Here is a 43,919-nt window from a genome sequence, read left to right as displayed (position 1 = left end):
TGCCCCTTGGTATGATTATAGTGATCACGTTGTTGAGTCATATTTTGGAGTTGCGAATCAGGTCATTCGTAAATACAAAGGAACAGAAATTGGTTCTCGGACTAACTTCTTTATTACTACTACCGAAAATCAAGAATTACTTGAATTACCTTGGCTGTATCTTGCTCCTTATCTTATTTATAATTAACCCCTAAAATCTTATGCTTGCCAAAAATTACCAGACTAAACGTACAATTCTGAAAAAACAACAATCAATTGGCAATGATATTAGAATCATTGGCTCTCGAAAATCCGGTAAAACCACTTATTTAGCTTCATTATTGCGGCTTCCAAAGGAGTTGAAAAAACAATTTCCTGGTTTGAAAATTACACCTACTTCTGATGATGCTGAAGAACTGATTGGGGCAGCTAAAAATATTCTAGAAAAAGGGGCAGTTTTTGCGGGCAATGATATTGAATATGGTGATGAACCATATTTTTCTTTTGAAATTCAAATCCCCACTACTAAAAATTCACCAGGAATAACATTAGGATTAAACGTCAAAGATTACGCTGGAGAAACATTTGAATGTGGAGCTATTCCTCACAGAGCATCTGAATTTCAAGAATATGTAGAAGATTGGTTAACGGCCAAAAGTTGGATGATTATGCTCACAGATTGGGATACAAGTAATGACACAAAACTTTATGCACCTGCTGTGAATAGGCTATTAACAGAATTATCCGAACAGGCTAATGTGAATGAAACTTTAAGTAAATTGAGAGTTGCTGTAGTTATCAGTAAATGTGAACGAGGAGAACTTTGGCCTTGTCGTTTAGATGCGGAAGAAGATTTATTTAGAGTTCGTTTAAAGGAAACTTATAGAGTTTTGAAAGAAAAATTACCACCTTCCAGATTACGATTTTTCGCTTGTTCTTCCTTCGGTGTTATGGGGGATAGCTCTGGACAACATGATCCCCGTCCTAATCGTTATATATCTGATGATGGCAGTTCTGCGGAATTTAGGGCCTATTTACGAGACGTGGAAGCTTGGAAACCCTTCGGATTAATTTCCCCACTGTATTGGTTAAGCACAGGGAGGGTATTTCATGACGAACGCCTCTAATCTTCCCCTGGATATAGGTGGAAACCAGGATTTTCGGGTTATTGGTCCACGTCGTTCTGGAAAAACAGCGTTTATGGCTGCCCTAGCTCGTTGGCCAAATGCTAAAAAAGACAGTCCTATTGTGGCTGTTGACCCCTATAACGACGAAGCTGGGGAATTAATTAATATAGCTAAGGACATCTTAGAAGATGGTAGAGAGTTAGCAGGTACAGATTATGGCAGTGGAGAAGCTGAGGATTTACCGACATACTCCTTACTAATTACCTTAAAAGCTAAGTTTATTAATCATCCTCTACCAGCTTTAAGAAATCAACCGATTAGATTACGAGTATCCTGTCGAGAATACTCTGGAGAACTGATTAAAGAATTACGAAATCTTGCTAATCCTAGCGCACATTTAGTTAGTTATTTAGATGATTGTGCCACTGCTTCAGGTTTATTGATACTGATTGATAGCACTGCTACCAGGACATCTGATCAAGAATATGCTCAAGCTTTAGAAAACCTGCAAAGAGAATTAAATGAGCGCTTAACTATTAATAATGGAGGATTACAAAACTATCGAATTGCAGTAGTATTTACCAAATGTGAACAACCTCCCGCTTCCGGTTATTGGCAAGATATAGACACTTTTATGGGCTTGAAATTTCCCAGTCTTAAAACTACAGTAAAGAAATGGAGTAAACTATGGGGATGTTCTACAAATTACTTTTTTGCTTCTACCTTTGGCACAAAAGGAACACCACCCAGACCCAACTTTAAGAAAAAAAATCGAGATAGTGGGGGAACTTATGGAGTAATTGATAAACCAGGAGTATGGCGGCCTTTAGGTTTAGTTGCGCCTTTGTATTGGTTAGCAACGGGTAAGGAAGATAATCAATTAAGAGATATATAGGAGAAAATAATTATGTCAGTTGTTCAAATTTATCAATTTTGTAGAGCATTTGATAATGTCCGTTATTCAGAAGTATATGGATGTTATGTATCTGGTGGTTATGCTTTTGAGAAAATCGCTCGTGCGAGTCATGAAGTTCCCCCAGAAATTCGTGAAGCAGTAATTAATGATTATTTTAAATTGAATGATAATTATCCACCAGAAACGGGTGATTTTGCCCTCATTGCCAGAGAAATAGATGATAAATATTCAGTTTTAGCAGTTGCGAATAGACAGTTAGATGATGGTGGTCGTCCTACTATTGGCTATAAATATTTTTGGTTAGATAAGTCATCTCCAGATGTTGATGGTATTGGGACTTTAATTTATTGGTGGCTCAATCAAAATCAGCCTAAGTTTGATATGGCTGAATTGGATAAACAATTATCACAATCACCCCAAATCTTCCGTGTTCATGAACAATATAAAAAACTAATTTTTGAAGAAGATCAGTTACAAAACATTAAGAGAATAGTAGTAGAAGAAAATAAAATTCCTTATACAGTTGTAGTTACAAAAGAACTTTGGAGGAAGCGATATCCAGAATACACAAAATTACATTATCTGGCGTTATGTTTTAGTGATCGTGCCACTCGTCTTAATGCTTGGGCTTGGAATGTTCACAAAATAGCATATCCAGAAAGATTTTTAGCTATTTTTTACGCTACTCAAGAGGATATACCTAAAAATATTAGTAAACAGCCGTTACCATCACCACAAAAAGATAATTCTAATACTTCTGTTAGTACACCTACGAAAGAAAATACTACTCAAACAGTCCCAGTTCAAAAGATTAAAAAATGTTTGAAAGATATAGCAAGAATATTTGCTGATACAGATGAATTAGACTCTAAAAAAACTGAAGAATTATTTGAATATTTAGCAAAGTACCCAAATGAAAACTGGTCTGATTTTATAGATAAAACTACTTTACAAGCAATTCATGACAAATTTACTTTAATCTATAAAGCCGAAATATATCTGCTTTTACCAAAAGAAAAGAGTTCATTTTTGATAGAAATATTAAATTCAACTAATTTCGGTAATTCGTCAGGAAAATCTACTAGTAACAGTATTGCTATTGAATTTCACGCTCAATTATTAAATGCTAGTTATAAGTATCAAAATGAACAGATAATTAACAGATTAGTTTTTTCTATATATACGGGTATTTCATATCTACTAAATCATTTAATGGCTGATCACAATGGAAGTAATCAAATTGAATTTTTATTAACTCAATCGCAAAGTATATGGTCTAAAACTTTTTTAACTTATGCAGAACTGGTTGAAAAAAGAATTTTCTCTGAAGAAGAAATAATAGTTGAAGAATCTCTGGAGACTTTTCGTCAAAAAATTCTAACTATTTTACAAGAACCGAAAAATATTACTTTAGCAGAAAGAAAACAATATGAAAAATTAGTATCTACTTTTATTAAGATAAATCACTATCCTTTAGCTGGGACTTTCTGTTATATTAGCTATAGGTTTATTCCACAAGACATACTCCATTTAATAGATAATGAAATATATCGAAAAATTCAGAATATACAACTATCATCTCAAGATAAATCTAATAGCAATAATGAACATAAAAACAGTGAAGCCATAGATAACAAATCTGAAAATAACCGATCTCAAAAGAAACAGAAGTTACCAGGAAAAACGACAACACCGAAAAGACCTAAAAGACGCAGGGAAATAAATAACAGAATCTGGTTTATTTTGTTTGGGATTTTCTTAGTAATTGTCGTTGTATTTGTTACAGCAATAATCATACTAATAATTAGTAGAAATCCTCCTCCTAATAACAATAATCAAGATCAGTCACATATACAGAATATACGGAAGAACGAAAAAGAAAATAATTCTCCAGTCAATAATTTAGAAAATCCTTCTGCTAATTCTACCACTCCTTCTACAACTAACACTTCAAGTGGATGTTCAACGGATGTACTTAGTAATTTAGAAGTATTTAAAGCTTGTAATAAAACTGATAAAGACAAATTAGAGGTAGAATTACGCGACAACTATAAACTATTTTCGACCGCCATTGCTGAAAATTTAAGAAAATATTATCTAAGTAGCAAAGATGAAAACCAATTCCAAGATCGAAAATTTAAAATACAGAAGTGTCAAAATGATAACCCTATTAAAGATAATTCTAACGGTCGAGATAATTTAGATAACTGTATAAAAGATATAATACAGAAATCTCTAAAACCAAAAAGATCATCAGTTAATAACTCCAAACAAACTCCTTGAATATAAATATTTACTCTTATATACAACCCATGAATAACCTCCAAATTAGAGCCAGTTTTTACGCCTTATGCGGCATAGTTTCCGCCCTACTAGGCTGGAGTATCAGTCAAATATTATGGCAAGAAATAGGCACTTTCTTGATGCTATTTGTACCCAAAGAATTTAGCATTCCTCCCTACATAATCTTATTAATAATTGTCACTCCCTGTATTACAAGTGGCATGATCATAGCAGAAACTTTTATCAGTAACCCCACTCGCTATAAAACTAATTGGCGATTCCTGACTCGGACATTTTTTAAAAAAGTGTTTATTGTCGGTTCATCGATAGGTTTATTTCTCGGTATTTTCAACTGGATACTATTACAAAGTAACTGGCCAGGTGGGTTAGTCAGAATCATTTCTTGGATCATTATCGGTGCTTTTGCTGGTTTAGCTGAAAGTATTAGTTGGAGTTGGCGAAGTATTGAAGGAACAGGAGATAGAGTCAAACAACGTATTCTTCAAAGTACAGGTTTCGGTGCTGGTTCAGGACTATTAGCAGCTAGTTTTTGCGAAGCTGTAAATACAGCATTAGGTCAATATCAAGAACCCGTTGGTTTCTTCTTATTTGGTGGTTTATTAGGTTTATCTTTATGTTTTGCAGCCAAACCCAGTTATCAAGTAGCATTGAGAGCAGGAACAGGATTTGAAGCCACAAAAAAACGCACTAGAAAATCTTCAGCAACTACTCAATTACAAGTTGATAGTAATGCTCCTACACAACTACTCCGACCAACATTAAATAATCAATCGCTCAAGTATATTCCTGATAATGATTACAAACATATTGAAGAAGGAGTTTCAATTCAATTACCAGCAAAAACCAAGAAACTTATAATTATTGGTTCTGGTGATACAGCAGATATTTACATCCCCCATTTACCAGAAGAATGTGCATCTTTACAGGTAAATTCTGGGACTGTGATTATTCGTTGTTTAGCGGAAGAATCTGTAAAAATTCAACAAAGATTTTTACCAAAAAATAAAACTACCACTCTCAAACATAATCAAATTTTGACACTTTATCATGAAAACAATGAAGAAAAATTCTACAGATTCATTTTCTATAATCGCTTACTCGACCCCCAAGCTTAAATTAGGAATTGTTACTCTTTTATTAGGCTTTTTACCATTACCTGTTTTTGCTAATTCCAAAATTGAAGTATCTCCCCGTCCTACGGATGCTGATATTGTTACATTAAAAGTTAAAGTTGTTAATGATAACAATATTCCTATTGAGGGATTACAAAAATCTGAATTCAAATTACAAACTGCCAGAATTATCGCCAAAAGTCAAGATACTCCTATTAATCTCAAGTTCGCAGAAGTGACAAAATTTAGATTAATTCCACCGGGAGAACAATTAACATCAGATCCTGCTTATGTCGTCATTCTTTTAGATATGAGTGGAAGCATGAGAAAAAAAGATGCTAGTGGAGTCAAAAAAATAGATGGTGCTATTCTGGCTATTCAAGGATTTATTAAATTAGTCCGCGAGAAAAATTTACCTGTACATATTTCCTTAGTACCATTTGGAGAATCACAAATTGCTAAAGATAATTATGAGGTTAACCAAGAAATTATTGCTAAAAATTTCCTTCCAGCAAATTCACCAGATTTAGATAAAAGAGTCGCTGATTTAGGATCTTCTCCCACTAACGCAGGTACTAATTTATATAATCCTTTGAAAGAAGCAGTCAAATATTTAGGTGATAACTCCGAAGAGTTGACAAGACAAGCAAATAGTAGTAACGATTTGAGAAAAGATGAACCACAAATTCCGCCTAAATTAGCGGTAATGTTATTATCTGATGGTTATCACAACAGTAAACGTAAAACAGAAGATCAACAATTTGCTAATTTAGAAAAAGTCTTTAAAAAATATCCGACAGTCAGAGTTTACACTTTAGGTTATGGAGAGTCTTTAAGACAGTTAAGAAATCGTGCTAATAACTGCAATATTCCTAATAGTTGGTTAGAGAAAAAAGAAGCAGTTGATTTAATTCAATCGTGTAAACTTCCCTCTGGGGACATATTCAACTATATTGTTGATCAACCAAGATTAAAACAAATTGCTGAATTAACCGGAGGTATTAGTAAATTTCCGCAAGATGTAAATGAAGCCGTCAATAGTTTAGAAACCTTTTTTAAAGCATTACGAGAATATGAATTACAATATATTCAACCAAATGCAGCACCAGCAGAAGAATATCAAGTGCAAGTTAGTGTTAATTCCTCGAATCGAGAACTAAATATTAATGCTGAACCTGTTAAGATCAGAATGCCCAATATATCTTTTTATAAATTACCTTTGTTCCCAGATAGGTTATTTATATTAATATTAACTTTAGGTATTTCAGGAGGTGGTATCCTCTGGTTTAAACGTTGGAGTCAACAACTTAAAACTGAAGCTGACCGTTGGATTTAGTAGAATCAAGCAAAACAACAAGATCCCCGACTTCTTAGAGAAGTCGGGGATCTGAAGGATGTGAACAACCTACGAAAATGGGTTAATTAATGGGGAATTTAGCTAATAATTGCTCACGGGACAACTGAGATAAGTTGAGAAATAAATCAGTTCTTTCTGTGAGAGAAAGTTCCATAATAGAAGTAACAACAGCTAATAATTCCTCATCTAAATTACCAAAACGTGCTGTTAGTAAACTTCCTACTATTAACCGCAATTCTTCTTGTCTTCCCGTTTGTAGTCCCGTTTGTATTCCCGTTTGTATTCCTTCTTCTCGCCATTCCTCGCGTTGTTTGAGATATGCTGGTGATAAAGTCATAATCAACTCCCTATCTTCATCGTTGATATTAGTGTTAATCTCTATATTTTTACGCCAAGATGCTAAAATTTCCAGTAGATAATTACACTGGTTTTCTGTGGAAACTGTGATCAGTTCTTGTACTGCTTGTTTTTGGGTTTCCCCATTACCTAACACCCTTAACCATAGTGTATCCTGATTTTTGGGTAATTGGTTAATTGCTACAATTGCGGTTTTATGCGATTCTCCTAGAAAATAAACTCCTGTTTCCCAATTATCTTTGAGTGTAGCTCTAAATCCATCTAGTTTATTTTTTGAGCAGGTTGGTGTTAAAATCCATAAAACAGGGAACTCGGTTTCCATTAGCCGCCGATTTTCTCTTTTTGCTTGTCGAAACAATTCTTCATGAAGGCTGTATAATTTTGACATACAACTTCTAATTGTCATTTCATTGGGAGGATTACGAAAAGGTTCAAATAGACAGCTTGTAACTGCCATTTTTGCTAATAATCCTAAATCGGAAGTTACAGGTTTTGATTGATTGGGAACAAACCAAATATCTATTTCTCTAACTTCGCTTTTTACGTCTTTACCAATATCTACTTGACCTAAAGGTTTTAATAATTCCTCTAGATATTCTTTCGCAAATTGGTCATGAGCTTCTCTCGTCATACAAAATCCATAATTAATAATAGTGTTTTCATGATGTCTGAATATACTTTAGTTGTCAGAATACCACAAGCAGGAAATAAGGAAATTAGTTATTCTATTAATTTGACTACATTGTATGAAAGTTATCCTGAAGATTATTTTCGTCAAGAGAATCATCGTTCTCTGATTAGTCAAACTATTGAACAACAATCAGCTAGAATGTTAACTTCAGAAAATTTAACTGCGATAATTTCTAATTGGATTGCAGATATTAAAGTTGGTCGTCATCGTACTATTGTAACGTTAGATTTACCTCTTGATGCTTCTATTCATATTCAACCTGTAATTCCCATTAATAATCCTGTTTCTGTTAATAATGTAAATAATCCTATTGTTGCTCCTGCTAAAAAACCTCTTCGTCCAGCAGTAACTCCAACTTCCGAAATAAAAACTGTAAATAACTCTACCAATAAAGTTGAAAATCCTGCTAATAATAACACAGAAAAAACACCAGAACCAGTTACAGATATTCGTGCTGATACTAACAAAGCTGATTTTTAAGGACGTTAAAAAATATGAAGCCGGAATTACCTTATGATAAATGTCAGCAAGAATTACAGGATTTATTAAAATCTCGTTATCCGTTAATTTTTTTGAGATCATCAGAAGAAAATCGCGCTATTCGTTGTACCATAGATGCTCATTTAGCAATTTTGAATAATGCAGATATTCAAGATGGAGAATTAGCACAATGGAATAGCACAGACGGTTTTAAACAAAGATTAGAAACTGCTGGTTCTGCAAATCAAGCACAATGGCAAAGATTGGGTAATGCTATTGATATAAATGGTAATCCAATTTTACAATCTTTAGATATTCTCCAACATCGTTTACAAGATCAAGTTAGTAAAAATCTGCAAAGACAACATACTTTTTTATTGCCAGATTGGTCTGTTTTATTGCGTCCTGATGATCATTTAATAGCTCGAAAATTGAAAGAATTAATATTACTAATAGACCAGAAAAGACCTTTGGTAAGAATGTCTTTAATTATTATTGGTTCAGATTGGACTATTCCGACTATTTTGCGAAATATGGTACATATTATAGATTTACCTTTACCTGTAGAAGCAGAACTTTATGAAGATGTTTTTAGTGTGGCTGTAGAAAAATATGGGTTAACAGAAGCAGATGCTGGGAGATTAGCAGAACAAGCTCAAGGAATGCCTTTACAAGCGGCAATTCAAGCTGCTAAATTATCAACATCTCGGAATTTGTGGACAGATCCAGAAGCGGCTGGACAGTTATTATTAGAAGCCAAAAAACAGGAACTTAGAAAAACTGGAGTTTTAGAATATTATGCTCCCTCTGGTCAAGGTTTGAGAGATGTGGGAGGATTAACTAAAGTTAAAGAATGGATATATAGTCGTGAGTGTTGGTTTGCTCAAGATGGCCAACCAGAATTACGTCCTCGGGCTATTTTACTCGAAGGTTTCCCTGGTTGTGGAAAAACTTTTATTGCCAGAGCGATCGCTCAAGAATGGCACGTACCGCAGATTAATTTTGAAATTGCTCGGTTACAATCTCGCTGGGTAGGAGAATCGGAAAGTAACACTTTTCAAGCACTCAGAGCCATCGAAGCCTCAGCCCCCAATATCCTATTTATGGATGAAATTGAAAAGGCTTTTGCCGGTGTGGGAGGTGATAGTTCAGGAGTTAGTACCAGACAATTTGGCACATTTTTATCTTGGCTAAATGATCACGAATATCCGATTTTTTTCATCGCCACTTCTAATGATAGGGAAAAATTACCACCGGAATTATTTCGTGCAGGCCGTTTTGATGAGATATTTATAGTTATGCCTCCTAATACTGAAGAAAGATATCAAATTTTGCAAAAACGCACTACCGCTTATAAATTACCACCAACTCCTTCTTCCATTTTAGAATATCTTGTAGAGAAAACCGCCGGTTATTCAGGTGCAGAATTAGATAAATTAGTCAGAGAAGCTATTTATTTAGCTGAATATGGACACTTACCAACAAAGATTCATTGGGAAAATGCGTTATTACAAATTAGTCCCCAATATCGGACTTCTAATATGCAGCAACTGTTGCGAAAATATTTAAAATTAATAGAAGGTGGCGGTGGTAAACCTGCATCAGAATTAGAAATAGGTTTTTTAGAAAATCTTATTCTTGGATCTTAGTTAACTTCAATTTTTTCTACTGTAAACTGGTGGTTGTCATCAAGTTTTCTGTAATTACCCTTTCTAAAGGTTTGTCCCAACTATCAACCGGTAATTGAGATAAATAAGCAAAATCAAACACCACTCCTATAGTCGCTTTTGTCTGCCAACCAGGAGAATTTAACAAACGGTCATAATATCCCCCACCATAACCTAAGCGGTATCCTTGGACATCACAACCCACACAGGGAACAATAATTAAATCTACTTCTTCAATCTCAATTATCGGTGCTTCGTGGTGAGGTTCTGTAATCCCATAAGCGCCGATATTAATTGTGTCATCAGGTTGCCAAGAATGCCAAACTAGAGATTTATCAACACAACGGGGAAAACCCCAACGTTTATTAGTGTTAGTATATAGCGAGCTAATATCAGGTTCTTGACGAAAGCTAAAAAAAGCCAGAATTGTATTTGCTTGATTAAATATAACCGAGTTTTGGATATTGGTGGTGAGGCGATCGCTTTTCCCCCGCCATTCTAATAATGTCATAGACTGACGTTTTTGGAGTAAAACCCGTCGCAATTCCTTTTTAGTTAGTTGTGACAATTTTGGATTTTAGATTTTAGATTTCCCTCGTTCCCATACTCTGTATGGGAATGAATTAAGAAGGCTCTGCCTTGTGTGTATGCTAGAGTCAGAAACTCTATGAAGGCATTCCCAGTCGGAGACTGGGAACGAGATGAGGAGATCATCTATGCAGCGTTTTTACGCCACCAATCAATAGTATTTTTCAAACCTTGTCTAAATTCTACTTCAGCAGTGAAGCCAAAAGCCTGTTTTGCCCTTTCCGTGTCCAAACAACGTCGGGGTTGGCCATTGGGTTTGTCGGTTTCCCACACAAGTTCACCCTCATACTCCATCAATTCGCAAATTAAGGTGATTAAGTCTTTAATGGATATCTCGTAACCAGTTCCTAAATTCACGGGTTCAGCATCATTATAAAACTGAGTTCCCATGACTATTCCCCGTGCTGCGTCTGTAGAATACAAAAATTCACGGGTAGGAGAACCATCACCCCACACAGGAAGTTGTTTTTCTCCCCTGGTTTGGGCTTCTTCCACTTTGCGAATTAAAGCGGGAATTACATGAGAACTGCTAGGGTTGAAATTATCTTCAGGTCCATACAAGTTCACTGGTAACAGGTAAATACCATTAAACCCATACTGCTGACGATAAGATTGCAGTTGGACTAAGAGAGCTTTTTTTGCCACTCCATAGGGGGCGTTAGTCTCTTCTGGATAACCATTCCAGATGTCATCTTCTTTAAATGGTACAGGGGTAAACTTAGGATAGGCGCAAATAGTTCCTACACAGACAAACTTTTCTATCCCTTGTTGATAAGCTGCATGGATTAACTGAGTTCCCATGATCAAGTTATCGTAAAATAACTCCCCGGGTTTTTCTCGATTTAGACCAATACCACCAACATGGGCAGCTAGGTGAATGATAATATCCTGTTGATCTGCTGCCCGTTGGCAATTTTCCCATACTCGTAGATCACAATCGTGCGATCGCGTTACAGTAATTTTCTCACTGTTAGCGCCATGCTGACATAATTGATCTATCACCTGACGGCCGAGAAAACCCGCCCCACCAGTGACAAGAATCCGTTTATTTGCTAAATCTAAGGCTGTCATATTATTATCCTTGATCTGAATTAAAAGTGCAGAGATCCTAATTCTTGACGGGTAGTAGCAATATCTTGAGGGTATTTTGCACCATTACCATTAGGGGAAGTACAACCCACAGCTTGTAAATCAGCTTCTACCATGAGCGCAACCAGTTCTTTAAATGTTACTGATGGTTTCCAGCCTAATTTTTGCTGTGCCTTAGTCGGATCACCAATTAATAAATCTACTTCTGCAGGACGCAGATAACGTTGATCAAACTCTACGTATTTCTGCCAATCGAGATTAACATAACTAAATGCTAACTCCAGAAACTCCTTCACTGAATGGGTTTCACCAGTTGCCACCACATAATCATCTGGCTGCTCTTGTTGCAACATCAACCACATTGCTTTTACGTAATCTTTGGCATAACCCCAATCTCTCTTGGAATCCAAATTACCCATGAAGATATTTTTTTGTTTACCAGCAACAATGCGGGCTATGGCTCTAGTAATTTTGCGGGTAACAAATGTTTCGCCCCTTCTGGGAGATTCATGATTAAAAAGAATACCGTTACAAGCAAATAAATTGTAAGATTCGCGGTAATTGATGGTTTGCCAGTGGGCGTACACCTTAGCACAAGCGTAGGGACTGCGGGGATAAAAGGGTGTGGTTTCACTTTGGGGAACTGCTTGCACCAAACCATACATTTCCGAAGAACCAGCTTGATAGAAACGGACTTCAATCCCAGTGCGGTGCTGATAATCGCGGATTGCTTCCAATAAACGTAATGTCCCCATACCTACAGCATCTACTGTATATTCAGGTGAATCAAAGCTGACCCGGACGTGGGATTGAGCGCCTAAATTATAAATTTCTGTAGGTTTGACTTCTTCTAAAATCCGCCGCAGTGTTGTTCCGTCTGTCAAATCACCATAGTGGAGAAATAGCCTTGCGTCCTCGTTATGAGGATCTTCATACATGTGATCAATTCTGTCTGTGTTAAAGGTGGAAGTACGGCGAATAATCCCGTGGACTTCATAACCTTGTTCTAGTAAAAGTTCAGTTAAATAAGAACCATCTTGACCAGTAATACCAGTAATTAAAGCCCGTTTTCTTTGTGTCATAAGACCTCGCTGTAAGTAGGAAATTCAGTGTCTTCAGACCTGAGATGGAAACGATTCGTGCGGTTTTAACCGCCTTGAATTGAATATTTCTTTTCTTCATTACCGCCTTGGAGTTGAGAAATTCGGGGTACTTTTGTGATGTACTTTCAACGGGACAATTACCGATTCAAATTTTCCAACTCTGTACGCATAATGTTTTGCTCTCAAGAGCCTCCCATTTCTGGGGTAATGTTAGCTTTGACCAGTTATAAGAGCTTGTTAGACTTGCAACACTGTTTCAGTGACCTTAAAACTGTTTAATTGCAAATGACAGAGCGGGGAACTAGCTATGCCTGACGGCACGCTGGCGCGAACGCATTCCAAGGTGTCGTGACTCAAATAACGGCTACCATGAGACTAAGCTCAGGGTGGTCTGGTCAGCACAGCTTGCTTGATTACTCTTGCAAGCTCAGTCCTTTTAGGGCTGGGTTACTGACGCTTGGCGATGCCTTGTTGTTTTTAGATAAAGGTCAGCAAATATTTTTGCTAAAAAACACTTTAACAAATAATTATAGATTTATGTCAATTAATATTTTTGACTTTACAGCAGGTTGAGTAGTTACGAGATACAAAATATAAATTGAAACCTATACACAAACCCAGTTTCATTCCTGACTTCTTCTTTCTCCTAACTTCTCTTTTCTCCTGACTCCTAACTTCTCTTTTCTCCTGACTCCTGACTCCTTCTTCTTGACTCCTGACTCCTCAAAAATAGTTTTTGGGGCATAATGTTGCCCCATAAGAGGGAATTGGTGTACTTACTTAGTAAGCTCCTTTATTTTTGGGCATAATGACAACATTAACTGTTTTCAGGATGATCCACAAATCAAGCCAAAAATTCCTAAAATTGACATAATGGAGGTCTATTTGCACCCGGCGAGGATATGGAATATCATTACGCCCGGATACTTGCCACAAACCAGTAATTCCAGGACGAATCGTTAAAACATGATTGATATAATCACCATATTTGATTAATTCTTCCGCGACTAAAGGTCTTGGACCAACTACACTCATATCTCCTTTGAGAACATTCCAAAATTGGGGAAATTCATCTAAGCTGGTAATTCGCAAAAAGTGACCAATTTTAGTGATTCTTGGGTCTGTTTTCAGCTTAAAATTGTCTTCAAATTCTGCTCGGAGGTTAGGTGATGTAGCCATCATTTCGACGAGAATTTCGTCAGCATTGTTGACCATGGTGCGAAACTTAATGCAATTGAAGCTGCGGTAGTTTTTGCCCACCCGTTCTTGAACATAAAAGATCGGACCCTTTGAGCTTATGGCTATCAATAAAGCCAATATCATGTAAATGGGAGAAAACAAAATCAAGACCGACAATGAAAAAACTATATCAAACAGTCGTTTAAAAAACTCTCCGTATAAACCCTGAAAAGATAAACTTCTGGATTTCACCTTTGGCTGTTTAACTTTTTGACCACGTTTTGATAAAACAGTCACAGATGTACTGTTATCCTTCCGCGGGTATCGCTTGCCGGAGAGGAGTGAACTCTGGGCAGTCATCATACTCCTTTATAATCCACACCACACATAGTCCCAATCTTAAAGCTAAAAGGCAGTAATTTTGAGGAAAAATTTGCACTCTTCTGAGAAAATAAATACAAAAGGCCGATGTTTACTTTCCGTAAACTCCTTTTTCACGACATTCATTCACAAAACTGAGATAACGTTCTGCAAAAACCTGGCGAGAAAATTGATTAGCGTGTGTTTGTATATACTCATAATTGTATAAATGCTCATGATCTACAAATTTTTCTACGGCATCTACTATAGCTCCTACTGTTTGGATTTTAAATAATATACCAGTTCCTGTATCAGGATGTGTCTGAATATCTCTCACTGTTTCCAATGCACCACCTGCACGGTATGCAATTACGGGAGTTCCACAGGCTTGGGCTTCAACTAGGGCAATGCCAAAGTCTTCGCAAGCTGCATAAACAAAGGCTTTGGCACGGGACATATAATTTTTGACGATATGATCGGGTTGCCATCCTAAGATTTGAATATGTGGTTGAGCTATTTCCCGTAATTTGTTCATTTGAGGACCAGTGCCAATAATAACCAAGGGTTTTTTGAGGCTATTAAAAGCCTGAACAATTAAGGAAACTTGTTTATAACTTACTAGTCGGGAAACTATCAAGTAAAAATCTTCTTTTTCTGGAGAAAATAAACATTCATCTAGGTTAACCGGTGGATAGATGACGGTTGCTTCTCGACGATAGCAACGCCAAATCCGTCTGGCTGTGTGTTGGGAGTTGGCAATGAAGTAATCCACCCGATTAGCACTGATTACGTCCCATTGCCGCAAATTATGGAGGATTTGGCGGGTGATCCAGCCGATTGCTCCTTGCCCTAGTTTGCTTTGGTTGAGATAATCAAAGGTTAAATCCCACGCGTAGCGCATGGGGCTATGGCTATAGCAGATATGCAATTGGTTAGGGGTGGTTAAGACTCCTTTAGCTACAGCATGAGATGAAGATAAAATAACTTCATATTGTCGCAAATCCAATTGCTCAATGGCCAAGGGTAATAGGGGTAAATATTTTTGGACTCCTTGACGGGCTTGGGGAAATTTCTGTAAAAACGTTGTGCCAATTTGACGTTTATACAGGTAACTTTCTGGATTGCTGGATTCAAAATCAATCAGGGCGTATAAATCAGCGTCAATGTGATTTAATATTTCCTGGACTACGAGTTCTGAACCTCCTGTGGCTTGAGGGGTTAACCACTCATGAACTAAGGCATATTCTAAGGACACGGTTAAGTTGAATGGGTGGAAGGTAAGTAGGTGAGCATTAAAAATTGTCGTTCGGAGAAGGCAGGGGGAAAGAGTTTGATCTCTCTAGATTGAATAGAAGATATAATCCTACCAAAAGATGTTCCTCTAGTGATACTACAACCTGATAACCTCTACAGATAGCGGTAATTTTTATTCAGGAATTAGAAAGTTATGCGGATTCTGGTTATCGGTGGAACTCGGTTTATTGGGGTGTATTTGACTCAACTGCTGATTAAGGATGGACATGAGGTGGTTTTGTTCAATCGTGGTAATCATGCTGCACCTGCGGGGGTAGGACAAATTATAGGCGATCGCACTCACTCAACTCAACTTCAAGAAAAGTTAGCACCAGAAAGTTTTGATGTCGTTTTTGACAATAATGGTAGGGAACTCACGGATACACAACCTCTGGCAGAAATTTTTCAAGGACGGGTCAAACATTTTGTTTATATGAGTTCTGCGGGTGTTTACCTCAAATCTGACCAAATGCCCCATTTAGAAGGGGATGCTGTTGATCCTAAGAGTCGTCACCAGGGTAAACATGAAACGGAAGCTTACCTCAAGCAGTTGGGAATCCCCTTTACTTCTATTCGTCCTACTTATATCTACGGACCGCAAAATTATAATCCTTTGGAAAGTTGGTTTTTTGATAGAATTGTACGCGATCGCCCGATTTGTATTCCTGGGAATGGAATGCACATCACTCAGCTTGGCCATGTCTGGGATTTAGCTCAAGCGATGACCCAGATAATTGGGAATGATCAAGCAATTGGGCAGATTTATAATATTTCGGGCGATCGCTTTGTCACTTTCGATGGGTTAGCGCGTGCTTGTGCTGTGGCTGCTGGTAAATCTGCCGATGATGTAAAAATCGTCCATTATGATCCGAAAAAGTTTGATTTCGGTAAACGGAAAGCTTTTCCGATGCGGGTACAGCATTTCTTTGCATCAGTGAATAAAGCACAAATAGAATTAAATTGGCAACCTAAATATGATTTGATTTCTGGTTTGCAAAATTCTTTAGTAAATGATTATTTAATCAATGGACAAGATAAATTAGAAGTTGATTTTTCTGTAGATGATGAGATTTTGAAAGCTGGGTAATTTCTGGCAATTGCCGGGGTTTAGCATTGCTCATTGGTGAGGCAAGAGGCAAGAGGGTTTGGGCGATTTTACTTTTCTTTACACAGATTGGTTTTATTGTGTTCACCTACTTAGATGAAGATTAGAAAAACAAAGAACAAAGAAATTCCCGCTTCCGTCTTGCGTCTTGCCTGTTTTCGTGGCACCACATAGGAATAGTTTTAAGGTTTTGTGTTATAACCCAGTTGTGAAAATGAACTCAAACGAAAGACTACTCTATGGAACCAGATAAGCTGGCACGATTGAAAGAGTACGGTGAATTTATCCTCCGCAAAATTGACTCAGTTCCCCAGCGCCCTTCCCAGGAGGAAGATTGGGTTCCCACTAGCCTTGATGATTGTCTGCTGCGGCTGCGAGAGGCAGCAGAGAAAACTGTGGAACTGGCCAACTCACCGGTAAAAATTGGCATCATGGGGGAATTTAGCAGCGGTAAAAGTTTGCTGCTAGGAAGTCTCATTGGTTACGCAGACGCTTTACCCGTGAGCGAAAATCCGACAACCGGTAATGTCACAGCTATTCATATTAAACCCCAGGATGGTTTTGCAACTACCCAAGCAAATAATTATACGGTAGAATATTTATCCCATGAAGGGGTAAATGAGTGCTTACACTTCATGCTCAAAGAAGCAAACCGTCGCGCTGCGTCCGCTGGGGTGACACCTTTACAGGTAGCTAAAATTAAAACCGGTAAGGATATCAGTATTTGGTGTGAGGAAGTTTGGAAAAGTTCCAATAATTTAGAGTTGCGTTATTTGGTGCGGGAGTTAGTGTTATTTTTGCGGGCTTATCAGGCTTATGGTGAGGCTTTATGCGGTCGTCTTTACCCAATTGATGGGATTACAGCCCGTGAAGGTTTACAACTGGCAGAAATGCCCATGGCGATTCAATCTCTCAAATTTGAGGATTTACCAGCAGCGAATGTTCGCTTACCAAATGCGCCACAAAGGTTAGGAACGCAATTATTACAAACCAGTTTTCCCTTAATTCGTCGTGTTGATATTGATGTGAAAATATCACGAGAAATTTGGGATGTTACAGGTGCAGAAGAATTTGTCCTTTTAGATTTTCCCGGCTTGGGTGCAGCTAATTCTGGAACTAGAGATACATTTTTATCCTTGCGAGAATTGGCACAGGTACAGACAATTTTAGTCTTACTTAATGGTAAATCACCGGGGAGCGATCGCGCCAATAAAATCTTCACAATGATGCAGCAACAGCGTCCAGGACAAGACCTCAAGGATTTAATTCTTGTCGGTGTGGGACGTTTTGATCAACTGCCTTTAGAAAGTGAAGGAGGAGAAAGGGAACTAGATTTATTAATTGCTAATCAATCTGATTCTCAACCGTTACAAACAAATGCAGTTTTCCAAAAATTGAAAGTTCTCAAAACCATTATTGATGGGGCGGAAGCATTTACTTCTCAAAAAGATAGAATTGTCTTATTATCGCCACTATTAGGATTGTCTGAATTTGCCAAACGTTCTAGTCAAATTAAAGCAGGTTCTGAGGAATTTCTTGCCAATTTAGATTATCCTGATTATCTGGAAAGACCGAAAAAATTACAACAGAAATGGGGTGATTTAAGTGAAGCTTTATTAGCAGCAGATGGGAGGAGTCAATTAGGAAGACAATTAGGTTATTTTGCTCAAGATGGTGGGATTAGTAAATTAAGAGAATTGATTCAAACTCATGTTGCTAATCATGGCTTAAAGCAATTGTATGAAGATACTCGTCGGGCTGCTGATGTGATTCGTCAACAACAAGAATATCTCAAAGAAATTATTGCCGAAATCCATGAACAAGGCATACCCACAGTTGATACTCCAGCTTTACTAGAATTAAGATCAGCCATAGAAAGTTTAGATAGAACCTACAGAAACTTTCAGAAAGATTTAGGTAAAGAACAACTTAAAGATAGAAGAGGAATTGTAGTTAGTGATGTCATTAAAGATGAACTAACTTTGAAAATTTTGAATTGGAGTCAATGGACATTATTATTTAATAAAATTCAAAATGGCACAATTACCTTAGCGGAATTTAAAGGTGCAGCGGGGAAATTATTTGATAGAGGAAATCGGGTAAATACCTCCATACCAACCAAGAGTGATGACTTTTATCCGGCTTTTGAAAAAACAGTGAAAGAACTGGAAAATTTTGCAAGCGATCGCATTCATCAAGCTGTGGTAGACTTATTAAGCTCATTGGCACATCAAATTACCTTAGAACGGGAAAAACTGCAAACCATTCTTATCCCAGAAATGGAACAAGAAATTGAATCAAAATTTGGACTTGAAGAAGCAGATTTATTTTATAAACTCTTACTAGGATCTGATCCTCGTCAATGGAAAGAAGCCATTATTGCCGAAATCAATAACCATGATCAAAGTATCAAACCAGAAAGTATTTTTCCCCTAGCCAGACAAGATGAAAAACACAGTGTAGGACAAATTTTTGATTGGTCACCAGAGAGAAATCAAAACACATCAAGAAGCGCAAATCATCAACTTTTCGTTTTACGACTGCGAGATGAAATTACCGCTAGTGCTAGTCTTCACCTCGTGCAATATGTGAGTGAAAGTAATCAGCAAGTAAATATAGAAATCAACGGAATTTTAGATCAAATTATTCCCAGCTTGCAAAACCTGGCCAAAAAAGAAGCACTACTAAGATATATTGCTGCAAGAGATTCACAAACCGAATTAGCCATTCCAGCTTGGTTAGAAATCTTAACCGATATTGCCACAATTAATGAAGAAGAATTATTTACCTGCATTTAATTGGTACTACTTTTATTCTTCATTCTTCTTCCTTCTTCCTTCTTCCTTCGTGTTCTTCGTCCCTTCGTGGTTCATTTAATCCATATTCTTTTATTAAGAAAAGAGTAAACCTTTAGTTATCAAATAAATTTAGGGAAATGCACTATCAATGAAATATTAACAAACAAAAAAGGAACATCAAAAATGCCTGTGGAAATTCAGCTTCTACCTAGCTTTAAATTAGGTGTGAAAGAAAACACACAGTTGCATCTACCCACCATTCAAATTGTCCCTATTAAAAGCAACATACCGTACATTTCTCGAATTACCTGCATAGTTAGAGGTACACCAAATGAATTAGCAGCACAAATTCAAAAAAGTTATAGACAACTTCACACAGCCACACCCAAACAAATTTATAATATTTCTCAATTAGGACAAGATCCCTGTCAGTTAGATGCACCTTTAATCACAATAGTTGATTGTACCTTAAAGGTGATTGTCGAATATTTTGATTCTGACGCTGGGGGAAAACCAAATTTGTCCATATCTAATCATGTATGTGCTGAATGTGATCTTTGGTTTATACCCAATTTACAAAAATCATCAAGTTCATCTACAAAAAATCATCTACCCATGAATACTTCACAATTTGATCACTATTTGAATAATTTAAGTCAACAACTCAGTGAAAAACTCAACGAAAAACAAAGAAAAAGATTTCCTGGTTGGTTAGCGTTAGATTTTGGTACTTCCAACTCCACAGTGACACTTTTTGACCCCATAGAAGTCCCCATTGCCGAAGTTTTACCCAGAGAACAAGAACTGAGATTAAGAGAACGGATGGCGGAATGGTTCAATTCCTCCCCAGATTTAGCCTTACCAGATGTTAGTAGTGGTGAGTGGGAAAAATTTCTAGTTGACATTAGCAAAAACTTAGCAATAGAATCAGATCAATTAAGTGAAATTTTTGAAAGTGATAACAAAGAATTATTTTTAGAAGCAATTCGCCAAATTGAATTATGTTTAGGAACAAGTGATAGATTTCGGCGGGCTGTTAGCAAGAAACTTTATGCTATATATCACGAAGTTTTCCGCGTTCCCACATTAGAATCACAAAATTTAATTCCCGTAATTTTAGATATTGATAGACGCAGTACAGAAATTCCCAGTGAAATGGAAGTATCGCAATTAATTCCCTTAAAACTACGCATGGGTAGAGACGCAAGAGATAATAGAAAAAAAGCCATAGCCCAAGGAACAACTGTTTCAGTTAAAGAAATTATTAGCAGATTTCATCACTCACCCAAACGCTATTTTGGACAAGATCGATCTTTCCCAATTATCTTAGAAGAAGATGAAGAAAATATTCAAGTTAATCGCCTCATTCAAGCAGCTTGGGCGCAATTAATTGAACTAACAGAAGATTATCGGCAACGGGCTAGACGGAGATTTTCAGAAGGCGATTTTTTAACAGCAGTTGTTACCTATCCCACCGTTGCCCCTCCCGTAGTTCGCAAAGAAATCAAAAAACTGGTACAAGAATTAGGCATTGATGATGTGCAAACAGCCTATGACGAAGCTGTTTCTGTAGCTATCTTTTTCCTGTGGCGAGAATTTGGCGGAAATCTGAATATTGGGATTGAATCTTTTAAAACTCGCTGTCGTCAAAATGGGAATAAATGGTCACAAAATGTCCTGGTTTTAGATATTGGTGGGGGTACAACAGACTTAGCTTTAATTGAACTTACTCTAGAAGATAAAACTCCCTTCTTTGCAGATCATGAAGATAGAGGTTTAGGAGGACGTTACTATAAACTTACTCCCAAATTATTAGGTTCTTCGGGACATTTACAATTAGGTGGTGAATTAATTACTTTACGAATTTTCCGTTTGTTAAAAGTTGCAATTTCTGATTTTCTGCTGACCGCAGTTACCACAGGTGACATTGAAAGCGATAAATTAGAAGACTTAATTAACTCTGAATTAAATGACCGTTTTTTAGAAGATGGAAAATTTAAAACTGGTAGTTTATTAAAATGTATAGATAAAGAAAATCCCGAAGGTGACGTTGCTTTTAAAGATGCCCTAGATACAGCGGAAAAAGTCTTACCAACTCGTTGGCAACAAGCAACCCAACGCCTACAAACCTTTTACACATTGTGGGATCATGCTGAAGCTGCTAAACTCAAATTAGGGCAAAAACCACCCGCAGATGGTTCTTTATTAACCTTCACTTTAAATGAACAACAAATTGGTGAACTTCTTGCCCAAAGTGCGATTAAATTTCAAGTTAGAAGTTCTGAATCTATTTCTCTAACTTTAGATCATCAGCAATTTGAACGGGCAGCAACTTCTTCAATTAAAGAAGCCATTGGTATTGCAAAAGGCTTAATGGAAAGCCGTCTTAATTCAGAAACAAATCAAAAAGTAGATTGGTTAATTCTGTCTGGAAAAACTTGTAACTTTAATCTTGTTCAACAACAAATTTACGAAGAATTTAGTAAATCGCCTTATTTTGTTTGGAATCCCGAACGAATTACTTTTGTTTTAGAATTTACCAAAATTGCCACTTCCGCAGGTGCTTGTTATGCCGAAAAATTGCGTCGCTTTCGATTTGATCCAGAAGAATCTAAAAATCTGTTACGTAAAGGTGCAAATCAACTAGAAATTGATGTCAAAAACCTGTTTTATTATCTTCCTTGTAACTTCAAACGCAAAACCCAAAGTAACGAACCATTAGCCATTTTTAATGCTGGACAAGAACTATATCAACTTGCACCTTGGGACACTGTTGCTAAAGTGCGGACACCTTGGCAGGGCATCCAATTAACAAATATTATCCATCGTCAAGATTATGAAAATGGCACTTTTCGCCTGTGGGGTAGTTTCGACGGTAAAATATTGATGGATAAATTGGGTATGGAAGAACAGGAATTTCTCAAAAAAATTAAAATCCAATTTGAGATTGACCAAGCTTTACAATTTAGCGTTTTACTATGCCGAGGTAATCCCCATTATTTAATAGATGTGGTTGGCATTGATATTAATTCGGTCATATCTAAATCTACTGAAAATACCTTATTTACTGATGGTAATTTAAAATGGAATATCGCCATAGAAAACCATCAACACAACTTACATGATGGTGATATTGCTGTTAATGTCTTAGAATCTGCCACAGTTGATCAACCTCATGCTTATCATTTAGTATTTGCAGTTGATAATAATGAAAGTAAATCAATGGAAACATTTCATTATTTACAAGATGGTGTCAAACAACCAGGAACAGGATTAATCAGTAAACCTTTGCCATCATTTCCCCAAAGTGGTCAACACACCTTCTATATTTATCAGACTGATAGTGATACAAATACTAAGAAATGGCTACGGATTGGCACACTCAGCAGACCAGATATTATCACAGATTATCCTTGTCAATATCATGTAACTATTGATAATACAGGCATATTAAGAATGCACGCTGGGGCAGTTCCTTATTGGACATCTAATAATCAAGAATGTCTGGAACAAGAAGGATGTGTTTATCGCGCAGAATTGGAATTACAACCTAACGAAGTTGATAAAGAACGTGATCCTTTTTGCGGTATTCATTAATCTTATATCCCCGACTTCTTAAAGAAGTCGGGGATATAAAATCTTCTATTTTCATCCTAACAAAATTATGCAGAATTTACATAAACTACTAAATACAAAAAACTCAGAATTAGCCAAAATATTACGGTTTAATTTATATGGATTAGCCGCAACTTTAACCAAAGCAAATCAAGAATATCCGCTTGATACCGGATTTCAGACATCAGAAGAAATTCTCCAAGAACTTCATCAATTATTAGATCCCCGACTTATTGAAGAAGTTGGGGATCTAAAACAACCTCAGTTAATAAAATTAAAAGATGCTTTTAATGATGATTCAGAATTAAAATCTTATCTTGGTAATTCTTGTATTCAAAGCCAAATTGATGCGGAAATATGGAACGAAATTCATAGAAAACTGTTGCGAGTTCCTGAAGATGTAGCTACATTTTGGCGACATAAGGCCTTAGAATTAGCGCAAGAAGTAGGTGCAGTTGTAGATCATATAAATCTGGAGGAATTACCATTTGTCCGTGATGAAATTATTTATCCAGGGTTAAGTGGTACAGTTAAGGCCAAAGGATTATGTTTATCTCAAACAGCTTTGGTAAATTCAGGAATTGCCCAAACTCATCTTTCTGAAAATTTATATTTAATCGCCGGATTTTTACTTTTATATATTAAGTTTATTGAAATAGATCCAGACTTACATCATGCTTTAAAAAGTGTTTTTAGCTTTGACGTAGTTTCTTTACATTCTAAATTAGAACAACGTCATCAATATATTGACACATTAAGCGATCGCTTTCACCGCCTGCAAAAATCCGAGGAAAATACTGATACTATTTTAAATTTATGTGCCTGGATTGACATGGATGAAGCCATTCATTCCTTAGTATTTATTCCCCCGGCTGAACGTTATTCTTGGTGGGGAAAATTACAAAAAGAATCTCGTCGTCTTCTCAGAAAAGCCGTTGATAAAGCTATGAAAGCAGGTAATGAAGTCCGACTCAAACAGTTATCAGGACTGTATGGTGATGTTTGTGAATTTTCTAAAGATGACTTGCAATTAGACTGTGGTGGTAATCCAGGTGAAGTATTAACTTGTTTGCGAGTCTATACCAAAATTAATCAGCAAGAGTATCCGGGAAGGGTGATATTTCGGACTTTAAGGTAAGAGAATAATTGAAAATCATGACAACCCTCCTTCGTAATTCATTAGACATCTGGTGAAAATGAATGTAGAGACGTTCTATAGAACGTCTCTACAAGGGTTTCAAACCACGCACATTTAATTACCGGAGATGCCTATTCAGTTCTGATGTGTTTTTCCAAAGTGTGTTATTTTCTATCTTGTAATTTTGCTATGAATTTTGACTTGGAAATAGCTCGAATTAAACTACAGTTATTCGGGCATTATGGCTAGATTTAGGTTTTACTCTAATTTCTACATCAATTTCAAAAGCATTGAGAAATCTAAACATTCTTTCTAGAGAAAAACCTGTGAGTCTTCCTCTCATTAAAGCAGAAACTTTTGGTTGATCAATTCCTAATAATTCAGCCGCTTCAGCTTGGGTGATATGACGTGCGGTGATAGCATTACTGATTTTGCGTGCTAGTTCTGCTTTTACTAGCATTTCATCTGGGTTGGGTAAACCTAAATCAGCAAATACATTACCGCTACTAGTTGTTATTTCAATATTTTCTGTCATGATTATTTATTTTTCTCTTACCGATAAACTTGGTTATAATGCTGTTTTGCCCTTTCAAGTCTTGCTTCAATTAAATCAATATCTTGCTTAGGTGTAGCGATACCATATACTATTGTTCAGGAAGATGAGGAAAAATTTTTAATTAAATAACCGTGTTAACCAGTCAGTAAACTTTATAGCAATATCTGTATGAGGACGAAGAGATTGTTTAGTAATTGCCTGTCCCATAGGATATCCTGGTTCATCTTGCCAAGCTAGATATGTGTGAATAATTGCTTTACTAAGATCCAATGATTTAAAAGTTGTTAATTTATTAATTTGTGCTTTAGTAATACATTCTTTCGCAAATTATAAAGATTTAGGTTTTGCTAATTCTGCACAAAAATCCTCTAATTTACCCGAATCTTGATTATTCGGCATCAACCAAAATCCAAGTTTAGGTTCATCTTCAATACCCTTAATTATTGTTCCATGCTTATCAGGAATCTTAGGTAAGTTATAGCTATAATGAGTTAATTTGCCTTTAATGCTTGCCCATCTTCCTTCTAGAGAAGGGCTATCAGCATCAAGCATTACTCCGATTACTTGAGGAGCATTAGAACGGGATATCAAAGCATTCAGACGCTTCAAAACTTCTGTATCTGCACCGCATTCATATATTCCAAAAGTTTCAGGAACTTGGTGAGCAGCACACAAAGCCATAACAACATGACAATCATTTTTACCTTCCAAAAGTAACACTTTATCGGTATCTTGTTTACAAATATCTTTCATACTATTTCTCTTTATCTTGTTTCAACGTCCATTTCAATAGAATCTGCCAATGTTTCAGCAGAATATTCTTTTACTTTAATCAGATTATTTTTAACTTCTAGTCTAAAGAAAGCACCAAGTAAAGGATACTTATTCCATGCACTATCAAAACCATTTACACAATCACGACTATGTGTGGTTGCAAATACTTGAACATTGAGCTTTTCGGAAAAATGAAAAAGAATCTCCCAAACTTTAGGTTGTACTGTCCAATGCAAGCCATTTTCAAATTCATCAATTAACAAAATTCCATCTTTCGCATTCACCAGAGCTACCATGATATGAAATAAACGATTTAAACCATCACCCATACTTTTAAGAGCTAATGGTTCATCTATACCTTCAACTTTTACTAGAGGAATACGATTGTCGCTACTACGGCCTTTACTAATGTCTTCTACAAAAGCAACTCCTGATATCTTAGGTTCAATAAGTTTAAGAGCAGAAATCACCTCTGATTCCAAACTGGTTAAACTTGTCAAATCCCATAGAGCAGCTAATTTTCGGTTGGGCATATTCTCTGTCGAGACAAATTGCCATTTGTATTTTAATTCAGAATCTTGTCGTTCATAAACAACTCTAGAACCACGTCTAATTTCTCTAAAATCCTTATCTAATCTCAAGATTCTTCGAGTTTTTTCGCCTTCTTCTGCTACTAGAATAACTTCAATATTTGATAAGTCTTCATATAGTTGCTCACCAGAAATGCGAATTCTTTTCATTGTCCCTTCATCATCAGATTTAATCTGATATACAGCAATGCCGATGTGAATTTTTGAGGTTGAAGAAATTTCTCCAATAATGATACCTTGTTCTCCTATATCGGGTAATTTATGACTAAAAAATAGATGACGTATGGGATTACTAAGAAAATTTGGAGGATGCTGTTGTGCTTCACTAATCCAAGATCCTTGCCTTGATTCTACAAGCTCAAGTATAGTCATAGGGGAAGCATTACTGGCATAGAGTTCTACTGCTTCGAGAAATGTACTCTTACCAGCATTATTCATACCGACAATAAGGTTAATATTACTTAATTTTTTAACCTCTATTTGATCAAAGATTCTGAAGTTGCGTATTTCAAAAGACTTCAGCATAGAAAATTGACCTAATCCTTTTTCATTAGTTTACAAGAAATTGGAGCATACAGCATCCTTAAAAGGGCAAACATACCCCACAAGAGTAACCTGTCAATTTCAAGGACAAAATGGACAAATTGTCCTAGACCAAATTCGCACAATAGATAAAACTCGATTAGTCAAACTTCTGGGTCAAATTACTACAGAAGAACAAAAAACAGTTCTGGATATCCTAGCTGAAATGTTCGCCGAATAACTCTTCTTCCTCCTCTTCCTTTGCGCCTTTGCTCCTTAGCGACTTTGCGCGAAACAAAAATAAAACAAAGACGCAGAAAACACCCTCCGTGCCTTGTGCGTCTGTTGCGAGAAAAAAACCCTTAAACCATCTCAGCAGTTTGTTGCGCTTGAGGCTGGAACATAAACAGAGAATAAACCACATCACGGCGGATATTCACCATCATATCCAAGAACAACTCATAACCCTCACTCTTATACTCAATGAGCGGGTCTTTTTGCCCATAACCACGCAAACCAACAGACTCACGCAAAGCATCCATTTGTTGCAGATGCTCCCGCCACAAAGTATCTATGCGTTGGAGAATAAAGAACCGTTCTGCTTGGCGCATTAAACCCGGTTGAATTTGGTCAATTTGCGCTTCCTTCATATCATAGGCAATCCGCGCTTGTTCATGGAGAAAAGCTTTAATTTCCATCATCCCCATATCCTCCAACTGTCCAGACTGCATATCAGCCAACAGGTAAACAAACTCCTTCACCTTATCTACTAACTTATCCAATTCCCATTCTTCCGAAGGTAAATCAGGGTTGATGTAATAATCAACGATGTCGTCCATCGTTTTTTCTGCGTATTTTATCACCTGTTCCTTCAAATCCTGACCTTCCAACACCCGGCGACGTTCCGCATAGATAGCCCGCCTTTGGTTATTCATTACCTCGTCATACTCAAACACCTGTTTGCGGATGTCGTAGTAATAGGTTTCCACCTTTTTCTGTGCGCCTTCTAAGCTGCGAGTTAACATACCTGATTCTATCGGCATATCTTCTTCCACTTGGAAAGCATTCATCAAGCCGGCAACGCGATCGCCCCCAAAGATGCGTAATAGGTTATCCTCTAAACTGAGGAAAAATCTTGTCGTTCCAGGGTCGCCTTGTCTTCCCGCTCGTCCGCGTAACTGGTTATCAATTCGTCGTGACTCATGACGTTCCGTTCCAATTACGTGCAAACCACCTCTGTTGACAACGTCATCATGTTCGCGGACAGTAAATTCTTCATACTCATGCTTAATCTGCTGGTAAGCTGCCCGCAATTTCTGAATTACCAGGTCATCTGTCGGGGCTTTTTCCGCCGCCACAGCTACCTTCTCTTCTGCTTCCAATTCCGGTAAACTGCGCTCACCATAAGCCTTCACAGCCACCTCTACAGCCGCTTTTAAAAGCTGTTCTGTTTCTTTTCTTAATTGGGTGGGGAAAATTTCTGGAGAAGCCCGCCAAGTTTTCACCTTTTTACCAGGAACAAAGCCTTGTCCACCACCGCTACCACCCATAGGTAGACCCGAAGCCCTTTGTACGCCAAATTCATCATCTTCAGGGCTAACAATGCGAGGCATAAAGTATTCCCGCAGTTTCAACCGCGCCATATACTCAGAGTTACCACCCAGGATAATGTCTGTACCCCGTCCTGCCATGTTCGTAGCGATAGTTACAGCCCCACTGCGTCCAGCTTGGGCAATAATTTCCGCTTCCCGTTCCACATTTTCTGGTCTAGCATTGAGTAACTCGTGGGGAATTTCCATTTCCTTGAGGAGTCGGCTGAGAAGTTCGGACTTTTCGACGCTGGTTGTCCCCACTAACACAGGTCTACCATTTTCGTGCATTTCGGCACATTCTTTAGCGATCGCTCCCCACTTCCCTGGTTCAGTCTTAAACACCATATCAGACAAGTCTTCCCGTCTTCTAATCCGATTGGTGGGAATAATCGTCACTTCCCGTTTGTATATCTTTTCAAATTCCACTTCCTCAGTTTTTGCCGTTCCCGTCATTCCCCCCAACTTGGGATAGAGCAAAAACAGATTTTGATAGGTAATTGTCGCCAAAGTTTGGGTTTCTGGCTGAATTTCTACGTGTTCCTTGGCTTCAATAGCTTGGTGTAAACCATCACTCCAACGCCGTCCCGGCAGTACCCGACCTGTAAATTCATCTACAATCACAATTTCGTCATTGCGGACAATATAATTCACATCTTTGAGAAATAATTCCTTAGCCTTAATCGCATTAAACATAAAATGCGCCCAAGGGTCTTCTGGGTCAAACAAATCTGTCACACCCAACTGATTTTCCGATTCTGCAAAACCCTCATCTGTCAAGAGAACGTTACGATCCTTTTCATTAACTTCGTAATGCTCATCTTTTTTGAGACTAAAAGCAATTTCTGCCGCTTGTAAGTATTTTTCCGTTGGTCTTTCCACCTGACCAGAAATAATTAATGGAGTCCGGGCTTCATCCACTAAAATCGAGTCTACCTCGTCAATTACACAGAAATTAAACGGACGTTGTACCACCTCAGCCATTGAAGTAGCCATATTATCCCGGAGATAATCAAAGCCTATTTCGCTGTTGGTGACATAGGTAATATCACACTCATAGTTTTTTTGGCGCTCGCTGGGGGTCATAGTGGACTGAATTAGCCCCACACTTAACCCTAAGAACCGGTGTACCTGACCCATCCATTCCGCGTCCCGACGCGCCAGGTAATCATTGACGGTAATTACGTGGACACCTTTACCAGTCAGGGCATTTAAATAACTTGGTAGGGTAGCTACTAAAGTTTTCCCCTCACCAGTTTTCATTTCGGCAATTTGCCCAGTATGCAGAATTATCCCACCCTGAAGTTGCACATCAAAGTGTCGCAATCCTAAGACACGCCGCCCCGATTCCCGAACCACAGCAAAGGCTTCCGGTAAAATATCATCTAGAGTTTCGCCTTTAGCCAACCGTTGTTTAAACTCGACGGTTTTCGCTTTTAACTGTTCATCAGACAGCGGCTTAATATCTTCCTCTAAGAGGTTAATTTCTGTAATGTAAGGTTGGTATTTTTTAAGTTTACGAGCGTTGGGATCGCCCAACAAAAGTTTTAGCATGGCAGTTTATAGAATTAAATCAAGGGAAATGGAGATTTAAGCTTTAGCTATATAATTATAGACTTTGAATGTCATTGGTAATTGGTAATTGGTCAGTGGTCATTCGTCATTGAGAAAATTCTTCTTCCTAAACTCCTACCCCTACTTCCATTCTGGACTAAGGCTGCGGAAGTCGTACTTATCAGCATTAAAATGACAACTCACACAACTACCCATATTTATAGGAGTGGGTAATTTGACACCAGGATGCAAAGCCTTAAAATAACGAGAGTCCTTGAGACGCTAGGGTGTTGTTTCTTCCTGTAGTTGCACACGGGAAAAGGTGTAAAGATATTTTGATACTAAACGATGTTCAAGTTTGCCTAAAGGCTTAATTTGTACGCTATAGTGCTGGGAGTCTTGTAAAAGGTTTTTCCAAGTTTAACTAGGAAATACAGCCGGTGGTAATGCGATATGACAAGATGAGCAGTTTTCTAAATACAGTTCTTGTCCTGGTTGGTATTGTGTTGGTACGACATCAACAGTCCCAATTGAGTCTACAGGATTTGCACCGCGAGCGCTGGTAGCGAATCCTAATATCCAGCCCATAGCCACACTCCAAGCAAAAATCACCAGCATGACGATAAGTAGTTGGCGTTTTAGTCGGCGGTGGGATTTGCTTTTTGCTACATTTGACATAAGGTTCTCAGTTAGGAGTTCAGGAGTTCAGACGGAAGAATTAGATCAAATTAGGAATAGTCTCGAATCTGGGAAGGTGATAGATTTTTGATAGAAGGGGGAAGGCAAAATTTTGATAGATGAAGTATGATTTTTTATCTAACTTCTCGCACTTCTCCCAACCGTGTAAAACGGATTTCAATTCGTCGTCGAGTGACATCCTCTTTCCGCGCTATCCCTGCAAATTTTCCATTTGGTAATATTAATTGTGCCGCAGAATAAGCACGAAATGATAGTCCAGATAGTTTACCTTGTTTTTTCTGGATATCACCCAGCACCTTCACAACTGACAAAGCCCGCATTAATCCTAAATCAGCATTAGAACCAGCTTGTAGTTTTCCTACTTGTAAGTTACCACTAGCTACATTTTCTAAATTTACATCTAAATTACTTGTTACTTTACTATTAGCTTGTCCGTCTGTATGTCCGATTATTTCTACTACATTAATCCCATATTGTTTAGTTCTAGCTTCTATTTCCGGTACTATTTGGTTAAATATATAAGTTGACATTTTCGCAGGAATTTCCGCACTACCGGAAGCAAATCTATAATCTCCTTGATCTTTTATAACTATGATTGGAGGTGTATCTGTTGATTGTTTTTCAGACTGTAGTTGTAGTTGTATTTGTAAATATTTTACTTGCTGCTGTAATTGTTTGATTTTTAAAGCTAACTGTTCTGAATTTTGAACACTTTGATTGATATTTTTACTAATCTGTGATTTATTGATTTGTGATATGATAATAGTTAAAAACAAAAATAAAACCAATATCATAAACGCATTAGACATTAAATCAGTAAATGCTGGCCAAACGTTTAGATCTTCATTATATTCTGTGTAGCGTGAACGACGAGCCATAATTGCAATGTTTTATTTTTGTAAATTTGTTAGTCAATTTAAACAGTAGGGTGTGTTAGCGCCAGCGTAACGCACCTCATGTATCGTTATTTGTGTCATCAAGTTTTTGTTGATATTTCTCAAGATTCTTGATTAATAGCTCCAAACCTTTAATATTAGCATCAAAACCCTTCTTGTTGATATTAGTTTGTCTGTCAATTCCTTGAATAATGGTATTACTCACATTTTGATATTCAGCAATTAGTTGAGAATTATTATTCTCTAATAATTTCATCAGTTTTTGATTATTAGCATCTATTTGATTAGATGCTATACTAGTAGCAGTATTCACATCATTTGTATATGTTTTCACAGTTTTTAATAACTGCTCAATAGTTGTGATTAATTTATCAAAACTATTAACTTTATCGCGCACTCTTTGATCTAAATCATCCAGTTTATTAACTGCTTTTTCATAACTATTAGCTCCTTGCTGAAGTCCGGGAATAATTTCAGTGAGAAGATTTTGGTTATTTTGATGTGAATCTAATACTTGAATTGAAGTTTGGTTCATAGCTTTTATCTCTTCAGCTAAACTAATTAAGCTCTGACTAGAATTTTCAGTTTCCGTTGAAACCGTGCTAATTAATTCCGTTGTATATGTTTTCACATTTTCTAATAACTGACTCATAGCTGTGATTAATTGATCAAAATTATTGAATTTATCTCCCACTCTTTGATCTAAATCATCTAATTTACTAGTTGCTTTTTCGTAAATATTAGCTCCTGCATGAAGTTGGGGGATAATTTCACTAAGAAGATTTTGGTTATTTTGATGTAATTCTAGTACCTGAATTGAAGTTTGGTTCATAGATTTTATTTCTTCTCCTAAATTAATTAAACTCTGACTAGAATTTTCTATTTCAATTAAGGCATTTGTAATCAATTCCGTTGTTGCTGCTAAACTTGTAGCTGACTCAGAAAATTTCTGCTGTGTATTACCCAAATCTACAGTAGCTAATGATAATTTGAGAGGAAACTCACTTTTATTAAAAGTTTCAGCAGACTGTTTAAAGATTTGAGAGGTTGCATTTAAGTCTGACATAGAATTTTGAAACTCATTAGCAGCACGAGATATAGTTCCAGCAGCGCCTGTAAATTTTTCATAAACCTGTCTAGCTAAATCTGTAGTTTCTTTATTCCCGTCAGCAATTTGTTTTGCGACTTTTCCCATAGATTGTTCTACAGCTTTTCGCACTGTTTCCCCAAAATTTGTTAAAAATTCATCTTGCTGGGATACCATTTTATTAACTATTTTATCAAGACGGGTATCACCCTGCACTTCAGGAAAATATACATTATCTAGATAATCTTCTAAAGAACTAATTAATTGATATTTTGCAAAACTAGTATTCCAGATACCATTGGATATTGTTAATATAGAACTCAAGCAAATTCCTATCAAACTCGTACTAAATGCAATACTCATTCCTTGTAATGGTTTCTTTAATTCAGTAACTAAATTACTAACATCACTAGCATTAGTTTGATTAATCGTTTGACTAAGGGTAGATAAATTAATAGTGATACCTAAAAAAGTTCCCAGTAACCCAAAAGCTAACAGTAAATTTGGCAGAATTCGACATAAATAATCTATTTGTTCACAGGTAAATCCCTTGATTGTTTCCTGACTATAAATTTGATCAATTAATGCTCCTGTATTTACCTGTTCTAATTGTTTACTAGCTTGTTCAAATCTAGCTTCTAATGTTTGGATAATTTTCGGTTGTCCTTCCGCTGATCCTGTTTTGATTAATCTTTGGACTTTATTAGTCAAAAGTATTAAATAGCGATAAAGAGATATGCGAAGAAAAATAGTAACTATAGTAACTATAGATAGGATGATGAAAACTAAGTAAAGTAGTAATAGTGGCATAAAAATGACCTTTGGTAGTGCAAGAAGTTTGTGAGAATTGGGTAGATATGAACTACCCATGAAAAACTATAATGGATATTGCAGAAAGATTTTTTGTTTTTCTCGCTCGTATTCTTCTGGAGTCATAAAACCCTCATCTAAATCTTGTTTAAGCTGCTCTAATTCTTGTCGTCGTCTTGAACGATTATCAGAAGAATTAGCAACTATTTCCCCCACAATAGATTTTTGAGTTCCTGTATTGTTTCTTGGTAAAATTGAATTTGTGTTTCTGAATTTCGCCTCCATTTTCTTCAAAAAACGATTTATAACCCCCTCCCTTGTATTATCGTTAGTATTCCTTGTATCTGTATATACTCTTGTCTTATAGAGAGAATTAGGACTATCTTCGGAAATTCTGGTCAGCTTATCAGGAAATTGACGCAATTTGGGTAAATATTCATTTTCCCATAATGTTGGATTATTTTCCATTTCTAAAATTGTATTATCCAAAATTTGCTTTAATGCTTCAGTCATATTGGGGTTACTAGCTAGATATTCCAAAGATTCTATCCAAATTCCACTCAAGGAAACAGTATCATAACTATTCTGAAAATGGTCATAATATTGAAACTCTAATTCTTGAGTAGCATGGTTTTCTGCTAACAGTTCTAATGCTAAACAAGGATAAAAAATATTTTCCACTTCTTCCATTTTTCCAGCATTAGGTGGCATAATATCAGGAAAGGATATACGATAATCATTATGCAAAAAAGATTTACCAGAATTTTGTTCTCGTAAATATGGATTTCTCATTCTTTCCAGACTACTAATTAATCTCAAAGGAAACGCAGCATATTCATTAACAATTAATATCTCATCATCTGCTTGAACTTCTTTTAATTGACTTTGTTGAACAGATAAGTCCTGTGTTAGCAAACTTTTAAACTGTTTGACTTCTAATTCATCTGTATTCTTATAACCTACTAATTTACTACTTTTACCAGTCTCATCTCGAAAATAAGGATCATTCAAATTTAAACGCAAAAGTGGTTGAGCTTCTTGCATAATTTGTGCTAAACGAGTTGAACGCGCAGCTAAGGAGTATTTTTGCATGAAGCGTTTAATCACAGAAGTAACAATATTGCTACCTCGAAAAGCAAATAAACTATCAATTTTCAGATCAATTTCTTGTTTTATCTGAGATTGAGTAGTACGTTCTATATTCAGGAAAAAAGCTAAAGATGCTCCTCTACCATTTTCTTCGGTAAGTGCTGAACTTGCTAAGACTAATTGAGGACAAACATCATTTTCTGGGATCATTGTTTGATAGCAAAGTTCTATATCTTCAGTATCAAAAATTGCCTCTCCACTCATTTCATCGAAATTCAATTGTTTTAATTCTCGTTCCTCTTTTTCATAAGCACTTTCTAAGTCCTCTACTAAACTACTAAAAGCTGCAATTTGCTTTTCTTTTTCTTGAACTTGCTTTTGTAATTGATTGACAATTTTTAAAGTTTCTTGCAATACAGTTAATTCAAAATTATGCTTGATAATTTTGTAAACTTCTTGCATTACTTTTTTGCACTCCTCCTGAAATGGAATGTTTTTGAAATCAACAAAGGGAATACCTATTTTATTTTCCATATCTTCAATTGTTTGTTCTGCATTCTCCCATTTTCTTTCTACATCTTCTAAGCGCTTCATGCCTCCAAAATCGGTAATTTTCTCCTGTAAATCCCCTTGATATTTATGTAATTCGTGTCGCAGAGAATCTAACCAATTGCGTGTATTTTTAATGGAGAAATTAGGATCTACTGGTGTGAGTAATTGCATCACATAATCATCAATATTCCCATTAAGTTCTTTGGTAATTTTGGGAGTAGCTTGCATTAATTTCGTCAACCAATAACCGCGACTGCTTTCTGTTTCTCCTGGTTGCACTGTGCGAAATTGTTTATAAAACTCTGTTGCTAATTGCTGACGGATATTAGTGCGGTCATCTTTGTTTTTACATTCAGCAATTAACCGGGATAATTTATTTTGCCAATTTTTGAGACTATTACTAAAGGTCTTATTAGATTCTTCTACAGACTCTGCTAATTTATTAGTTAAACCATCTCGTTTGCCTAAGTCATTATGCCAATTATGTTGAATCAAAAATTGCTCAAGTAAGTTAATAGGATCTGGACTTTGACCTTTACCATTTAACCAAAACCTGACTAACTCTAAACCTACCTTTGTTAAAGCAATTTCAATAATAGTATCACGAGGAAAATAAATTGCTGACAGTCCAAATGTTAAGTATCTTTGGGTGTTACGACGAGGATGTTTATCTGATTCAATCATTTTTTCTTTAAAATTATCCCTGTTGCTTTTCATTACAGGTGCTAATTCACCTGAGAAATCAAGAGCAATCTTATGAGCAATCACATTACATAGTTTACCTTGTGTCAGAATCTGATATTCTCCTAGCGTTTTATTAGAAATTAAATAAGCATAGTCAAATGGCTCTTTTTTATTTTGTACAATTACCGAATTTTCAAGATCATAAACTGCTTCAAAAGTTGTACCGGGAGTGCTGTAATAATTTAATTCTTTCAGAGCCGCATAAGTATTTGTAATCATTTTGTTGGTATTGCCATATAAATCAGGACTAATCACTAAATAGGCAAAAATTTTAGCAGTTTCATCTCTATAGATATCTCTAAGGCTATAAGCAACATCTAAAAACATCCCACTTCCTGTACCACCACAGAGAGAACCAACAACAAAAATATTTAACCCTGGTTCAATTCTTAACCCCGATTTCAGCAAAAAAGATTCGTGTCCTCTCGTTCGGTTTTCTGCTGTTACAATTGATGTTTTAATTTTTTGGTAGTTGTGAAAAAAGGCTAGTCTTCCTACAGGTCTTATACATTTTGCTCCGTCTTCAATTGCTCCAACATCTTGCAATAACCCAGGAGGAAACCATCTTCCAATATGGTCATAAGGTCCGTAATTACTATATTCCGAACGCCGTTCTAGTCCTTCTACAAACATGGTGACATCTCTTGATGACATGGTAGCGCCGACTTTTTCAGCTTCTTTAAAACTTAAATCCACACCATGATAGGTACTCCCTGTTCTAATCCCTGTAACTTGGGTGGCTGCTTTATCTGTGTCAATGTGAACAAAACTGACAATTGGTAAGTTATTTAGGTCTCCATAACGGTCAACAATTAACCTTCTAATTCGCATTAATACATCTCTACCAGTTCCCCCTAAACCGATGCAAATTGTGCGATTAATGCCTCTAGATTGGGTTTCTTTTGCAGATGCTTGAGTCATGATGTTTTTCCCTATAAACTATTTCTTGATTTTGATAGATATTTCGTATTCTCTCTGGCGTGAATCTGGGCAATTTAGGGTAAATTTAGAAGTTGATATGAGAGTTCGTGATGTAACTTTTTTATTGTTAAGTTCAATTTTTGTATCTTCTGTGGGAACTAAATAAAGTTTTTCTCCTTTCCGTTCTAAATATGCTTGTAATTCTCCACCTCTAAAGTCAATAGAATGTATACAGCTAGGATCATATTCACCAATAGCAATTTTTTTATTATTTGGTAATCTACATATTTGTTCTTCATCTTCTCCATCATCTTCTAACTTAATTCGTACCTCCCATTTTTTTTGCAATTTAGCATATTTTAATATACCCCCTACCATTGATGCAAGTATTAATAATAAAATTAAACCTGGTAGCCATAGCTGTTTGAATAAATAAGGATTAACTAAACAAGTTTCTTGTCCTCCTGGTACTGGTGTGCAAACTTCTTGAACTGTAGGATTAATGTCTACTACAGATAATGTATAATCTTTATTATCTTGGTTTTTAATGATGAGCGATCGCTCTTTGAATGATAAAGCCTTAATCCAATTCTGTCTTTCCTGACTTTCCGGTGATGTCGCAATTCTCAAAGGACTATTAGCAGGAGTTTCTATCCAAACTTCGGAAGTAATTCCTGGTTTAGTAGATAACGGTGCATCAGTAATCCAAACAACCGATTGCGGCTTAATTAGTTGATTTTTGGAAACTCGATTTTGATTAATCTGGGCAATACCTTGATATACTATTAACTCTGCTCTTTGAATATCTGTTCCATAGCGGTTAGGGTCAGAATTAAAAGGAATTTTCGCTAATACTTTATTAATATTTTCCGAATTTTTATCTCTAAAATATATGGGTGTTCCTAATGGATTTTCAACAGAGATAACGGCATCAAAAACCAAATCTTGAGCAAAGGGAACAACATAAACAGAATCACCAGGTTTGAGACTGTCTTCAACTATTTGACGTAAATGAATCCGACCTTGATCATTTAAACCTACACTTTCCGTGATATCAATAGCTAAAACCACATCACGTTTACCCCCACCCCACAGGGATACTAACTGTAAGCCATTTCTTTGCGTATCAGTCAGTGGTTGTCCAGGGGTAATTTTTGTCAAAGTCACAAACCCTATAGCCCATTAAATAGTGTGTATCAGAATTATTACACAAAGAGTCTTAAAGTTTTCGTCTTTACGCCTTGACGCGAAACATAATTTATATAGCTATTATGTAACGCCGTCATATCATATCATGTATACTTCTTATTAATTATCAGTTAATACAAATCCACAATTGTTGAATCCTGCAATAAAACTTTACAATCTTTGCGTTTTACCCTCAACCAGAATCTCGTATTAAGACAACTTTACATATCGTTACATACCTTTGAATTTTTCTGTTCACTTACTTAGTATACACAACTAATTTTTCTGTTCTCTGTTCCCTATTGCCTCTTTTAACGAGTGAATTTAATTTTGTCTGACAAAAGTTCATAGACTTTCTAGATAGCTTAAAAGGTCTGCCATTTCTTGAATACTGGGCTGGAATTTTGGCATGGGGGGAGTTTCACCGCTAGTTACTTGATGAATTAGTCCATAGCGGGATTTATATTTGGAGATTTCATGTAAACTCGGACCAACTAGTCCATTTCCTTCTAAACCATGACAACCAGCACAGTTGATTTGGAAAATAGCTTTTCCCTGGACTGGGTTTCCCTGGAGGGATAGAACACTTTTAACATAAGGATCAGAGGCTTTTACTATCTCAATCCCAAACAGGATTAATGGGAGGGCTATCAGCATCGCTACAGTGAACATAACGAACTGTTGAATTAGGGTTTCAGGTTTGATGAGCTGGTTATCCAAAAGGGTTGCTTTGACAATGTGCAAGTTTTCATTTCCTACACATAGCTTAAAATTTCTTGATGGTGTTCGCAAGTACAAATGATAATTTTTATAAGGGAAATGCCGAAAACCCTTGAAGATGTAGCTGACTAAGTCAGCTACATCTGTGCTTTAGACAAGGGATGAAGGCTAGAGGCTTTCCTTTATCCTGCATTGACATTAATTTAAAAATTTGAAATAATTTCAAATTTTAACTTACCTTTGGGGGTTAAAGTCCCCTGCTTCTACAAGCAGCGGGTTTTGCGTCGGGGTAAAATCCCCGTTGCAAAACGTAATTCTAAATTCTAAATTCTAAATTCTGCATTCTTTTAATCCATATTCGTGAGACAATTAAATTGTCAGCAAAGACATTAAAAACCTACCGGGGGACTCTCGGAAAGTTACGCTTGTCAGTTCGGCTTCGCTCACCGCAAGCAGAGATGATTCTGCCAGTAATGGCAAACAGGATCAGGGCAAGAACCCAAATATTTAAGGAACCCTGCCTGAATCTGGGATAACTGAGAGATATAGACTGAAACTCTCTATAGAATCCCCGCGTCTAAAGACGCGGGGAGTGTCAACTAGTATTTAGATTTAAAACTGTTATGGGATGGGAGATTATTGCCAAATTTGGTAAAATCAAAAACAGGACACGAATCTTTCCATAATTACAACAAGGAGCTTTACAGTGGTTGAACCCCTACTATCAGGTATTGTGCTTGGTTTAGTTTTTGTAACTTTAAGCGGATTATTCTACGCTGCTTATAGACAATACAAACGTCCCACCGAATTGGGCGGCTGATATTAATTGATGAGTCAGGAGTCAGGAGTCACCGAGTCAGGAGTCAGGAGTCAGGAGTCAGGAGTCAGGAGTCAAGGAAGAAGAAAGAAGAAAATTCTCCGTCTATTCCCTATTCCCTATTCCCTATTCCCTGTTCCCTGTTCCCTGTTCCCTGTTCCCTGTTCTTGATAAAATGTCAAAGCTGTTTTGCCATAGCTTTTTTGACGGCAGATTTCCCAGTTGTCAATGTTTGATGGTTGCCAATTTCTGTAACGATGTTCGACGGCTATTTCTCCTTGGCAATCTAAAAGCTGATATTGAGCGATCGCTTGTAATACTGGTTCATATAATCCACTAGTATAAGGTGGGTCAAAATATATTCTGTCAAATTTTTGACCTGATAATTTTTTTAACTGTTGGGTGACATCTCCCCGTAATAGCTGAAATTTTTGGTCTGGCTTGGCCACGTGCTGCCAATTTTCTTGAATTATGGCACAGGATTGACTAGATTCTTCAATGCCGATAACGACGCTGGCTTCCCTGCACAAAGCCTCCGCACCCATAGAACCACTACCGGCGCACAAATCTAACCAGCGACAACCAACGATTGTTCCCTGCCAAATATTAAACAATGCTTCCCGGACTCGCGCACTGGTAGGTCTGGTATGTTCACCTGGTAAAGTTTTAAGCAGACGATTCCCGTAAATTCTTAGACTCATTACTTAATTGATCATTAAATCTTCAACTTTGAGCAAATAAACACCTGAAAATATTACAAACTTTTGTTAAGCAAAAACTTTTTCACGGACTTGAGCCACAAAATTAGATAGAATTTGCAATCCGACATTTGATGATTTTTCAGGATGGAATTGGACAGCCATGAGATTTTCATGAGCGATCGCTGCTGTAAAACTTTGATCACCATGAGTCACAGTTGCCGCGCGAACTTGGGGATTTGTGGGTTCAACATAATAAGAATGCACAAAATAAACCCAAGGATCGATAGGTAAATGTTCCCATAAAAGACTTTTTGGTTGGTTAAGTTGGAGTTGATTCCAACCCATGTGGGGAATTGTCATCCCCGGTTGAGAACGAAAACGGCGGACTTTTCCGGGGACAATTCCTAGTCCTGGTAACGTTCCTTCGGCGCTGGATTCAAACAAAATTTGTAATCCTAAACAAATACCCAAGAACGGTTTACCAGAAGCGATCGCATCTTTAATCGGTTGTTCCAAACCACGCGATCGCAAATGTTGTACCGCTGGATCAAATGCTCCCACTCCTGGTAAAACTATAGCATCTGCTTTTGCCAACTCTTGAGAACAATAAGTAACGAGAGGGGTCGCACCAGCTTTTTCTAATCCTTTGCAAACAGAGTGCAAATTTCCCATATCGTAATCAACAACTGCAATCACTGCCATTTAGCTGCTCCTTGTAAATTTATGAGGCAGGGCTTTTAATTATTCTAATTCTAATTATTATTTATAATGCAAAAAAAAATACTATTAACTTCTTTTGACATTTGGTTAAGCCAACAAGAGTCAAATTCATCCGATGACTTGTTACTCGGACTAGCCAAAATGGCTTCACTCTCCCATGATTTAAATTTTTTGCACCGTCTCCCTGTCGATGTGCAACTGGCAAGTTCTCTCGTCATTGCCAAAATTAATGAACTCCAACCTGACTATATTATCTGTTGTGGTATGGCTGCAAGTCGTTCCCAATTAAGCGTAGAAGTCCTTGCCAGTAGTACAAGCACCTTGCCTGTAGAGTCTACAAATTCTGCCGACATCTTGCCTCAAGAGTCTAGAAATTCCCCCGAAAATATTTTACAAACCAGGGTTGATCTCGAAAAATTATTAGTCGGAACAGCAGCAGTTGAGATTAGCTATAACTGTGGTAAGTTTGTTTGCGAGGGACTTTATTATTCAGTCTTGGACTATTTACACCAGTCTCAACTCTCAATTAAGTGTATTTTTGTTCATGTCCCAATTTTCAACCCAGAAAATTTGCCAAAGATAATTGCTGATTTTATTTTGATCATTAACAACTTGGCACTTCTCTAGAAATATTAACGTCTGTTTAAACAAATTTACTCAGTATTATTATGTTGCCACTATTACTAGCTTTAACTCTTGCTCAAGCTGTTCCTGCCACACCACCACCAGAAGAAATATTACAAATACAATCAGTCCGTCCTTTACCGGGAAAATTGGATTCAGTGCCAGTATTTAATAGCAATAGTCCAGAACTGGTATTAAAAGAAGGAATTTTACTTTCTACCTTTCCCGCAACGGGAAAAAAAGTCACATCAGCCCATTTAGATTTTCCCTTGCGTGGACAGTTTGATATTTTTGCCCATCATATTGCTAAAGCTGACCCACCGGAAAATTTACGTTCTTTGTATTTGGGCATCATCTTACATAATCCTGGTTCTCAACCGGTGAGAGTAAATATATGGCAAGGTGCGAGTTATTTAAGTCAACCAGATGCCCCATTTAAGGAATTACCATCTTTAATCCCCAATGATTTAGGAACAGTTTTTGCAGGTCCAGGGAGTCGAGTCATGTCTGATATTTTGAGAGGAAAAAGACAAGATATTTTTCCCTCCCAAATTGTCATTCCCCCAGGGACAAGTCAGATGTTATTAAATTTACCAATTCCCGTCCAAGGACTAACACCCCCTTTAAATGGTCGTTCTACATATCTGCGACTGCGAAGTAATGGTAATGTTTACGCCGCAAGTTTGGCGATGTTTGCCCGGACAAATACTGACGGTAGTGAGCGATCGCCTAATTTAGCAGAATGGCAAAATTTATTAGATAATGGTGAATTATCCACCCCTAGAGATAAAGTCCCCACTCCCATCACAGGAAACAACAAACCGACAATTTACGGACGTGTAGCGGGAGTATCTAAGGGTTCTCGATGGTTAGCAGATATAGTAGATACACCAAAAAGCAAGTATTTAACTATTCCTCAACCGGGTGCAGCGTTTTCCTACGGTTTGAGTACCTTACATGGGGGAACATTAGGAACAAATCAAATTCAAACCGCACCCATGTTAGTGCGCTATCCTGATACTGCTTATTACGCTCATGGTAATTATGGGATTCAATATAGTCTCAAGTTACCTTTATACAACAATACTCAAAATCAACAAACCGTAAGTGTTGCAGTCCAAACTCCCCTCAAAGAAAATCAATTAAGTAAACCTGGACTTCGCTTTTTTAAGCTACCAGCGCGTCAAATCTTCTTCCGAGGGACTGTGCGCTTACGTTATCAAGACCAGGGAAAATGGCAAAATAAATTTGTGCATTTAATTCAAAAGCGTGGTGAAACGGGAGAACCTTTGGTATCGTTGAATATAAAACCAGGAAATACATCTTTAGTCCAAGTTGACTTTCTGTATCCACCAGATGCTTCACCACCACAGGTTTTAACGGTATCAACTCAAGCTAAGTAGGTAAACAGCATTAAACTGTAGGGGTTTAGCAATGCTCATTGGTGTCAAATTAAGGGTAATTAAAAGAATGCAGAATTTAGAATTTAGAATTTAGAATTACGTTTTGCAACGGGGATTTTACCCCGACGCAAAACCCGCTGCTTGTAGAAGCAGGGGACTTTAACCCCCAAAGGTAAGTTAATAAATAAAATCCCTATTTTCATCTAAATTCTTGTTGCAATTCTGCCCCATAATCAGCTTGACAATGATATTCCGATAATTCTTTCCAGTTAAGTACAGATTCTAGTAAGTCCTGATAACCCAGTGTATTCGGGTGCAGTCCGTCATTGGTAATCCGTTCACTTCTCCATCCTTGACTACGTTGCATCCATTGATCAAAAATATCTAAATAGGGAATTTGTCTTTGTTCACAAGCTTGCCGTGTTGCTTCTTTGTAGCGGTATTGGTCAGCGTGATTGTAGAATAAACAATCCAGAAAAGGCATTTTGGTTTCGTCTACGGGAACCATCCCCACAAACAGCACAGGACAAAGTTTTTGAGCTTGATCTAGTAATGTGGCGATTTCTGATTCAAACTGACTAAAATCTGTGTAGTTTCTGCCTTTGGGACTTCTTAATCGAGGTGTATCGTTGACACCGACAGATAAAATAATCAAGTCTGGTACACGATTGCGGATTTCTCCCCGGTGGCGAAATTCTACTTCTAAGCGTTGGGCAATTTGCTGTGTGCGATTGCCCCTTACTCCCAAATTATAAAGCACATGACCCACACTATCCGGTAGCATCCACCACCGTCGCAGTTGTTCCACCCAACCACCTTTTTCTGGATCACCGTATCCATATACTAAGCTATCTCCCAAGGCGACAATCTTTAAAGGTTGACAAAGTTTTGGCGATACAGATAATTGCATTAAGGTAGAAGTCTGAAAACTTGACATTTTAAAAAGTAATGTAATGGATATTTGCAGAAGATTCTATATATTTTTACACTATTACAGGAGTCAGGAGTCAGGAGTCAGGAGTCAGGAGTCAGGATGAAGAAGGAAGGAGTTCAGGAGGAAGAAGGAAGGAGTTCAGGAGGAAGAAGGAAGGAGGAAGAAGAATAG

Annotated in this window: 35 protein-coding genes and 3 pseudogenes; 18 read left to right on the top strand and 20 right to left on the bottom strand. The window is 37.0% G+C overall.

The window, feature by feature from the left end; all coding sequences use genetic code 11:
• From FJR08_RS10160 to FJR08_RS10135, 6 genes and pseudogenes are all read left to right on the top strand, one after another.
• A pseudogene (locus FJR08_RS10160) lies at window positions 1-187 on the top strand (hypothetical protein); the annotation flags it as partial.
• A gap of 13 nt (window positions 188-200) precedes the next feature.
• Window positions 201-1,106 carry a hypothetical protein gene (locus FJR08_RS10155; protein ID WP_168633085.1) on the top strand — a complete coding sequence of 302 codons (906 nt, stop codon included), beginning with the start codon at window positions 201-203 and terminating at the stop codon, window positions 1,104-1,106.
• Complete coding sequence (locus FJR08_RS10150; RefSeq protein ID WP_168633084.1) at window positions 1,090-2,001, top strand: hypothetical protein; 912 nt, start codon at window positions 1,090-1,092, stop codon at window positions 1,999-2,001. The genes FJR08_RS10155 and FJR08_RS10150 overlap by 17 nt, the downstream gene beginning before the upstream one ends.
• Before the next feature lie 12 nt (window positions 2,002-2,013).
• Window positions 2,014-4,305, top strand: coding sequence for a hypothetical protein (locus tag FJR08_RS10145; RefSeq protein ID WP_168633083.1), 2,292 nt, complete (start codon window positions 2,014-2,016; stop codon window positions 4,303-4,305).
• Between the two features lie 29 nt (window positions 4,306-4,334).
• Window positions 4,335-5,441: a hypothetical protein gene (locus FJR08_RS10140; protein WP_168633082.1), complete on the top strand. Its 1,107-nt coding sequence runs from the start codon at window positions 4,335-4,337 to the stop codon at window positions 5,439-5,441.
• Window positions 5,383-6,774 (top strand): vWA domain-containing protein, encoded by a 1,392-nt coding sequence (locus tag FJR08_RS10135; RefSeq protein WP_168633081.1) that lies wholly within the window; start codon window positions 5,383-5,385, stop codon window positions 6,772-6,774. Before FJR08_RS10140 ends, FJR08_RS10135 begins: the two co-directional genes overlap by 59 nt.
• Before the next feature lie 82 nt (window positions 6,775-6,856).
• Here the strand turns inward: FJR08_RS10135 and FJR08_RS10130 are convergent, their stop codons facing one another.
• Window positions 6,857-7,783: a hypothetical protein gene (locus tag FJR08_RS10130; RefSeq protein WP_168633080.1), complete on the bottom strand. Its 927-nt coding sequence runs from the start codon at window positions 7,781-7,783 to the stop codon at window positions 6,857-6,859.
• A gap of 30 nt (window positions 7,784-7,813) precedes the next feature.
• Here FJR08_RS10130 and FJR08_RS10125 point away from each other — a divergent pair, with 30 nt between their 5' ends.
• Window positions 7,814-8,323: a hypothetical protein gene (locus tag FJR08_RS10125; protein WP_217357504.1), complete on the top strand. Its 510-nt coding sequence runs from the start codon at window positions 7,814-7,816 to the stop codon at window positions 8,321-8,323.
• A 14-nt stretch (window positions 8,324-8,337) separates the two neighbouring features.
• Window positions 8,338-9,972, top strand: a complete 1,635-nt coding sequence (locus tag FJR08_RS10120) for an AAA family ATPase (protein WP_168633078.1) — start codon at window positions 8,338-8,340, stop codon at window positions 9,970-9,972.
• A gap of 16 nt (window positions 9,973-9,988) precedes the next feature.
• On the opposite strand, the gene FJR08_RS10115 is transcribed toward FJR08_RS10120, so the two are convergent.
• From FJR08_RS10115 to gmd, 3 genes are all read right to left on the bottom strand, one after another.
• A complete protein-coding gene (locus FJR08_RS10115; protein WP_168633077.1) occupies window positions 9,989-10,558 on the bottom strand; it encodes a 5-formyltetrahydrofolate cyclo-ligase in 570 nt (189 codons plus the stop codon).
• A 146-nt stretch (window positions 10,559-10,704) separates the two neighbouring features.
• Complete coding sequence (locus FJR08_RS10110; protein ID WP_015078771.1) at window positions 10,705-11,649, bottom strand: GDP-L-fucose synthase; 945 nt, start codon at window positions 11,647-11,649, stop codon at window positions 10,705-10,707.
• A gap of 20 nt (window positions 11,650-11,669) precedes the next feature.
• A complete protein-coding gene (gene gmd / locus FJR08_RS10105) occupies window positions 11,670-12,749 on the bottom strand; it encodes a GDP-mannose 4,6-dehydratase (protein WP_148763084.1) in 1,080 nt (359 codons plus the stop codon).
• A gap of 390 nt (window positions 12,750-13,139) precedes the next feature.
• Here gmd and FJR08_RS23210 point away from each other — a divergent pair, with 390 nt between their 5' ends.
• A complete protein-coding gene (locus FJR08_RS23210) occupies window positions 13,140-13,343 on the top strand; it encodes a hypothetical protein (RefSeq protein ID WP_217357503.1) in 204 nt (67 codons plus the stop codon).
• Between the two features lie 50 nt (window positions 13,344-13,393).
• On the opposite strand, the gene FJR08_RS24005 is transcribed toward FJR08_RS23210, so the two are convergent.
• From FJR08_RS24005 to FJR08_RS10095, 3 genes are all read right to left on the bottom strand, one after another.
• Entirely contained in the window at window positions 13,394-13,528 is a 135-nt protein-coding gene (locus FJR08_RS24005) for a hypothetical protein (RefSeq protein ID WP_256369718.1), read from the bottom strand.
• 22 nt (window positions 13,529-13,550) lie between these two features.
• Window positions 13,551-14,309, bottom strand: coding sequence for a sugar transferase (locus FJR08_RS10100; protein ID WP_015078769.1), 759 nt, complete (start codon window positions 14,307-14,309; stop codon window positions 13,551-13,553).
• Between the two features lie 112 nt (window positions 14,310-14,421).
• Window positions 14,422-15,564, bottom strand: coding sequence for a glycosyltransferase (locus FJR08_RS10095; RefSeq protein ID WP_168633076.1), 1,143 nt, complete (start codon window positions 15,562-15,564; stop codon window positions 14,422-14,424).
• Window positions 15,565-15,756: 192 nt separating this feature from the next.
• Here FJR08_RS10095 and FJR08_RS10090 point away from each other — a divergent pair, with 192 nt between their 5' ends.
• The 4 genes from FJR08_RS10090 to FJR08_RS10075 all read left to right on the top strand — a co-directional run bounded on the left by FJR08_RS10090 (window position 15,757) and on the right by FJR08_RS10075 (window position 24,258).
• The gene (locus tag FJR08_RS10090; protein ID WP_168633075.1) at window positions 15,757-16,689 is read left to right on the top strand and encodes an NAD-dependent epimerase/dehydratase family protein; all 933 of its coding nucleotides are present in this window, start codon (window positions 15,757-15,759) and stop codon (window positions 16,687-16,689) included.
• A gap of 257 nt (window positions 16,690-16,946) precedes the next feature.
• Window positions 16,947-19,505: a dynamin family protein gene (locus FJR08_RS10085; protein WP_168633074.1), complete on the top strand. Its 2,559-nt coding sequence runs from the start codon at window positions 16,947-16,949 to the stop codon at window positions 19,503-19,505.
• Window positions 19,506-19,688: 183 nt separating this feature from the next.
• Window positions 19,689-23,102: a virulence factor SrfB gene (locus tag FJR08_RS10080; RefSeq protein WP_168633073.1), complete on the top strand. Its 3,414-nt coding sequence runs from the start codon at window positions 19,689-19,691 to the stop codon at window positions 23,100-23,102.
• A gap of 67 nt (window positions 23,103-23,169) precedes the next feature.
• On the top strand, window positions 23,170-24,258 hold the full coding sequence (locus FJR08_RS10075) for a hypothetical protein (RefSeq protein ID WP_168633072.1): 1,089 nt from the start codon (window positions 23,170-23,172) through the stop codon (window positions 24,256-24,258).
• A gap of 217 nt (window positions 24,259-24,475) precedes the next feature.
• Here the strand turns inward: FJR08_RS10075 and FJR08_RS10070 are convergent, their stop codons facing one another.
• From FJR08_RS10070 to FJR08_RS10060, 3 genes and pseudogenes are all read right to left on the bottom strand, one after another.
• Window positions 24,476-24,793, bottom strand: coding sequence for a helix-turn-helix domain-containing protein (locus FJR08_RS10070; protein WP_015078763.1), 318 nt, complete (start codon window positions 24,791-24,793; stop codon window positions 24,476-24,478).
• A 138-nt stretch (window positions 24,794-24,931) separates the two neighbouring features.
• Window positions 24,932-25,567: pseudogene (locus FJR08_RS10065) on the bottom strand (DUF3226 domain-containing protein).
• Window positions 25,568-25,578: 11 nt separating this feature from the next.
• Complete coding sequence (locus tag FJR08_RS10060; protein WP_015078761.1) at window positions 25,579-26,703, bottom strand: ATP/GTP-binding protein; 1,125 nt, start codon at window positions 26,701-26,703, stop codon at window positions 25,579-25,581.
• A 40-nt stretch (window positions 26,704-26,743) separates the two neighbouring features.
• Between FJR08_RS10060 and FJR08_RS10055 the strand changes: the two genes are divergently transcribed.
• Window positions 26,744-26,941, top strand: coding sequence for a type II toxin-antitoxin system PemK/MazF family toxin (locus FJR08_RS10055; RefSeq protein ID WP_083881423.1), 198 nt, complete (start codon window positions 26,744-26,746; stop codon window positions 26,939-26,941).
• Between the two features lie 121 nt (window positions 26,942-27,062).
• Here FJR08_RS10055 and secA read toward each other — a convergent pair whose 3' ends face one another.
• The 7 genes and pseudogenes from secA to FJR08_RS10020 all read right to left on the bottom strand — a co-directional run bounded on the left by secA (window position 27,063) and on the right by FJR08_RS10020 (window position 38,549).
• Window positions 27,063-29,843 carry a preprotein translocase subunit SecA gene (gene secA, locus FJR08_RS10050; RefSeq protein ID WP_168633071.1) on the bottom strand — a complete coding sequence of 927 codons (2,781 nt, stop codon included), beginning with the start codon at window positions 29,841-29,843 and terminating at the stop codon, window positions 27,063-27,065.
• A gap of 141 nt (window positions 29,844-29,984) precedes the next feature.
• Window positions 29,985-30,521: pseudogene (locus tag FJR08_RS10045) on the bottom strand (cytochrome C).
• 134 nt (window positions 30,522-30,655) lie between these two features.
• Complete coding sequence (locus FJR08_RS10040; protein ID WP_015078759.1) at window positions 30,656-31,420, bottom strand: hypothetical protein; 765 nt, start codon at window positions 31,418-31,420, stop codon at window positions 30,656-30,658.
• Window positions 31,421-31,496: 76 nt separating this feature from the next.
• Window positions 31,497-33,335, bottom strand: coding sequence for a hypothetical protein (locus FJR08_RS10035; protein ID WP_168633070.1), 1,839 nt, complete (start codon window positions 33,333-33,335; stop codon window positions 31,497-31,499).
• 66 nt (window positions 33,336-33,401) lie between these two features.
• The gene (locus FJR08_RS10030) at window positions 33,402-36,641 is read right to left on the bottom strand and encodes a tubulin-like doman-containing protein (RefSeq protein ID WP_168633069.1); all 3,240 of its coding nucleotides are present in this window, start codon (window positions 36,639-36,641) and stop codon (window positions 33,402-33,404) included.
• A gap of 18 nt (window positions 36,642-36,659) precedes the next feature.
• Window positions 36,660-37,808, bottom strand: coding sequence for a VWA domain-containing protein (locus FJR08_RS10025; protein WP_168633068.1), 1,149 nt, complete (start codon window positions 37,806-37,808; stop codon window positions 36,660-36,662).
• Window positions 37,809-38,174: 366 nt separating this feature from the next.
• Window positions 38,175-38,549, bottom strand: coding sequence for a cytochrome c (locus FJR08_RS10020; protein ID WP_041458229.1), 375 nt, complete (start codon window positions 38,547-38,549; stop codon window positions 38,175-38,177).
• A gap of 706 nt (window positions 38,550-39,255) precedes the next feature.
• Here FJR08_RS10020 and petG point away from each other — a divergent pair.
• Entirely contained in the window at window positions 39,256-39,369 is a 114-nt protein-coding gene (gene petG / locus FJR08_RS23605) for a cytochrome b6-f complex subunit V (protein WP_015078754.1), read from the top strand.
• A 116-nt stretch (window positions 39,370-39,485) separates the two neighbouring features.
• Here petG and rsmD read toward each other — a convergent pair whose 3' ends face one another.
• Window positions 39,486-40,067 (bottom strand): 16S rRNA (guanine(966)-N(2))-methyltransferase RsmD, encoded by a 582-nt coding sequence (gene rsmD / locus FJR08_RS10010; RefSeq protein WP_168633067.1) that lies wholly within the window; start codon window positions 40,065-40,067, stop codon window positions 39,486-39,488.
• 66 nt (window positions 40,068-40,133) lie between these two features.
• Window positions 40,134-40,769, bottom strand: a complete 636-nt coding sequence (gene hisH, locus FJR08_RS10005; protein WP_015078752.1) for an imidazole glycerol phosphate synthase subunit HisH — start codon at window positions 40,767-40,769, stop codon at window positions 40,134-40,136.
• A 66-nt stretch (window positions 40,770-40,835) separates the two neighbouring features.
• On the opposite strand from hisH, the gene FJR08_RS10000 reads away from it, so the two are divergent.
• Window positions 40,836-41,414, top strand: coding sequence for a peptidase C15 (locus tag FJR08_RS10000; RefSeq protein ID WP_168633066.1), 579 nt, complete (start codon window positions 40,836-40,838; stop codon window positions 41,412-41,414).
• 41 nt (window positions 41,415-41,455) lie between these two features.
• The gene (locus tag FJR08_RS09995; protein ID WP_168633065.1) at window positions 41,456-42,814 is read left to right on the top strand and encodes a DUF3370 domain-containing protein; all 1,359 of its coding nucleotides are present in this window, start codon (window positions 41,456-41,458) and stop codon (window positions 42,812-42,814) included.
• 199 nt (window positions 42,815-43,013) lie between these two features.
• Here the strand turns inward: FJR08_RS09995 and FJR08_RS09990 are convergent, their stop codons facing one another.
• The gene (locus FJR08_RS09990; protein WP_168633064.1) at window positions 43,014-43,751 is read right to left on the bottom strand and encodes a GDSL-type esterase/lipase family protein; all 738 of its coding nucleotides are present in this window, start codon (window positions 43,749-43,751) and stop codon (window positions 43,014-43,016) included.
• 24 nt (window positions 43,752-43,775) lie between these two features.
• Here FJR08_RS09990 and FJR08_RS09985 point away from each other — a divergent pair, with 24 nt between their 5' ends.
• Window positions 43,776-43,919, top strand: a complete 144-nt coding sequence (locus FJR08_RS09985; protein ID WP_168633063.1) for a hypothetical protein — start codon at window positions 43,776-43,778, stop codon at window positions 43,917-43,919.

Source organism: Dolichospermum sp. UHCC 0260 (genome assembly GCF_009711985.1).
In the GTDB taxonomy this organism is placed as follows: Bacteria; Cyanobacteriota; Cyanobacteriia; order Cyanobacteriales; family Nostocaceae; genus Dolichospermum; species Dolichospermum lemmermannii.
This window is presented reverse-complemented; position numbering and strand designations above follow the sequence as displayed.

Excerpts from the sequence above, each read along its gene's own strand:
- FJR08_RS10155 (WP_168633085.1), top strand. The coding sequence starts at position 201 with ATGCTTGCCAAAAATTACCAGACTAAACGTACAATTCTGAAAAAACAA.
- FJR08_RS10150 (WP_168633084.1), top strand. The coding sequence starts at position 1,090 with ATGACGAACGCCTCTAATCTTCCCCTGGATATAGGTGGAAACCAGGAT.
- FJR08_RS10145 (WP_168633083.1), top strand. The coding sequence starts at position 2,014 with ATGTCAGTTGTTCAAATTTATCAATTTTGTAGAGCATTTGATAATGTC.
- FJR08_RS10140 (WP_168633082.1), top strand. The coding sequence starts at position 4,335 with ATGAATAACCTCCAAATTAGAGCCAGTTTTTACGCCTTATGCGGCATA.
- FJR08_RS10135 (WP_168633081.1), top strand. The coding sequence starts at position 5,383 with ATGAAGAAAAATTCTACAGATTCATTTTCTATAATCGCTTACTCGACC.
- FJR08_RS10130 (WP_168633080.1), bottom strand. The coding sequence starts at position 7,783 with ATGACGAGAGAAGCTCATGACCAATTTGCGAAAGAATATCTAGAGGAA.
- FJR08_RS10125 (WP_217357504.1), top strand. The coding sequence starts at position 7,814 with ATGATGTCTGAATATACTTTAGTTGTCAGAATACCACAAGCAGGAAAT.
- FJR08_RS10120 (WP_168633078.1), top strand. The coding sequence starts at position 8,338 with ATGAAGCCGGAATTACCTTATGATAAATGTCAGCAAGAATTACAGGAT.
- FJR08_RS10110 (WP_015078771.1), bottom strand. The coding sequence starts at position 11,649 with ATGACAGCCTTAGATTTAGCAAATAAACGGATTCTTGTCACTGGTGGG.
- gmd (WP_148763084.1), bottom strand. The coding sequence starts at position 12,749 with ATGACACAAAGAAAACGGGCTTTAATTACTGGTATTACTGGTCAAGAT.
- FJR08_RS23210 (WP_217357503.1), top strand. The coding sequence starts at position 13,140 with ATGAGACTAAGCTCAGGGTGGTCTGGTCAGCACAGCTTGCTTGATTAC.
- FJR08_RS24005 (WP_256369718.1), bottom strand. The coding sequence starts at position 13,528 with ATGGGGCAACATTATGCCCCAAAAACTATTTTTGAGGAGTCAGGAGTC.
- FJR08_RS10100 (WP_015078769.1), bottom strand. The coding sequence starts at position 14,309 with ATGACTGCCCAGAGTTCACTCCTCTCCGGCAAGCGATACCCGCGGAAG.
- FJR08_RS10090 (WP_168633075.1), top strand. The coding sequence starts at position 15,757 with ATGCGGATTCTGGTTATCGGTGGAACTCGGTTTATTGGGGTGTATTTG.
- FJR08_RS10085 (WP_168633074.1), top strand. The coding sequence starts at position 16,947 with ATGGAACCAGATAAGCTGGCACGATTGAAAGAGTACGGTGAATTTATC.
- FJR08_RS10080 (WP_168633073.1), top strand. The coding sequence starts at position 19,689 with ATGCCTGTGGAAATTCAGCTTCTACCTAGCTTTAAATTAGGTGTGAAA.
- FJR08_RS10075 (WP_168633072.1), top strand. The coding sequence starts at position 23,170 with ATGCAGAATTTACATAAACTACTAAATACAAAAAACTCAGAATTAGCC.
- FJR08_RS10070 (WP_015078763.1), bottom strand. The coding sequence starts at position 24,793 with ATGACAGAAAATATTGAAATAACAACTAGTAGCGGTAATGTATTTGCT.
- FJR08_RS10060 (WP_015078761.1), bottom strand. The coding sequence starts at position 26,703 with ATGCTGAAGTCTTTTGAAATACGCAACTTCAGAATCTTTGATCAAATA.
- secA (WP_168633071.1), bottom strand. The coding sequence starts at position 29,843 with ATGCTAAAACTTTTGTTGGGCGATCCCAACGCTCGTAAACTTAAAAAA.
- FJR08_RS10040 (WP_015078759.1), bottom strand. The coding sequence starts at position 31,420 with ATGGCTCGTCGTTCACGCTACACAGAATATAATGAAGATCTAAACGTT.
- FJR08_RS10035 (WP_168633070.1), bottom strand. The coding sequence starts at position 33,335 with ATGCCACTATTACTACTTTACTTAGTTTTCATCATCCTATCTATAGTT.
- FJR08_RS10030 (WP_168633069.1), bottom strand. The coding sequence starts at position 36,641 with ATGACTCAAGCATCTGCAAAAGAAACCCAATCTAGAGGCATTAATCGC.
- rsmD (WP_168633067.1), bottom strand. The coding sequence starts at position 40,067 with ATGAGTCTAAGAATTTACGGGAATCGTCTGCTTAAAACTTTACCAGGT.
- hisH (WP_015078752.1), bottom strand. The coding sequence starts at position 40,769 with ATGGCAGTGATTGCAGTTGTTGATTACGATATGGGAAATTTGCACTCT.
- FJR08_RS10000 (WP_168633066.1), top strand. The coding sequence starts at position 40,836 with ATGCAAAAAAAAATACTATTAACTTCTTTTGACATTTGGTTAAGCCAA.
- FJR08_RS09995 (WP_168633065.1), top strand. The coding sequence starts at position 41,456 with ATGTTGCCACTATTACTAGCTTTAACTCTTGCTCAAGCTGTTCCTGCC.
- FJR08_RS09990 (WP_168633064.1), bottom strand. The coding sequence starts at position 43,751 with ATGTCAAGTTTTCAGACTTCTACCTTAATGCAATTATCTGTATCGCCA.